Below are 57671 nucleotides of genomic sequence, written 5' to 3'. Positions count from 1 at the left end.
AAGCCCCCATCCAGAAGGAACGGTTCCCGCCGAAGACGGGAACCGTATACCCCCCTAGGGTATTCCTCAAGGGATGTCGGGCGTGTCCCCGCCGTCCCGCAGCTCCTTCAGCCGTGCCACGTCCGCCGCATGGCCTTCCTTGCCGCCCGGCGTCTCGATCACCAGCGGTACGCCGGCGGTCGCCGGGTGCCGGAACAGCTCGCCGAACGGCTCGGCCCCGATGTGACCGGCCCCGATGTTCTCGTGGCGGTCCTTGTGCGCCCCCGCCACGTCCTTGGAGTCGTTGGCGTGGATCAGCTTCAGGCGGCCCTCACCCGCGACGTCCACCAGCTCGTCCAGGAGCGCCTTCGTGCCGCCCGGCGCCGCCATGTCGTGCCCGGCGGCGAACGCGTGGCAGGTGTCCAGGCAGAGCCCGGCGCGCGGGTGCCGGTCCAGCGCGTCCAGATAGGGCCCGAGGTCCTCCGCCAGCGAGCACAGCGAGGCGCCCTGCCCGGCCGTCGACTCCAGCAGCAGCCACGGGTCGTCGTCGTGCGTCAGCTCCTCCAGCAGCGGCAGCATGTACTCCCGTACCTGCGCCAGCGCCGTGGCCCGCTCCCGTCCGCCGGTCGCCGAACCGGTGTGCACCACCACGCCGAGCGCCCCGATCTCCCGGCCGCGGCGCAGCGAGTGCCGCAGCGACTCCACGGACTTCTCGACCGTCACCGGGTTGTGCGAACCGAAGTTGATCAGGTACGGCGCGTGCACGTACGCCGGGACCGCGCGCTCCGCGCAGGCCGCGCGGAACGCCTCGTCCTGCAGGGGGTTGCCGGGCGGGGTGGCCCAGCCGCGCGGGTTGGCGACGAAGACCTGGACGGCCTCGCCGCCGATCTCCTGGGCGTACGGGATGCCGACCTTGGCGAGACCGCCGGCCACCGGGACGTGGCCGCCGATCGGATTGCGCTCACGGGCGCGCTGCGGGGAAGTGCTCACACCTTCAAGGGTGCCAGGCGGCCGGTCCGCTCCGGGTGTCAGGTACACCTCACAGCTTGCTCTCCAGCGTGATCGTGACGGTGCTGCCCTTCGGGGCGGTGTCGCCCGCGTCGACGGACTGGCTGTCGACCTTGTCACCCGGGAAGAAGAACGGCTTCTTCACCTCGACCTCGAAGCCCGCGGCCTCCAGCGTCTTCCGGGCGTCCTCGGCGGGCTCACCCTCGACGTCCGGCACCTCGATCATCTGCGGCCCCCTGGACAGCGTCAGTGTCACCGTGTCGCCCTTGCCCAGCGTCTCGCCCTCGCCCGGGGACTGCCGCGCGACCGCGCCCTCGTCCTCGGGCGAGTACACCGGCTGCGCGGCGAACTTCACCCGGAAGCCGGCCTCCCGCAGCTCCGCCGCCGCGTCCGACCGCTCGTCGCCGACCACGTCCGGCACGTCGATCGCGCTGCCCCGGCTGACGGTCAGCGCCACCGCCGTACCGGGCCGCCGCTTCGCCCCCGCGTCCGGGTCCGTCCGGATCACCGACCCCTTGGCCACCTCGTCGCTGAACGCCTTGCGCTCGGTCCCCGGGGTCAGCCCCTGGTCCCGCAGCTTGCGCCGCGCGTCGGCGACCGGAGTGCCGGACAGGTCCGGTACGGAGACGATGTCCGGGCCCTTGGAGAGGGTGACGGTGACCGTGCCGGTGCCCCGGATGCGCTTGCCGTTCTCCGGGTCGGTGGAGATCACGTGCCCGCGCTCCACGGTGGAGCTGTACGCGCGCTCCACCTTCACGTCCAGACCGGCGTCGTGCAGCGTCCGCTCGGCCTTGGCCTGCGTCATGTCCAGCACCGCGGGCACGGTCGTGAACTGGCCGGTGGTGACGTACCAGGCACCCGTGCCGAGCAGCAGCGCCGCCAGTACCGCGAGCACCACGGTGAGCGTCCTGCGGCGCGGCCCCCGGGAGGCCCCCGCGCGTCGGCCGCCGGCCGCCGTGGGCAGCCGGTCCGTCCGCGCGTCCGCTGCCGCCGCCACCGGCACCTCCAGCCGGCTGGTGTGCCCCGCCGTGTCATCGGCGTCGGCACCGGCCGGCTCGGGCAGCGAGAGCTGCACGGCGGCGGGGCGCTGGATCACGCTCGTCCGGTCCTCCGAGCCCGCCGCGCCGCTCGCCGGCTTCGCCTGCGGCGGCACCGCGTCCAGCTGCTCCTCGGTCAGCGCAGCGCGGGCGTTCCGGGCCAGCGCGAGCAGCGTGACCGCGTCCTGCGGGCGCACCTCGGGGTTGCGCGCGGTGGCCTCGGTCACCAGGTCGTCCAGCTCGGGCGGCAGCCCCGGTACGAGCCCGGACGGCGGCGGCACGTCCTCGTGGAGGTGCTGGTAGAGCACCTGGGCCGCGGTGCCGCCGGCGTGCGGCTTGCTGCCGGTGAGCATCTCGTACAGCGTCACGCCGCAGGCGTAGACGTCCGCGCGGGTGTCCGCGCTGCCGTCCTCGATCTGCTCGGGCGCGAGGTAGGCGACGGTGCCCAGGACCGTGCCGGTGGAGGCCGTGGTGTGCGTGTCGGCCGCGCGGACCAGGCCGAAGTCGGCGACCTTGACCCGGCCGTCGTCCCCGATCAGGACGTTCTCCGGCTTCATGTCGCGGTGCACCATGCCCGCCCGGTGCGCGGAGCCCAGCGCGGCCAGGATCGGCTCCAGGATGTCCAGCGCGGCGCGCGGCTGCAGGGCGCCGCGCTCACGCAGCACGTCCCTCAGGGTGCAGCCCGCGACGTACTCCATGGCGAGGTACACGTACGTACCGTCGGTGCCCTGGTCGAACACGCCGACCACGTTCGGGTGCGACAGCCGGGCGACCGACTTCGCCTCCCGGATGAAGCGCTCGACGAACGAGGCGTCCGCCACCAGGGAGGGATGCATCACCTTCAGGGCGAGCACCCGGTCCAGCCGGGTGTCGACGGCGCGGTAGACCGTCGCCATCCCGCCGGCGGCGATCCGCGCCTGTACGCGGTACCGGCCGTCGAGCAGCTGTCCGACCAGGGGGTCCTGAAGGGTGGTGTCCACGGCAGACGAGTCTACGAGCAGCTGTCCACCGCCCTCACGCGCCTGCCGCAGATCGCTCAGAAGGCGGGCCGCTCCGGGTCCAGCTCGGCCATTCCCGCCGCGGGCGAGGACGCCTCGGCGAAATGGCGGCGCGGGATCCGGCCCGCCCGGTACGCCAGCCGGCCCGCCTCGACCGCGTGCCGCATGGCGTGCGCCATCAGGACCGGCTCCTGGGCCCTGGTGACCGCCGAGGCCAGCATCACCGCGGCGCAGCCCAGCTCCATGGCCTGCGCGGCGTCCGAGGCGGTGCCGGCGCCGGCGTCCAGGATGACCGGCACCCCGGCCCGCTCGGTGATCAGCTGGAAGTTGTGCGGGTTGCGGATGCCGAGCCCGGAGCCGATGGGGGAGCCCAGCGGCATGATCGCCGCGCAGCCCACGTCCTCCAGCTTCCGCGCCAGTACCGGGTCGTCGTTGGTGTACGGCAGGACCGTGAAGCCGTCGTCGACCAGCGTCTCGGCCGCGTCCAGCAGCTCCACCGGGTCCGGCAGCAGGGTCCGCTCGTCGGCCACGACCTCCAGCTTCACCCAGTCCGTGCCGAGCGCCTCCCGGGCCAGCCGGGCGGTGAGCACCGCCTCGCCCGCGGTGTGGCAGCCCGCGGTGTTCGGCAGCGTACGGATGCCGTGCCGGTTCAGTACGGAGAGCACCGAACCCTGCACCGTCGGGTCCAGCCGCCGCATCGCCACAGTGGTCAGCTCGGTGCCCGAGGCGAGCAGCGAGCGCTCCATGACGTCCAGGCTCGGCGCGCCGCCGGTCCCCATGATCAGCCGGGACCGGAAGGCGGTACCGGCGATGACCAGCGGGTCGGCTTCGGGCGCGGCCCCGGGCGTCGTCCCGGGGGCGGCCGTCTCTTCGAGGGTGTGCGTCTCGGTCATCGGTAAGGATCAGCCTCCCTGGACTGCGGTGAGCACCTCGACGCGGTCCCCGGCGCCGAGCGGGGTCGCCGGCCACTGGCTGCGCGGCACGACCTCCTCGTTGACGGCCGCAGCGACCCCACTGGAGGCGCTGGTCAGCGTCGCCACCAGGCGGTCGAGCGGCAGTCCTGCGGGGATCTCGCGGGGCTCGCCGTTCACGGAGACGGTCACGGGCGCCGGCCCGGAGGCGGTTTCGGGGGCCTGCTGCGGGGTCATGCGGTCTGCTCCTGGAGTGCGGCGCGCGGCGCCGGAGAGGGGGACGGGGCGGCCGTGGGCCCGAAGCGCAGCGGCGTGAAGGACCGCGCCTCCTCGGGCAGCTCACCGGTGGTCAGCGCGTGGGCCATGACGTCGCCGGTGACCGGGGTGAGCAGCACACCGTTGCGGAAGTGGCCGGTGGCCATCAGGAGGCCGGGCAGCGCGCTGGGCCCGAGAAGCGGTGCGTTGTCGGGGGACCCTGGGCGCAGCCCGGCGATCGTCTCGGTCAGGGGGAGCTCGGTGACGCCCGGCACCAGTTCGTGCGCGTCGCGCAGCAACTCGTAGACGCCGCCGGCGGTCACCGTGGTGTCCCAGCCCAGCTCCTCACTGGTGGCACCGACGACCATGTCACCGTTCTCCCGCGGCACCAGATAGAGCGGGCCGCCGCGCACCACGGCACGCACGGTGCGGGACAGGAACGGGCCGTAAGCCGCGGGGATCCGCAGCCGCAGGACCTGGCCCTTGACCGGCCGCACCGGCGGCCGCACGTGCTCCGGCACCCCGGCCAGCCGGCCGCTGAAGCTCCCCGCCGCCAGCACGACCTGCCCGGCCGGCAGCGGCGTGCCGTCCGCGAGCTCGACGCCGGTGGCCCGGCCGTCGGCGACCGTGAGCCGCCCGGCCCGCTCCCGTACGCACTCCACCCCGGCCCGCTCGCAGGCCGTCAGCAGGGCCGTGGCGAGCCGTCGCGGGTCGATCTGGTGGTCACCGTCGACCCGGAGCCCGCCGCGTACGCCCGGCGCGAGCATCGGTTCGAGCTTCCGGCACTCCCGGCCGGTCAGCCACTCCGAGTCCAGGCCGCAGCGGCGCTGGAGCGCGTGCAGCTCGCGCAGGTGGGCGCGGTCGTCGGCGTCCAGGGCGACGGCGAGCGTGCCGCACTGCCGGTACCCCAGGTCCTGGCCGCTCGCCTCGGCCAGCTCGGCGGCGAACGCCGGATAGCGCGCGGCGGAGTCGAGATTCAGCCCCAGGAGCGTTTCTTCGCCGTAATGCAGCTCGGTGACGGCGGCCAGCATGCCGGCCGCGACCCGTGCGGCGCCGCCGCCCGGCTCCGGGTCGACCACTGTCGTGCGCAGGCCCCGCTGAGTGGCCCGCCAGGCCGTCACGAGCCCCGTGAGACCGCCCCCGACGATCACCACGTCGGGGTGTCCGGCAGCCGTCCCCGCTGATGAATGCGCAGGTGGATGCATAGGTGTCCAGCCCCTCCCTTCGCCGGCATGACCCGGATCAGGTTCGTACGGTCGGAGGCCGCCGCAGCCTCCCTCTCAGCCCGGTGCGTCCGGGCTCCCGCGAGTACAAGTGCCGTCAGAGTAGTACGCGTGCCCGAGGCGCCGTAAGGGTGCTCTGCGCGGCCGGACCGTGACCCTGTGTCAGAGATCTCGTCGCGCGGTGCTCAGCCCCCGGAAGGGCCGCGTCCTAGAGTGATCGAGTGAGCCAGCAGAGCAAGTACTCGCGGACCCCCGACCGCTCGCGCCGCGTCGTCGTCGCCGGCGCGGGCATGGCGGGCGTGCAGACCGCCGTTGCCCTGCGCGAACAGGGCTGGCGCGGCACGATCACCCTGCTCGGCGCCGAACCGCACCGGCCCTACGACCGGCCGCCGCTCTCCAAGGCGGTGCTGCTCGGCAAGGCGGACGGCTCGGCCTTCGACGTCGACTTCGCCTCCCTCGGCATCGACCTGGAGCTCGGCCGGCGGGTCACCGGACTCGACGCCGACGCCCACGAGGTGCTGACGAACACCGGCCCGGTGCCGTACGACCGCCTGGTCGTCGCCACCGGCGCCGAGGCGGTCACCCTGCCCGGCAGCGAGGGCGTACCGGGCGTCCACGTACTGCGCACCCTGGACGACGCCGAGCGGCTGCGTCCGGTGCTCGCGGCGCAGAAGCGCGTCGTGGTGGTCGGCGCCGGCTGGATCGGCGCGGAGTTCGCCACCGCGGCCCGTGAGGCCGGGTGCGAGGTCACCGTCGTGGAGGCGGCGGACCGCCCGCTGGCCGGTGCGCTGCCCGAAGAGGTCGCCGCCCACATGGCCCGCTGGTACGCCGACGCGGGCGCCACGCTCCGTACCGGCACCCGGGTCGCCGCCGTCGAGGAGGGCGCTGTCCTGCTCGCCGACGGCACGTCGCTGCCCGCCGACGCCGTGGTGATCGGCATCGGCTCCCGGTGCGCCACGGACTGGCTGGCCGGCTCCGGTGTCGAGCTGTGCGAGGACCGCTCCGTACGGGCCGACGAGCGGCTGCGCGCCTCGGCGCCCGATGTGTACGCGGTCGGCGACTGCGCCTCCTTCCCGTCCGCGCGCTACGGGCGCCGCCTGCTGGTGCACCACTGGGACAACGCGCTCCAGGGACCGCGCACGGTCGCCGCGAACATCGCCCGGTGCGAGGCGGAGGGCACGGTGTACGACCCCGTGCCGTACTTCTGGTCGGAGCAGTTCGGCCGGTTCGTGCAGTGCGCCGGGTACAGCCCGGTCGCCGACGAGCTGATCTGGCGCGGTGACCCGCAGAGCGCGGCGTGGACGGCGCTGTGGCTCCGGGAGGGCGCGCTGGTGGCGCTGCTGGCCGTGGGGCGGCCCCGCGATCTGGCGCAGGGACGCAAGCTCATCGAACGCGGCGCCCTGCTCGACCGGACGCGCGCCGCCGACGCCTCGGTACCGCTGAAATCGGCTGTGCTGCCAGGGGCCTAGCGGTCGGCCGGCCGTCGGGTGTGGCCGGTGGTGAGCACTGATGGCGATGCCCGGCTACCGACTGTCAGTGGGGGATGGCACGCTTGGGGTGTGACCGAGATTGACGCAAAGATCGATGGACTGATTCCCGCCTGGCTCACCCTCCCCGACATCGCCGAGGCGTTCGGCGTCGAGGTGACGCGGGTCCGGCAGCTGGTCAAGGAGGGCCAGCTGATCGCGGTGCGCCGCGGTGAGAACAGGGCCCTGCATGTGCCGGCCGAGTTCATCAAGGACGGGAAGGTCGTCAAGGGCCTGGTGGGGACGCTGACGCTCCTCCGGGACGACGGCTTCACCGACGAAGAGATGCTGGAGTGGCTGTTCACCGCCGATGAGACCCTGCCGGGTACACCGGCGCAGGCGCTGCGCGAGAATCGCGGCACGGAGGTGAAGCGCCGGGCACAGGCGCTCGCCGTCTGACACACCCGTCACCACTGCCGTAACCGCAGGGCGTACGGGCCGGCAGGTCCGGTCCGTACGCCCGGACTGGGGGAACACCGATGAGCACCGCACGACAGGCGCTGTCCGACGCCCGGCTCTACCTCTGCACGGGGGCCCGCAAGGAGCAGGGCGATCTGCCGCAGTTCCTGGACGCCGTGCTCTCCTCGGGCGTGGACATCGTGCAGCTGCGCGACAAGGGCATGGAGGCCGGCGAGGAGCTGGCCCACCTGGAGGTCTTCGCCGACGCCTGCCGGCGGCACGGCAAGCTGCTCGCGGTCAACGACCGCGCGGACGTCGCGCACGCCATCGGCTCCGACGTGCTCCACCTCGGACAGGGCGACCTGCCGGTCCCCGCGGCGCGCGCCATCCTCGGCGACGACGTCCTGATAGGCCGGTCCACGCACGCCGAGGCGGAGGTGGACGCCGCCCTCACCGAGCCGGGCGTGGACTACTTCTGCACGGGCCCCTGCTGGCCCACCCCCACCAAGCCCGGACGGCACGCCCCCGGCCTGGATCTCGTGCGGTACGCCGCGGCGCAGGACCCCGCGCGCCCGTGGTTCGCGATCGGCGGCATCGACGCGGGCAATCTGGACGAGGTGCTGGCGGCCGGCGCCCGCCGGGTCGTGGTGGTCCGCGCGATCACCGAGGCAGCGGACCCGGGAGCGGCCGCCGCCGAGCTGGCGAAGCGGATCCGCACGTACGAGGCGTGACGCGGTCCCCCAGGGGCGGACGTGCTCCGCGCGGTGCGCAGATCCTGAGGAGTGACGTGCCCGCGCGGTGAGCAGTGGTCTGACGTGAAGTGTCCGACTGGTGAACAGGATCCCGGCAAACCAGGGCATAACGCCGGGTGTGGTTGGGGGCCTGCCAGGCCGGTGGTTAACCTGCCGGTATGGCCCTAGGTACCCCTTCCACCAGGACTGACCGCGCGCGCACGGTGCGCGAACTGCTCGCCTCGGGCAAGCGGTCCTATTCGTTCGAGTTCGCCGCCCCCAAGACCGAGAAGGGCGAGCGGACCCTGTGGAAGGCCATTCGCCGGATCGAGGCCGTCGCGCCGACCTTCGTGTCGGTGACGTACGGCGCCGGCGGCACCTCCCGTGAGGGCACCGTCCGCGCGACCGAGCGGATCGCCACGGACACCACGCTCACCCCGGTCGCCCACCTGACCGCGGTCAACCACTCCGTCGCCGACCTGCGGAACATCATCGGCCAGTACGCCGACGCCGGCATCCGCAACATGCTCGCGCTGCGCGGCGACCCGCCCGGCGACCCGATGGGCGAGTGGGTACGGCATCCCGAAGGCATCGCGTACGCCGCCGACCTGGTCCGCCTGATCAAGGAGTCCGGCGACTTCTGCGTGGGCGTCGCCGCCTTCCCCGAGATGCACCCCCGCTCCACCGACTGGGACACCGACATCCGGCACTTCGTGGACAAGTGCCGTGCGGGCGCCGACTTCGCGATCACCCAGATGTTCTTCTACCCGGAGGACTATCTGCGCCTTCGTGACCGGGTGGCCGCCGCCGGTTGCGAAACGCCGATCATCCCGGAGATCATGCCGGTCACGAACGTCCGGCAGATCGAGCGGTTCGCCCAGCTCAGCAATGCGGCATTCCCGCCCGAGCTGGCGGAACGCATCCTTGCCGTCAAGGACGATCCCGCGGCGGTACGCTCCATTGGCATCGAGTACGCCACGGAGCTGTGTGCACGCTTGACCGCCGAGGACATTCCCGGGTTGCACTTCATTACCCTGAACCACTCCACGGCGACGCTGGAAATCTACGAGAATCTGGGTCTGCACCAGCAGACCTGACCACGTGCCCGCAGCGGCGGAACAGGGGCGTACATGGGCTGGACGATCCTCTACATCGCGTTCGGCATCGTGGCGCTCTGGCTGCTGAGCGAGGTACTGCTCCAGTACAAGGCCCGGCTGCGCTGGCGACTGCTGGCCTTCTGCGGCTTCCTCGGCGTCGTCGTCGGCGTGGTCCTGCCGTCGATCGTGGTCATCGCGATCGGCGCGGCGGCCTTCGCCGTGGGCCAGACCTACGTCACGCTCTCCTTCCGCCGCGGCTTCACGATGGGCTGGGCGCTCGCCGCCGGCAGACCCAGGGTGAGCCGCCGCCGGCGCGGCGGCAGCCGGTCCGCCGGAGCGGCCGCCGAGGCTGCCGGGGCCACCGGGCCGGGGCCGGTCCCGGAGGACGTCGGCCACGGCCCGCAGGAGGGCGGAGCGGTCTACGGCCACGACGCCGACGACCACGCCGAGCAGGGCGGCTTCGGCGGTCCCGCGGGCTACGCGCCCGACGCGGCCGCGGCCCCCTACGCCGACGCCTACGACGCCCGCCCGGACGGCTACGCCGCCCCCTACGCCCCGGACGCCACCCAGGCCGCGCCGGTCTACGCCCCGGAGCCGATGCCCGACGAGACCGGCCAGTACGGCATATACAGCACCGACGCCCGGCCCGGTCAGCACCCGCAGGACCCGTACGGCGGCGGCTACTACGAGCCCGCCGCCGCCCACGACGGCTATGCCGATCCGTACGGCGGTCACGGGCACGGCGCCCCGGGGGGCTACGCCGATCCGTACGCGGGCCAGGACCCGTACGACCCCTACGCGCAGGGCGGCCCGTACGCGCCCGCCGACCCCTACGGCGGGCACGACCCGTACGGTCACGGCGGTCAGGTCCCGCCGCAGTACGGCGGGGGCTACGACGAGCAGTACTACGGCGCGGGCCCGGAGACCCCGCCCGGCGGCGTCTGGGTCCCCCAGCAGCGTGCGGGCGCCGGCGAACAGCCCCCGTACCAGCCCGGACACCAGCCCGAGCACCAGGGCTACGGCTACCCGCAGCAGGGGTACGACGAGCAGTACCGGTACTGAGGCCCTGCGTCATCGGGCCGTCACCGGGGGACGCTCCGAGCCCGGAGCGCCGTCCGGCCGGGCGAACGCACCGCCCCGCGCTACTGCGAGCCGCGCCAGTCGTCCCCGTTGACGACGAGACCCGCCACCAGCGCGCCGGACATGCCCGCATGGGCCAGGCCGCCGCCGGGGTGGGACCAGCCGCCGGCCGTGTACAGACCCGGTATCCGCGTGCGATTGCCCGGTACCAGGGCGCGGCCGTCCAGCCCGGCCAGCGCCGGGCCCGGCACCGCGCCGCCCGCCGCGCCCGTATCGGCGGCCGTGTCCGCCGGCGTCCGTATCTCGCGCCACAGGATCCGCTCCCGCAGCTCCGGCACCGCGGCGCCGGCCGCCGCGACCACCCGGTCCGCGAACGCCTCGGCCACGCCGTCAGCCGTCCAGTCGACGCCCCCGGCACCGCCCTCCGCATGCGCCGGGACCGTGACCGTCAGCGTCACCGCCTCATGGCCGTCATCGGGCCGCTGGGCCGGGTCGTCGGGGCGCAGCACCGTCACCGTCGGCGACTGCGGCAGGCCGCCGCCCCCGAAGACGGCCGTCAGCTCCGCCTCCCGGTCCGCCGCGTGCACGACCGTACGGTGCGCCGCGTCCGCCGGACGGCCGCCGCGCAGCGCCAGCAGCACGCTGAACCGCCCGCTCGGCGGCGCCGCCGGCGGCAGCACGTCACCTTCGCCGCGGACCTGTCCGGCGGTGTCGGCGGAGTCGCCGGTCAGCCCGGCCAGCGTCCACGGGTCGACGCCCGCGACCACCACGTCGGCGTCCTCGACCCGCCCGTCGGCCAGCTCGATCCCGGCCGCCCGGCCGTCCTTGCACACCAGCCGCCGCACCTCGGCACCGAAGGTGAACTCCACCTTGCGGGTCAGGCACCGCTCGTACAGCGCGGTGGCCAGCGCGCGCATCCCGCCGCCGACGTACCACGTACCGAAGGTCTGCTCCATGTACGGCAGGATCGTGGCGCTCGCGGGGGCGGTACGCGGGTCGAAGCCGTACGCCAGGGCGTGGCTCTCCAGCAGCGCGACCAGCCGGGGGTCCTTCAGCTCCAGGGCCGCGACCTCGGCGAGGGTGCGCGCCGGGCGCCGCTTGAGCAGGCCCTTGCGGCCCACGGCCGGATACGGCTCGCGCCCCAGCACCTGCCAGTCCGGCCACAGCGGCTCCTCCAGCAGCGGCCGCCTGGTCCGGTCCCAGGCCTCCCGCGCGCGGCCGAGCAGCTCGCTCCAGCGCTCGCCGGCACCCGCGCCCAGGGCGCGGTCCAGCGCCTCGGTGACCCCGGCCCGCGAGGCGTTGGGCAGGGCGGCGTCCGTGCCGTCGGGGAAGACATGGCGGCTCGCCGGGTCGACCTGCACCAGGTCCACGAGCTTCTCCAGGGGCTCGCGGCCGGTCTTGACGAACAGGTCGCGCTGCACGGCCGGGAGATGCAGCAGCCCGGGACCGGTGTCGAAGCCGAAACCTGCGCGCTCGAACCGCCGCAGCGAGCCGCCGTACGTCTCGCCGCGCTCCCACACCGCCACCCGGTGGCCCGCGACGGCCAGCCGGGCGGCGGCCGCCATCGCGCCCGTCCCGGCGCCGATCACCGCAATCCGTGCCATGTCCGTGACTTTATCGGCGACCACTGACAACGCCGCCGGGCGCCCTCCCGCGCCGGGCCGGAGCGGCCGGCCGGGAGCCGGGCCGGGTCCGGGTACGAAAAAAGCGCGCTGCCCTGGCGCGGATCGTTCCCCCTTCGACCCGACCAGGACAGCGCGTCCCCCGTGCTTCCCCCGTTCCTCCGGGTTACCCCGGAACCCCCGTGCTTCCCCCGTTGCCTCCGGGTTTCCCCGGAGCCCCCGTACTTCCCCCGTACTCCCCGGGTTTCCCCGGAGAACCCCGTGCTCCCCCGTGGAGCGTGGAGCCCCGTTCCCCCGTGGCTCCCCCGTGGAGCCCCGTTGTCCCCCGTGGCTCCCCCTGCCACGTCGGGGAGGCCGCACCGTTCCGCCGCCCCGTGTCGGCGGTGCCGGCGCCGGCTTCCCCTCCGTGGTCTCCACTTTCCCGTCCGCGCAGGTAGCGGCCCATCCGCGTACCTACTCATCTCGCCTCCTGAGTACGTGTACTCAGGGCTGGGTGCTCATCCTCAGGGGCGGCCCGGGGGCACCGCGGCGCCCGCGCCGCTCTCGCCCTGATGGCCGCTCACCCGCCCCTGCAGCAGCCGGGAGAGCGCCGCGTGCACGTCGTCGATCGACCGGTCCGGCTGGAAGGACTGCCAGTCCAGCGCCGCCACCAGCACCATCCCGAAGAGCGCCGAAGCGGTCAGCGGGACGTCGATCTCCTCGCTCAGCTCGCCGGCGGCCACCGCCTCCCGGATGACCCCGGCGACCACGGAGACGGCCCGTTCCCGCACCATCATCAGCGTGGTGTTCCACGTGCGGTTCGTGCGCCACAGCTCGGCCACGTAGAGCTGGGTGAGCGCCGGGTACTGCGAGATGAAGTACAGCCCCGCGTGGATCATCGCGTCCAGCGCGTCGACCCGTGACCCGCCGCGCTCCGCCACCTCGTCGGCGGCGTTCTGGAGCGAGGCGGCCAGCATCTCCACACCGTGCCGCAGCAGCTCTTCGAAGAGGACGTTCTTGCTGGCGAAGTTGTAGTAGACGGTGCCCTTCGCGACGCCCGCCCGCTCGGCGATCTCGTCCACCGTGGTGGAGGAGAAACCCTGTTCGGCGATGAGCGTCACCGCGGCCTCGAAGAGCTTGCGCCGGGTCGCCTCACGACGCGTGTTGGAGCTGTCCATGCAGGCGATTGTGCCCGTTGCCGGCGGCACCGCGGCGTCCGCCCTCACCGGACGTGACGCGGCGGTGACCCGCCGGGTCCCGGGCGCCGCCGCCCGGGACCCGGACGCCGCGGTGCGCGCGCTCACAGGCTGAGCTCCGGGTGCAGGTCCTTCATCCGCACGACCTGCCGGCCGCGCGCGGTCCACGTGGTGAGCGCGAGCGCGCCCACGGTGAAGACGGCCAGCACGACGCTGCCCTGCCACACGGGTGTCAGGTCACCGCCCGTGATGAGGCGGCGCAGGCCCCCGACGATGTACGTCATCGGCAGGTACGGGTGGAGCGCGTTGAAGAAGCCGGGGCTGGTCTGCACGGGATAGGTACCGCCCGCGGAGGTCAGCTGGAGCATCAGCAGCGCCAGGACCAGGATCCGGCCGGCCGCGCCGAACTGCGCGTTCAGCCACTGCACGATCGCCGAGAAGCAGGCCGTGGCCAGGACCAGGAACCCGATCGTGCCCGCCGCGTGCATCATCTCCAGGCCCAGCCCGAAGTGCAGCACGGACATCAGGGCCGCGATCTGCAGCACCCCGATGGCGAACACCGGGAGCCAGCCGGACACCGCGGTCCGCCAGGCACTCGCGCCGGCCGCCAGCGCACGCCGGTTCAGCGGCTGGATCAGCATGTAGGCGACCATCGCGCCGACCCACAGGGACAGCGGGATGAAGTACGGCGCGAAGCCGGTCCCGTAGTTGGGCGCCTTGTGGGCCGAGTCCGAGGCGAGCTGCACCGGATCGGACATCACGTTCGTCCGCGTGTCCCGCTGGTCCTTGTCGTAGTCCGGGATCTTCCCGACGCCGTCGTGCAGCCCGCCGGCCAGCTTCGAGGAGCCGTCGGACAGCTTGAACATGCCGCCGTTGAGGGTGTCGGCGCCGTTCTTCAGCTTGCCCACGCCCTCGTCCAGGTCGCCGGCCCCGGTCTGCAGCCTGCCCAGACCGTTGTCCAGGTCGGTGCCGCCTTTCTTGGCGGTGCCGGTCCCCTTGTGCAGGTCGCCCGCTCCGGTGGCCAGCTTGTCGGCACCGGTGGCCACCGTGTGCGCGCCCTTGTTGAGGGCGTTCACCTGCTTGACGGCGGTGTCCAGGTCCTGCCCGAGCGTCGGGCCGTGCTCGGCCAGCGTCTCGGCCAGCGTGTGCAGCTCGTCCAGGTTCTTGCTCAGCTCGGCGAGGTTCTTCTCGTTCTTGACCAGCCCGCTGACCTCCTCGGCCTTGTCGGCCGCGGCATCGGACCTGTCCCGCATGTCCTTGAGCGTCGTGCAGGACGGATCGCGGTCGGTCAGCGGCTTCTCGCAGCGCAGCGTGTAGAAGGTCGCGACCTGGTTCGCCAGCGCACGTGAGGCCGTGGCGCCGTCCGAGGCGGCCTTCGGGAGCTTGTCGAGGTTGTCCCGTACGGCCTGCGAACCGTCGGCCACCAGACGCGCGGCGTCGCCGATCTCCTTGCCGTGCGCGTGCACGAAGGGGCCCACCGCCTCGTTGGCCGCGTTCACCTTGTCGGCGAGCTTCTGGGTGCCCTCGGCCACCTGGCCCGCGCCCTTGGAGAGCTTGCCGGCGCCCGTGTCGAGCTTGCCGGCCCCGGTGTCCAGGTCCTTCAGACCGTTCGCCAGGTCGTGGCTGCCCTGCTTGGCGTCGTCGATCCCGTCGGACAGCCGGCCGCTGCCCTGCTTGGCGTCGTCCAGGCCGTCCTTCAGGTCACCGGTGCCCTTCTTGGCCTTCCCGATGCCGCCCTTCAGTTCGGAGGCGCCGTCGGCCGCCTCCTTGGTCTTGTCGTGCAGGTCGGAGAAGGACACGAAGATCTTGTCGAGGAAGCCGCGCGAGGACTTCGCGGAGGCCGCTGAGCGCACCTCGGAGAAGACCGAGCGGGAGATCTGCCCGACGATGTAGTTGTTCGCGTCGTTCGTCCGGACCTTCAGCTCGCTGGTCACCGGGTGGTCACCGGAGCTGGAGGCGATCCGCTTGCTGAAGTCGTCGGGGACGGTCAGCGACAGGTAGTACGCGCCGGACTCCAGCCCCTTGGACGCGTCGGCGGCGCTGACGGGGTGCCAGTCGAAGGTCTCGCTCTCCTTCAGCCCCTTGACCAGGTCGTCGCCGGCGTTGACCTGTTGGCCGTCGGCCGAGGCGCCCCGGTCGGAGTTGACCAGCGCAACCGGGATCTTGTCCAGGCGCGCGTACGGGTCCCAGAAGGACCACAGGTACAGCGCCCCGTAGAGCAGCGGCAGCAACAGCAGGGCCACCAGCGCCGCGCGCGGCAGCTTCCCCCTGCCGAACCGCTTCAGCTCAAGCGCGGCCAGCTTCGGCGAGCGCATCCGCCGCCCCCTCCTCGTTCTTCGTGTTCTTCCCGGTGCCCGCCGAGGGCTCCGGGTCCGGCACCGTCTCCGGCTCCTCCGGTCCGGCCGCCGGTGCTGCCGGCTCCTGTCCGTGCTGCGGCTTCTCCTGGTGGCGCGCGGTCGAGACCACGAGCGCGTCCTCGGGCGCCTGGCTGCACACCGCCAGCACCGTCGTGCCGGCCGCCGCCAGCCCGCGGAGCATCGCCCAGGCCCGCTCCCGCTCCTCGTCCGACAGCTTCATGTCGGTGTCGTCGACGGCCAGCAGCCGCGGCGAACCGATCAGCGCCAGCGCGACGGACAGCCGCAGCGCCTCCAGCCGCTCCAGGTCCCGTACGGACGTCCGTACGCCCTTGGGCAGCGTCTCCGGGTCGAGCCCGGCGGCCTCCAGCGCGGCGTCGATCCGGCCCCGGGCCTCGGCGCGGCGCTCGCGGCGCGGGCGCAGCAGCGCGCGTACCGGGCCGCCGAAGCGGCGCTGCAGCAGGGCGCGTTCGTGCAGGTGCTCGGCGACCGTGAAGGCCGGGTCGAGCTCGGAGACGCCGGGTACATGGGCGAGCGCCGTGACCGCCCGTACGGCGGCCATCTTCTTGGGCAGCGACAGTCCGCCCACCCTGGCCTTGCCCGCGGCGGTCTTCATACGTCCGGTGAGCGCGAGCAGCAGACACGTACGGCCCGAGCCGGACGGCCCCTCGATCGCGATCAGTGCGCCGGGCTCGGCCGTGATGTCGACGTCCTGGAACGCCCAGCCGCGAGGTCCCTTCACCCCGAGTCCCTGGGCCTTGACCGCCGCCCCGTGCGGGGTGCTGTCCACGTTCCCTCCCTCTTGAACTGACCAGTCAGTTTAAAAAGTATGCGCATGGGGCCGGTGTGCACGCAAGCTGACCCGGCCGCCTTTGGCGTGATCTGGGCCACCGGCGGGAAAGTGCAGGTCAGAGCGATTGTCAGTGGGGTGCCTCACGATGGTGTGTGCGGTTCCGAACCGTTATGCGACGACAGGAGGTTCGTCATGGCATCTCGTCCCACTGGGGCAGGTTCCGCTGCGTACGGTCCCCCGAGCGATGTCCATCCCGTTCTGCGCCGGACGGGCGCCCCGCCCGCCGCCCTCGATCTGCTCACCAAGGCCCAGCGCGGCCTGGACGAGGCCGCCTCCCTGGAAACCCCCAACGAGCGCTTCGCGACCGCTCACCTCGCCGCCCTGCGCGCCGCGGCCGCCGTCCTGGCCGTACGCGGCCGCCCCGAGCCCACCCTCCGTCGCCGGCAGCGCATCCGCAGCGCCTGGGAGGTGCTGCCCGAGGTCGCCCCCGAATTAGCGGAGTGGAGTGCCCTGTTCGCGGCAGGCGCCGAGCGCCGGGCCCGTGCGGAGGCCGGGATACCCGGCGCGGCCGGTCCCCGGGAGGCCGACGACCTCCTCCGTGCCGCCGCGCACTTCCTCCGCCTCGTCGAACGTCTGCTGGCCCTGCAGCCGCTCCTCCCGCCACCACGGACCCGCGCGGGGTGACGGCAGCTGGCGCGGCGGCCGGCGGCGGGAAGTGCGGCGGCCGCGGTGGTGGCCCGCCACGGAGGCCGTGAGGATCCCGTGCCCGGAAATCCGACGGCCGGCCGAAGGGCCCGGCGGCCGGCCGGCGGGCCGCGCCCGGGAATGTGCGGGGCGCCGCACCGCTCCGGTGACGAACGCTGGGAAATCGTGGCGCGCATTCCGCGCCCGGGGATTCCTCGTCCGCCGCCTTCCGCTCCCTCCCCGCTGCCGTCTTACGCCCGCTCTCCGCCCGCCCCTTCCGCATTTTCCGCATTCCACGGAGTTCCCGCCCGCCCTCGCCTTTCCCGTCCGACGGCGCTCCGCGCCCGCCTCCTTTCCCCGGCCGGGCGAAGGGAATTCCCTCCGGGGCGCCCCGGCCCGTTCCGGAACGCCGCCCGGAGAAGGACCGGAACGCCGTCCGCGGAGGGGGCCGGAACGCTTCTCAGGACTGAGGCCGGAACGCCTTCCGGGAGGGGTCGGAACGCCTTCCGCCGGCGGCCGGGAAGCATGCCGGGGGAGGCCGGGAGCGGTCTCCGGCGCGGTTCGGCCGTGCTCGGTCGTGGCGGAGGCGGCGCGACCCCATAGGGTGGGAGGCGCCTCATCAGTACATGTCCTCGCGAGGAGCCACCCGCCGTGTCTGACCCGCTGCGCCCACGCGCATCCCTTCGTACCGCCGTGGTCTGGGAGGTCCTGAAGGACGCCTTGGAGCACCGGGCCAAGGCCGCCGGGCGTGACGCCCTCGACGTCCTGGACACCGGCGGCGGCACCGGCAACTTCGCCGTGCCCGTCGCCCGGCTCGGCCACCGCGTCACCGTGGTCGACCCCAGCCCCAACGCCCTGTTCGCCCTGGAGCGCCGGGCGGCCGAGGAGGGCGTCGCCGACCGGGTGCGCGCCGTCCAGGGCGACGCGCACGGCCTCTTCGAGGTGGTCGAGCGCGGCGGCTACGACGCGGTGCTCTGCCATGGCGTCCTGGAGTACGTCGACGACCCGGCCGAAGGCGTCCGCAACGCCGTGGCGGCGCTGCGCCCCGCGGGCACGCTGAGCCTGCTCGCCGCCGGCCTGGGCGGCGCGGTGCTCGCCCGCGCCCTCGCCGGCCACTTCACGGAGGCGCAGCGCGCCCTGAGCGACCCCGCGGGCCGCTGGGGCGACGGCGACCCGGTGCCCCGCCGCTTCACCGCCGACCAGCTCACCGACCTGGTCACCGGTACCGGCCTGGCGGTAGGCGCGGTGCACGGCGTACGGGTCTTCGCCGACCTGGTCCCCGGCGTGCTCGTCGACACCGAGCCGGGTGCCATGGACGCCCTGCTCAAGCTGGAGACGGCCGCCGCCGAGCTGCCTGCTTTCCACTCCGTCGCCACCCAGCTGCACGTCCTCGCCGAGCGCGGCTGACGGCCCGCCGCCCCCGCGCCGGCCGGGCGCGCGCCGCGAGGCGGACACCGGTCGGCGGGTGCAGTCGGCCACAGGCCCCCCGATCAGCCGCTTCGCCCCGTATGATCGGAGGTACAACGTCCGGCATGGCGTGAGGGCGGTTGGGGAATGCACGGTGCATCACCACCGGCCACCATGGTGGCGCGGACAGTGAATTGGCGTAGAGGGGCGGGTTTCACGGGGGCGATTCCCTGCCTATCCTGAAAGGGTCGCACCCGGTCGCCCCCCGCGACCGACGAGTAGGAGGACTCCGTGCCGCTCTCGGAGCACGAGCAGCGCATGCTCGAGCAAATGGAGCGAGCGCTGTACGCCGAAGATCCCAAGTTCGCGACAGCGCTTGAGGGAAGCGGGCTGCGTACGTACACCCGGCGACGGGTCTACCAAGCGGTCGCGGGCTTCCTGGTAGGTATCGCGCTCCTCATGGCCGGAATGGTCGCCCAGCAGATCTGGATCAGCGTGGTGGGCTTCCTCGTGATGCTCGGCTGCGCGGTCCTGGCCGTCACCAGCTGGCGCAAGGCGCCCAAGCCGGGTGAGCAGCAGAGCGGAGCGGCTGCCGGCAGAGGCGGCGGGGGCGGACAGCCACGCCGTACGTCCCGGCAACGGCGCTCGATGATGGACCGGATCGAAGAGCGCTGGCAGCGCCGCAGGGACGAACAGGGCCACTGAGCGCGGCGCCTCCCGGCCCGCCGGGAGGCGCATACTTCCGCCGTACGCCGCCGTACGCCGCCGTCGCTCGTCGTCTCCGCAGGGTCCCGCAGTCTTCCGAACGGTGTGGGGCGCCCCGACTCCCGGGGCGCCCCACACCGTTTTCGTACGCCGGACCTGCCGGGCCCGTTCCGGCCGCACATGCCGGGGCCGCTCCGGCCAGGCAGGGCCGTGCAGGGCCGGGCGGCCCTGACCGGCCCGGTCGAAACCGGCCATTCGCTTCACCGCGCCGCGAGCGCTGCAAAGCGCTACGACGCCACCCGGCTGCTGGGTTGCCCGGCTGCCGGGCTGCCGGTCGGCGCCAGCTGCCGGCCCCGCTGGATTCACCGGTCAGGCCGGGCTCGCTGTGCCTGCCGGGCTCGCCGGACAGGCCGCGCGGCCGGATCCGCTGGACAGCCCCGCCGGGTGGGCCGAACCCGCCGCGCAGGCCGCGCCCCCGCCGCGCAGGCCGCGCCCCCGCCGCGCAGGCCGCCCCCGCCGACCGAAGGCGGCTGGCGACGGCGCCGCCGGGACGAGCTCTGGCTTTACCCGACGGGATGCGTTCCGGCTTCACCGTCGGGACCGCGATCAGGGCCGGGACCGGGCCGCGAGCGCCGAGACCGGGGTCCGGGCCCGGGGGCCGGGACCGCGGGGCCGAGACCGGGGTCCGGGAACCGGCGACCGGAGGCGCCGAGACCATGGCCGGTCCCGGCCCCGGCCCCCACCCCCGCTCCCGTCCCCGGCGGGCCGAAGACAGGAGCGTCGGGGGCTCGGGGGCCTCAGCGGGGCGCTGACCGTTCTGGTAGGGCCGTGCGGAGGCGGGTGAGGAGGGTGGAGAGGCGGGTGGAGGCGGCCCAGAGGAGGCGGACGGCCGAGGGCGGGGCCAGGAGGGCGCGCAGGCGCTGTCGTCGGGAGGCCGTCGTGCGGAGCCCGGAACGGACTCGCTGTACGTCTTCGGCCAGGCCCGGCGCGGCCTCGGGGTGCGGGGCGTAGAGCGCCTGCTCCACGGCGCCGGCCACCCGGTGGGCCGCCTCCGCCGCCGGTCCGGTCAGCTCGCCGACCCGTACGATCCGCTCGGCCGCCTTCCGTGGCGTCAGCGCGTCGTCCGGGACGATGCCGTAGTCCCAGCCCGAGTCCACCAGCTCCCGCCAGGGGCCGAGGACGCCGGCCCGGGGACCGGCAGCGCCTGCCGAGGGGCCGTCCGGCAGAAGGACGCCCGCGCCGTGCCGGGAGGACGGCCGCAGCGCGGCACCGGAGGCCCGAGACCCTGCCCGGCCCTCGGACAGGCGGCGGGCGCGGCTCCGGACGCGCCAGAGCAGCGGTACGGCAGGGACCAGCAGGACCAGCAGCACGGCGAGCGCGCCGCCCGCCACGGCTCCCGGCGCGGGCCCGTCATCGGCAGGGCCGCCCCCGGACGCCTGCGGCACCGAACCGCACTCGGCCACCCGGCGCTGGTCCGGCGAGCAGGTCCCGCCGTCCGCCGACGGCTCGGGCTCCGGTGCCGCGGTACGGCCCGGCAGCGGTTCGGCCCGGCCGGGGGCATCCTCGTCGGGGGCGTCGGCGGAGACCGTGTAGTCCGGCACGCTGCCCCGGCTCGGCGTCGGCTCGAACCGCGTCCAGCCGATGCCCTCGAAGTACAGCTCGGGCCAGGCGTGCGCGTCCCTCAGCCCGACGGAGTACGAGCCGTCGGCCCGCTTGCCGCCCGGGGTGAAGCCGACCGCCACCCGGGCGGGGATGCCCAGCGTGCGGGCCATCGCCGCCATCGAGAAGGCGAAGTGGACGCAGAAGCCCTCCTTCTGCTCCAGGAAGCGCGTGATCGCCTGGGTGCCGCTGCCCGCCCGGACCTCGGTGTTGTACGTGAACCCGCCGTTCAGCGCGAACCAGTCCTGCAGCCGGACGGCCTTGGCGTAGTCCGAACGGGCGCCCCGCGTCACCTGTTCGGCCGTCCGCTGGACCGCCGGGGGCAGCGAGCCGGGCACCTGGGTGTACTCACGCCGGAGGGCGGGGCGCGGCGGCGGCGCGTCGGCCAGCTGCCGGGCCGTCGGCCGCACGATGAGGCTCTCCACCTGATAGCGGACCCCGCGGGTGTTCTGGCCGCGGTCGCCCACCAGGGTGCGGCCCTCGGGCTCGAAGCGCCAGCGGCCCGGTATCTCGACCCGGGACGCGGGATAGGGCAGGGGCAGCCAGTTCTGGGCGTACCAGTCCGCGGTGGACACCGAGGTGTTCACGGCGGTGGTGTCCACGTCCCGCGCCAGGCCCGGCGGATCGGGCAGCCGGTCCGGTACGTCCAGGACCGTCCGCTGCGACGGCTTCCAGGCAGCGCCGTCGAACTGGTCGAGGGCGACGATCCGCAGATACAGGTCGCGGGTGTCGGGAGTGGTCGTGCGGTAGTTCAGGACCTCCCGGTCCTCGGGCTGGTTGAGGCTGTCCTGGAGGGACACCAGGGGGTTCACCGCGGAGATCGTGCCGCCGTCGGCCCCGGGGCGGTCCCGGCCGCTCATGTCCAGCAGCCCGCCGCTGAGCGAGGGCAGCGCGGCCGGCACGACCAGGGCGATGCCCAGGGCGAGCGCGCCGATCCTGCGGCCCGTACGGATCGGGGCGGGCACGGGACCGCCGGGCGGGGCCGGCCCGGTGCCCCCGGTGGAGTACGGGCGGCCGGCGGTCGTCGGGCCGCCGCCGAACACCCTGCCCCACCGGGACAGCCGGTCGCGCCCCTCGGCGAGCAGCAGGAAGAGATAGCCCGCTGCGGCGACCAGGAACCAGAGCCAGCCCGCGCCGCCCTTGGACAGTCCGGCGGCGACGGAGTACAGCGCGAGCAGCGGCAGTCCGGCGGGCGCCGCGCTGCGGTACGTCACGGCGAGCGCGTCCACGATCAGGCCGATGACCAGGACGCCGCCGACCAGCAGCAGCCGGATGCCGGTGGTGACCGGGGCCGGTATGGCGTACCGGCCGACGTCGGCCGTGCCCTCCTGGAGGAGCTGGCCGAACTCCCGGAAGGCGTCGGGGCCCGGCAGCAGGCCGCCGACGGCCTCCCCGCGCGCGAACAGCGGCGTGAGCACCAGCAGGCCGGCCAGGGCCTGGACGGCGATGGTCAGCGGGCGGGCCAGCGGGACCCGGCGGGCCAGCGTGCCGACCGTGGTCACCAGCCCGAGCAGGAACGCGGCCTGGAACATCCAGCCGATCGGCTCCACCAGCGGCAGCAACGCGCAGGCGGCGCTGAGCGTCGCCACCATCGCGCACACCGCGAGCCGTGCCCGGCCGCTCATCGCTCCACCCCCTTCCATCCGTCGGCTCCGGGAGAGCCACCGAGCCCGGTCGCCCCGGAGGGTGCGGTCCGCGGCGCCGTCCCCGGTGTGCGGGCGGGGTCGGCGAGGCGCCACAGGGCGGGCAGGGTGTCCTGCGGCGTCACCGGGAGGGCCGTCCAGCCGGCGTCGCCCAGCAGACGCAGCCGGTCGGCCATGGGGAGCGGCGCGGGCGCCGCGTCGGAACCGGCCGCCGGCACGCCGCTCCAGGCGCTGCCGTCCAGTACGAAGGCCACCGCGGACCCGCTGCGCCGGCGCATCCGGGCCGCCAGCGCGGTCTGCTCCTCGTCCAGGTCGCCGAGGAAGGCGATCAGCAGGCCTTCGTTGCCGCCGCGCAGCACGTCGTAGGCGCGGGACAGGCCGGCTTCGTCGGAGTGGTCGACGACCGCCAGGGTGTCCAGGAGCAGCCCCGCGGCGTCCGCGGACGCCGCGCCGCGGGAGAAGCCGCCCGCGCCTTCCGGGCCCGGCACGGAACTGCCGGTGTCGGTCAGCAGGCGTACCGAGAAGCCCCGCTCCAGCAGGTGCATCGCGACGGACGCGGCACCGGCGACCGCCCACTCGAACGGGGAGTCCGGGCCGGAGCCGTGATGGGCGGAGCTCCGCGTGTCCAGCAGGACCGTGCAGCGGGCCTGCTGGGGCTGTTCCTCGCGGCGGACCATCAGCTCGCCGTAGCGCGCGGTGGAGCGCCAGTGCACGCGGCGCAGGTCGTCACCGTGGCGGTACCCGCGCGGGATCACGTCGTCGTCGCCCGCCAGCGCGAGGGCCCGGTGCCGCCCGTCGCCGTACCCGGCGGCCTCACCGGCCAGCCGCACCGGAGGCAGCGGCTCGACCCGGGGGACCACCGTGAGGGTGTCGTACGCGCTGAAGGAGCGGGTCAGCTCGCACATGCCGAACGGGTCGGACAGCCGCAGCTGCAGCGGCCCGAGGGGATAGCGTCCGCGCAGGTCCGAGCGGACGCGGTAGGACAGCTCGCGGCGACCGCCCGCCTCGACGCGGTCCAGCACGAAGCGCGGGCGGGGCCCGAGGACGTACGGCACGTGGTCCTGGAGCATCAGGACACCGGTCGGCAGCCGGGAGACGTTCTCCATGCGCAGCCGGACCCGGGTCTCGGCGGCCGCGGGCACCCGGGCGGGGGAGAGGCTGCGGCTGCTCGCCACCCGGTAGCGGGTGCGGTGCAGTACGGCCACGCAGACGAGGGGGAGCGAGGACAGCAGCAGGCCGACCCGGAGCAGATCGGCCTGGCCCAGGACGTACGAGCACACCGCGGCGGCGATGCCGGCGGCGAGGAACGACCGGCCGCGCGTCGTCAGCCCGCCCAGCGCCGCCCGCAGCCCGCCGTCCGCCGGCAGGCCGGGAGCGCCGGAGCCCGCGCCGTCCGGTGCTTCGGCTTCCGCGTACCCGGGGCCGGACGCCGGCCCCTCGGTCCCCCCGCTCGCGCCCGGCATCAGTAACCCCGCGAGGCCGGGGGCCACTGCGCCGAGGGATCGGGGACCGGGGTGTGGTGCAGGATCTCCAGGACCACCTGCTCGGCGGAGCGGCGGTTCAGCTGGGCCTGGGCGGTGGGCAGCAGGCGGTGCGCGAGGACCGCGACGGCCAGTGACTGGAGGTCGTCCGGGAGGACGTACTCCCTGGCCGCGAGGGCGGCCGCGGCCTTGGCGGCCCGCAGCAGATGCAGCGACGCGCGCGGTGACGCGCCGAGCCGCAGGTCGGGGTGGTGGCGCGTGGCGGCGACCAGCTCGACGGCGTATCTGCGCACCGGGTCGGCGACATGGACCGACCGCACCGCCTCGACCAGCTTCACGATGTCGTGGGCGTGCGCGACCGGCTGGAGGTCGTCCAGGGGCGACGTGCCGCCGTGCACGTCCAGCATCTGCAGCTCGGCCTCGGGGCTGGGGTAACCGATCGACACCCGGGCCATGAAACGGTCCCGCTGCGCCTCGGGGAGGGGATAGGTGCCCTCCATCTCCAGCGGATTCTGGGTGGCGACCACCATGAAGGGGCTGGGCAGCGCATAGGTGCGGCCGTCCATCGTCACCTGGCGCTCCTCCATCGACTCCAGGAGCGCCGACTGGGTCTTGGGGGAGGCGCGGTTGATCTCGTCGCCGATGACGATCTGGGCGAAGACGGCGCCCGGCTTGAATTCGAAGTCGCCCTGCCGCTGGTCGAAGACGCTGACGCCGGTGATGTCCGAGGGCAGCAGGTCGGGGGTGAACTGGATGCGCCGCACCGAGCAGTCGACGGATCTGGCCAGCGCCTTGGCGAGCATGGTCTTGCCGACGCCCGGCACGTCCTCGATGAGGAGGTGGCCCTCGGCGAGCAGCACCGTCAGTGCGAGGCGCACGACCTCGGGCTTGCCCTCGATCACACCCTCCACCGACCGGCGGACACGCTCGGCTGTGGCGGTCAGATCTCCGAGGCTCGCTCGCTCGTCATAGGTCGTCACCCGGCCCTCCTCGGCCCTTACCCGCGCCTGCGTGAAGCGGGGCATCCCCTGTTTCCGGGCCGGTGCCTCTTTCCAGGTCCGGCCCGATCGGTGCGGCGCCGTCCCGGCCGGGCCGGAACAACGTCACCTACGCATTCTTGCCGCCCGCGCGGCTCCGCGTCATGGGCTGTGGATAACTCGGAACCGTCCGTACCGGGCACCGGGAGGGGCGGTGGCCGGAATGAACGTTCGCCGGCACGTCGACGACGTACCGGCGAACAGGGGAGCTCGCGGGGGCTTTCGCGTCAGACCTTCGGGTCGACCTCGCGGAGCAGACCCGTCTCCACGTCGAACACGAAGCCGCGGACATCGTCCGTGTGAGGCAGGAAGGGCGACGTACGGACGCGCTGCATCGACTGGCGTACGTCGGCATCCACGTCCTTGAAGGATTCCACCGCCCAGTTCGGCCGCTCGCCGACCTCGTCGGCCAGTTCGTTGCGGAAGTCCTCGGTCAGGGTCTGCATGCCGCAGCCCGTGTGGTGGATGAGCACGACCGAGCGGGTGCCCAGCGCGCGCTGGCTGATGGTCAGTGAGCGGATGACGTCGTCGGTGATCACACCGCCCGCGTTGCGGAGGGTGTGCAGGTCGCCGACCTTGAGGCCGAGCGCCTCGGGGAGGTTGAGGCGGGCGTCCATGCAGGTCACGACGGTGACCTTCTGTGCCGGGCGGGCGTCCATGCCGGAGTCGGCGAAGGTCGTGGCATACCGGGCGTTGGCCTCGACGATGCGATCGGTGACGGAGCCTCCGGAAGGGGCGGCTGCGTTGTCATCGGACGGGGACGGTGCCTGCGACTCGGATATCGACATAGCCATAAAAGTAATGGCTGTGGCGGCGGAGCGCCGCATGTGAGGGCGGGCATAGTGGGTCAACGAGCCAGCTTGTGAGGTAACCCACAGGGATGGCCGGCCTTCCCCCGTACGAGTGAAAACCGTGTTCCACAACCCCCGGACGACGGGGTTCCGCAGGCCTCCGGCGACCGCTTCAGGACGCGCGCGACCAGTTGGTTGACCGAAGGGATGAGTGGACTAAAGTGACGCGAAGTGGGAGGCGTGAGACTCTCCTTGGATCCCGAATCCCGCGCGCGGGGAACCGCACGTGCGGTTCGGTCTCCTCCCGCTCCACCGGCCATCCGACGTCACTTCCCCGTCGGCGGACGGCCGCTTCCCCTTCAGAGCGGGCGGGGACCAAACAGTACGTGCGGCCTCCGTCGGCCAACGGCAGGTGGGCACCTTCCCCGAGGGGGCGGTATCCGCCGCCCTCCTCATCGGAAGGCGCATGAACAGCAGCAACACCCGTCACGTCCCCGTCATGCTCCAGCGCTGCCTGGACATGCTCGCCCCGGCGCTCGCCGAGCCCGGTGCGGTCGTCGTCGACTGCACGCTCGGACTGGGGGGACACAGCGAGGCGCTGCTGTCGACGTTCCCCTCGGCGCGCCTGATCGGCCTGGACCGCGACCCGTCGGCCCTGAAGCTCGCGGGGGAGCGGCTGGCCCCCTTCGGGGACCGCGCGACCCTCGTGCACGCCGTCTACGACGAGCTGCCGGACGTCCTGGCGCGGCTGTCCGTGCCGCGCGTGCAGGGAGTCCTGTTCGACCTGGGCGTCTCCTCGATGCAGCTCGACGAGGCCGACCGCGGCTTCGCGTACGCCCAGGACGCGCCGCTGGACATGCGGATGGACCAGACGACCGGCATGAGTGCCGCCGAGGTCCTCAACACGTACGCACCGGGGGAGCTGGTCCGGATCCTGCGGTCCTACGGCGAGGAGAAGCAGGCCAAGCGGATCGTCTCGGCGATCGTGCGGGAGCGCGAGAAGGAGCCGTTCACGAACAGCGCGCGGCTGGTCGAGCTGATCCGGGACGCGCTGCCGCAGGCCGCCAAGCGCACGGGCGGCAACCCCGCCAAGCGGACGTTCCAGGCGCTGCGCATCGAGGTCAACGGCGAGCTGTCGGTGCTCGAACGCGCCGTGCCGAACGCGGTGAAGGCGCTCGCCGTCGGCGGCCGGATCGCCGTCCTGTCGTACCACTCGCTCGAAGACCGGCTGGTCAAGCAGGTGTTCGCGGCGGGCGCCGCCAACACGGCGCCGCCCGGGCTGCCGGTCGTGCCGGAGCAGTACCAGCCGCGGCTGAAGCTGCTGACCCGGGGCGCCGAGCTGCCCACGGAGGCGGAGATCGAGGAGAACCGCAGGGCGGCGCCCGCCCGGCTGCGCGGTGCCGAACGCATCCGGGAGGACAACGCGTGACCGGACCCGGGCGGCTTCGCGGTACGGGGGGCGGGCGGCTGGCCGCCCTGGTGCCCTCCGGTACGAGCACGGCGGCGCGTACGCCGTTCGTGCTGCTGGTCGTGGTGCTGCTCGGGTCCGGTCTGATCACCCTGCTGCTGCTGAACTCGGCCCTCAACCAGGGCTCCTTCGAGCTGAGCAGGCTGGAGAAGCAGACCACGGAACTGACGGACGAACAGCAGGCCCTCCAGCAGGAGGTGGACGGCTACTCGGCGCCCGGCTCCCTGGAGAAGCGGGCCCGCGGCCTCGGCATGGTGCCCGGCGGCAACCCGGCCTTCCTGAACCCGGACGGCACGGTGCGCGGCGTGCCCGGCGTGGCCACGGGACAGCCGTCGCCGATGGGAGCCCGGCAGAGCCTCCCGCCGGCCCTCTCCGGGACGCCCACGGCGTCGGGCACGCCCTCGGGGGCACCGTCCGGCAAGCCGTCCGCGACCCCGTCCGGCAGGCCGTCCGGCACGGCTTCCCCGTCGCCCTCCCCGACGGTCTCCGGCGGGTGACCCGGTGACGCAGGACGCCGCGCCCGCAGACCGGACGGAGACGGAGGGGGAGCAGTGAGCGAACCGAGGGACCCCAGGGACCCCGAGAACCGGCGGGACCCGCGGGCCAGCCGCGGCCCCGCCCGGCCGGGCGGCGCGGCCCCACGCCGGGTCCCGCGCCCCGCACAGGGCGGCACGCCGGGCCGCGGCGAGCGCCGCCAGGCCGACGGCCGCCCCGCCGACGGGCGCGCGGCCGGTGACCGCCGGAGCGTCCCCCGTCCGGCCGACCGGCGCCCCTCGGCGGCCAAGCGTCCCTCGGACGCCCGGCGCGACCCGAAGCGCGCCCCGGCCGCCGACCGTTCCGCCGACCGGCGCCCCGCCCCGGAGAAGCGCTCCGCCCCAGGGAAGCGCCCCGCGGCACAGAAACGCCCCGCCGCCAAGAAACGCGCTACGGCTCCGCAGCGGCCGCCCCGCCCCCGTGGCGCGGCGCCGGCCGCCATCCGGCTCGGCAGTCCTCGCCCGCGGCTCCGCCTGGTGGCCGTCGCGCTGACGCTGGTCATGCTGGTCTTCGCGGTACGGCTCTTTCAGGTGCAGGCGGTGAACGCCGACGCGTACGCGGCCAAGGCCAACGTCAACCGCTACGTACCGGTGACCCTCGCCGCCGAGCGCGGCAGGATCACCGACCGGGACGGCGTGGACCTGGCCACCACCGTGGACGCGTACGACATCACCGCCGACCCCAGCCTGCTGGCGCCCGACAAGATCAAGATCGACGACGCGCCGCAGAAGGCGGCCGCGCTGCTCGCGCCGATCCTCGGCGAGCCGCAGAAGGAACTGGCCGAAAAGCTCTCCAAGGCCCACTCCCGCTACGTCCTGCTCTCGCGCCGTCAGAGCCCCCAGGTCTGGAAGCAGATCAAGGACCTGCGGAGCGCGCTGGACGCCAAGGCGCAGGCCGCGCCCAAGAGCCACCCGCGGCCCAACGTCCTGCTCGGCATCTTCGCCGACGAGCACAGCAAGCGGGTCTACCCGAACAAGGAGCTGGCCTCCGGGGTGCTCGGCTTCACGAACTCCGACGGCAAGGGCGCGGGCGGCCTGGAGGCGAGCCTGGACAAGAAGCTGGCGGGCAAGGACGGCAAGCTCGTCTACGCCCAGTCCGGCGGCCGGCGGGTGCCCACGGCCGACACCCAGGAGCACCCCGCCGTGCCCGGTACGGACGTCGAACTGACCCTGGACCGGGACATCCAGTGGGCGGCGCAGCAGGCCATCACCGAGCAGGTCGCGAAGTCCGAGGCCGACCGCGGCTACGTCGTCGTGCAGGACACGAGGACCGGGGAGATCCTGGCGCTGGCCAACGCTCCCGCCTTCGACCCGAACGACATCTCCCGCGCCGACGCCGACGCCCTCGGCAACGCCGCGCTGAGCGATGCTTTCGAGCCAGGTTCGACCAGCAAGCTGATGTCGCTGGCGGCCGTGCTGGAGGAGGGCGCGGCGACCCCGTCCACGCACGTCACCGTCCCGAACCGGCTGCACCGCGGCGACCGGCTCTTCGCCGACGACATCGACCACCCGACCTGGCACCTCACGCTCAACGGGGTGCTCGCCAAGTCCAGCAACATCGGCACCATCCTGTCGGTCGAACAGCTGGGCAGGACCCAGCGCGAGGCGAACCAGGTGCTCCACTCGTATCTGCGGAAGTTCGGCATCGGGCAGCCGACCGGGCTGAACTTCCCCGGCGAGACCTCGGGCATCCTGGCGAAGCCGGAGGACTGGAGCACCTCGCAGCAGTACACGATTCCCTTCGGGCAGGGCCTCTCGCTCAACGCCGTGCAGGCCGCGTCCGTGTACTCCACCATCGCCAACGGCGGTGAGCGCATCGCGCCCACGCTCGTACGCGGCACCAAGGGCCCCGACGGCCGGTACGCCGCCGCGCCCAAGCCGAAGAAGACCCGCGTGGTGAGTCCGAAGACCGCGAAGACGCTCGCCCGGATGCTCGAATCGGTGGTCGACGACCAGGAGGGCACCGGCACCGCGGCGAAGATCCCGGGCTACCGGGTCGGCGGCAAGACCGGCACCTCCAACCGGGTGGATCCGAAGACCGGCCGCTATCACGGGTACACGGCCTCCTTCGCGGGCTTCGCGCCCGCCGACAAGCCCCGCATCACCGTCTACTGCGCCGTACAGAATCCGACCAAGGGCAGCTACTTCGGCGGCCAGGTCTGCGGCCCGATCTACAAGCAGGTCATGCAGTTCGCGCTGAAGTCGCTCCAGGTGCCGCCCACCGGTGCCGAGGCACCACGACTCCCGGTCAGCTTCAAGCCGGGCGAATGAGGTGATTCGTGATGACCATCACTCCCGACGCGGGGAACCGCCCACGGCCGCGTCCCTCGCTTCGCCCCGAGGCCCATGGGCCCGGTACGCTCACCGCCGTGTCACATGCTGATCAGTCCCCCAATGCCCAGCAGGACGGCCCCGGCAAACATCCCGGCCCGCCCCGCCCCGAGCACGTACGTCCGGTCCCCCTGGCGGATCTGGCACACCAGCTGGGCACGGCCGTGCCGGCGGCGGAAGCCTCGGTCACCGGCATCACGCACGATTCCCGCGCGGTACGCCCCGGCGACATCTACGCCGCGCTGCCCGGTGCCCGCTTCCACGGCGCCGACTTCGCCGCGCAGGCCGCCGAACTGGGCGCCACGGCGATCCTGGCCGACCCGGCCGGCACCGAGCGGGCCGCCGCGACGGGGCTGCCGGTGCTCACGGTCGACGACCCGCGGGCCCGGATGGGTGCGCTGGCCGTGTCGATCTACGGCGACCCGGGGGCCGAACTGCTGCAGATCGGCATCACCGGCACGTCGGGCAAGACGACCACCGCGTACCTGATCGACGGCGGCCTGCGCGCCGCCGCCGAGAAGTCCGGCGGCGGTCTCACCGGTCTGATCGGCACCGTCGAGTCCCGCATCGGCGACGAGCGGCTGAAGTCCGAACGGACCACGCCCGAAGCCACCGACCTGCAGGCGCTCTTCGCGGTGATGCGCGAACGCGGCGTCCGGTCGGTCGCCATGGAGGTCTCCAGCCACGCCCTCGTACTCGGCCGGGTCGACGGCTGCGTGTTCGACGTGGCGGTCTTCAACAACCTCAGCCCGGAACACATGGAGTTCCACACGGGCATGGAGGACTACTTCCAGGCCAAGGCGCAGCTGTTCACCAAGGCCCGGTCCCGGCTCGGCGTGGTGAACTTCGACGACGAGTACGGCCGCCGGCTCATCGAGGGCGAGTCCGAGGTGCCGGTCACCTCGTTCTCCGCCGAGGGCCACCCGGACGCCGACTGGCGCGCCGCCGACGTCGTGGTCGGCACGCTGGGCTCGACGTTCACCGTGCACGGCCCGGACGGCGTGACCGTACAGGCCGCGTCCCCGATCCCCGGCCCGTTCAACGTCTCCAACGCGCTGGCCGCCGTCGTGGCCCTCGTGGTGGCCGGCATCGACCCGCAGACCGCCGCCGACGGCGTGGCCGCCGTGCCCGGCGTGCCCGGCCGTCTGGAGCGGGTGGACGCGGGTCAGGGCTACCTCGCGGTGGTCGACTACGCGCACAAGACGGACGCTGTCGAATCGGTCCTGCGCGCGCTGCGCAAGGTCACCGAAGGCAAGATCCACGCGGTGCTGGGCTGCGGCGGCGACCGCGACCGCACCAAGCGCATGCCGATGGGCGCCGCGATCGCCCGGCTCGCCGACACCGCGGTCCTCACCAGCGACAACCCACGCGGTGAGGACCCCCTCGCCATCCTCGCCACCATGCTCGCGGGCGCCGCCGACGTGCCGTCCCACGAGCGCGGCACGGTCCTGGTCGAGGAGGACCGGGCCGCCGCCATCGCCGCAGCGGTCGCCCGCGCGGAGCCCGGCGACACCGTCATCGTCGCCGGGAAGGGCCACGAGCAGGGCCAGGACATCGCCGGAGTGGTACGCCCCTTCGACGACCGCCAGGTGCTGCGCGAGGCCATCGAGAGCTCACTGAAGTCGCAGCAGCACCACGATCACCAGGGATGACACACCGCCATGCGCGCACAACCCCCATCTCGGCATCTCCAGCCCCCGGCCGGAGGTGACCTGTGATCTCCCTGTCCCTCGCCGAGATCGCCGGCATCGTCGGCGGGCGGCAGCACGACATACCGGATGGCTCGGTCCAGGTCACCGGGCCGGTCGTGATCGACTCGCGGGCCGTGACCGACGGCGCGCTGTTCGCCGCGTTCGCCGGTGAGCGGGTCGACGGACACGACTTCGCGGCCACGGCGGTGGAGTCCGGCGCGGCGGCCGTGCTGGCCGCCCGCCCCGTCGGCGTGCCCGCGATCGTCGTCGACGACGTCGTGGCGGCGCTCGGCGCGCTGGCACGTGAGGTCGTCCGGCGGCTGGGTGTGGACGTCGTCGCCCTCACGGGGTCGGCGGGCAAGACCAGCACCAAGGACCTCATCGCGCAGCTGCTGCAGCGCAGCGGCCCGACGGTGTGGCCCGAAGGCAACCTGAACAACGAGATCGGCCTGCCGCTGACCGCGCTGCGGGCCGAGAACGGCACCCGGCACCTCGTCCTGGAGATGGGTGCCCGCGGTGTCGGCCACATCCGCTACCTCACAGAGCTGACCCCGCCGCGCATCGGGCTCGTCCTGAACGTCGGCAGTGCGCACATCGGCGAGTTCGGCGGCCGCGAGAAGATCGCCGAAGCCAAGGGCGAGCTGGTCGAGTCGCTGCCCGAAGCGGACGAGGGCGGCATCGCGATCCTCAACGCCGACGATGTGTACGTACGCGCCATGGCCTCACGTACCAAGGCCCGTACGGTCTTCTTCGGCGAGTCCCCCGAAGCCGACATCCGTGCCGAGAACGTCCGGCTCACCGACGACGGTCGCCCCGCCTTCACGCTTCACACACCCTCCGGGTGCAGCGACGTGATCCTGCGGCTGTACGGTGAGCACCACGTGTCGAACGCGCTCGCCGCGGCCGCCGTCGCCCATGTGTCGGGCATGCCCGCAGACGAGATCGCGTCCGCGCTCTCCGAGGCAGGCACGCTCTCCCGCTGGCGTATGGAGGTCACCGAGCGCACGGACGGCGTGACGGTCGTCAACGACGCCTACAACGCGAACCCCGAGTCCATGCGGGCTGCGCTGCGCGCACTCGTGGCGATGGGCAAGGGGCGGCGTACGTGGGCGGTGCTCGGTCAGATGGCCGAGCTCGGCGAGGAGTCACTCGCCGAGCACGACGCTGTCGGGCGGCTCGCCGTCCGGCTCAACGTCAGCAAGCTCGTGGCAGTAGGGGGGCGGGAAGCCGCCTGGCTGCAAATGGGCGCTTATAACGAGGGTTCGTGGGGTGAGGAGTCGGTGCACGTGTCCGACGCGCGGGCAGCGGTCGACCTGCTGCGCAGTGAACTGCAGCCGGGAGACGTGGTGCTGGTGAAGGCGTCCAGGTCGGAGGGGCTGGAGCGGGTCGCGTCCGCATTGCTGGACGAGGGCGACGCTGCTGAGGGCGGGGCCGTCGCCCGATGAACACGATGAAGCAGATCCTCTTCTCCGGAATGATCGGGCTCTTCCTGACCCTGATCGGCACCCCGCTGCTGATCAAGCTGCTGGCCCGCAAGGGGTACGGGCAGTTCATCCGCGACGACGGACCGCGGGACCACCACAGCAAGCGCGGTACGCCCACCATGGGCGGCATCGCCTTCATCCTGGCCACGATCATCGCGTACGCGCTGACCAAGGTGATCACGAGCAGCGACCCCACCTTCTCCGGTGTGCTGGTGCTGTTCCTGATGGCCGGCATGGGCCTGGTGGGCTTCCTCGACGACTACATCAAGATCGTCAAGCAGCGGTCGCTGGGCCTGCGGGCCAAGGCCAAGATGGCGGGCCAGCTGATCGTCGGCATCGCCTTCGCCGTGCTGTCCCTGCAGTTCGCCGACCTGCGGGGACAGACGCCGGCCTCGGACCGGCTCTCCTTCACCCAGGACTTCGGCTGGCAGATCGGCCCCGTGATCTTCGTGATCTGGGCGCTGTTCATGATCCTGGCGATGTCCAACGGCGTGAACCTCACCGACGGCCTGGACGGCCTGGCCACCGGCGCCTCGGTGATGGTCTTCGGCGCGTACACCTTCATCGGCATCTGGCAGTACCAGGAGTCCTGCGCCAACCAGATCACCGCGGGCCCCGGCTGCTACGAGGTACGTGACCCGCTCGACCTCGCGGTCGTGGCCTCCGCCCTGATGGGTGCCTGCTTCGGCTTCCTGTGGTGGAACACCTCGCCCGCCAAGATCTTCATGGGGGACACCGGCTCGCTCGCCCTCGGCGGCGCGCTCGCGGGCCTCGCGATCTGCTCCCGCACGGAGCTGCTGCTGGCCATCCTCGGCGGCCTCTTCGTCCTGATCACCATGTCCGTGGTCATCCAGGTCGGCTCCTTCCGGCTCACCGGCAAGCGGGTCTTCCGGATGGCACCACTCCAGCACCACTTCGAACTGAAGGGGTGGTCCGAAGTCCTTGTGGTGGTCCGGTTCTGGATCATCCAGGGCATGTGCGTGATCGTCGGCCTCGGCATCTTCTACGGCGGCTGGCAGGCGGCCAAGTGACCGGGCAGGAGTTCGCCGGACAGCGGATCACCGTCGCCGGCCTGGGCGTGAGCGGCATCAGCGCCGCACGCGCCCTGGCCGGGCTCGGCGCCCACGTCACCGTCGTGGACGGCGGCGACGGCGAGAAGCAGCAGGCCACCGCGGCGGAGCTGCGGACCGCGGGGATCGAGGTACGCCTCGGTGACGGTGAGACGCTGCCCGAGGGCACCGACCTCGTCGTCACCTCCCCGGGCTGGAAGCCCACCAGCCCGCTCTTCGCGGCCGCCGCCGAGGCGGGCGTGGACGTCATCGGGGACGTGGAGGTCGCCTGGCGGCTCCGCGGCCCCGGCGCCGCCCCCTGGCTCGGTATCACCGGCACCAACGGCAAGACGACCACCACGCAGATGCTGGCGTCGATCCTGGCCGCCGAGGGGCTGCGGACCGCGGCCGTCGGCAACATCGGCACTCCGATCGTCGACGTGGTGCTCCACGGCGAGTACGACGTGCTCGCCGTCGAGCTCTCCAGCTACCAGCTGCACTGGGCGCCCTCGCTGCGCGCCCACTCCGCCGCCGTGCTGAACCTGGCACCCGACCACCTCGACTGGCACGGCTCCATGGAGGCGTACGCCGCCGACAAGGGCCGGATCTACGAGGGCAACACGGTCGCCTGCGTCTACAACGTCGCCGACAAGGCCACCGAGGACCTGGTCCGGGAGGCCGACGTCGAGGAGGGCTGCCGGGCGATCGGCTTCACCCTCGGCACGCCGGGCCCCGGCCAGGTGGGTGTCGTCGAGGGCATCCTCGTCGACCGCGCGTTCGTCGAGAACCGGCAGAAGCAGGCCCAGGAGCTGGCCGAGGTCACCGATGTGAACCCGCCCGCGCCGCACAACATCGCCAACGCGCTCGCCGCGGCGGCGCTCGCACGCGCGTTCGGTGTCCGGCCCGCCTCCGTCCGCGACGGCCTGCGCAGCTTCCACCCCGACGCACACCGCATCCAGCACGTCGCGGACGTCGACGGCGTCGCCTACGTGGACGACTCCAAGGCCACCAACACCCACGCCACCGAGGCGTCGTTGGCGGCCTACGAGCACATCGTGTGGATCGCCGGCGGGCTCGCCAAGGGAGCGACCTTCGACGAGCTGGTGCAGAAGTCCGCCGAGCGGCTGCGCGGCGCCGTCCTCATCGGCCGGGACCGTGCGCTGATCCGCGAAGCGCTGGCGCGACACGCCCCGGATGTGCCCGTCGTCGACCTCGACCGGACCGACACTGGGGCGATGTCCGAGGCGGTACGGGAGGCCCAGCGGCTGGCCCGGCCGGGCGATACGGTCCTGCTGGCACCGGCCTGCGCCTCGATGGACATGTACCTGAACTACAACAAGCGGGGCGACGCCTTCGCCGACGCGGTCCGCGAGCTGGCCGCGCGGGACCAGTAGAACCGTACGTCCCCGCCCGTGCCGTGGACGTACGGCGCAGCGCATCTGTGGAGGGGACGAGGATGACGGCCCGACCGGCGAAGGAGGCACCGCCGCGCCCGGCGCGGCGGACGCCGCCGGTTTCCCGGGTGTCCGGGCCCGGCGGTCCGCTGGGCCTTTACACCCGGCTCAAGCGGGCCTGGGACCGGCCGCTGACGGCGTACTACCTCGTCCTCGGCGGCAGCCTGCTGATCACGGTGCTCGGCCTGGTCATGGTCTACTCCGCCTCGGAGATCAAGGCCCTGCAGTCCGGGCTGGCACCGACGTACTTCTTCCGCAAACAGCTGCTCGCTGCGGTGCTCGGCGGCGGCCTGATGGTGCTGGCGACCAAGCTCCCCATCCGTGCGCACCGTGCGCTGGCCTACCCGCTGCTGGCCGGCTCCGTGTTCCTGATGTGCCTGGTCCAGGTGCCCGGGATAGGGGTCGCGGTCAACGGCAACCAGAACTGGATCTCGCTGGGCGGTCCCTTCCAGCTCCAGCCCAGCGAGTTCGGCAAGCTCGCGCTGGTCCTGTGGGGCGCCGACCTGCTCGCCCGCAAGCAGGAGCGGCGGCTGCTGACGCAGTGGAAGCATCTGCTCGTACCGCTGATTCCGGCCGCCTTCCTGCTCCTCGGGCTCATCATGCTCGGCGGCGACATGGGCACCGCGATCATTCTCACGGCGATCCTTTTCGGACTGCTCTGGCTCGCGGGAGCGCCCACCCGGCTCTTCGTCGGGGTGCTGGCGGCGGCCGGCGCGATCGGGGCGCTGCTCATCAAGACGAGCGCCAACCGGATGTCCCGGCTCGCGTGCATCGGCGCGACCGACCCGGGCCCGGGCGACCAGTGCTGGCAGGCCGTGCACGGGATATACGCTCTCGCGTCCGGCGGATTCTTCGGATCCGGTCTCGGCGCGAGTATGGAAAAATGGGGTGAACTCCCTGAACCGCACACCGACTTCATCTTCGCCATCACCGGGGAGGAACTGGGACTGGCGGGGACGCTGTCGGTGCTCGCCCTGTTCGCGGCTCTAGGCTATGCGGGTATCCGCGTGGCCGGACGCACGGAGGATCCCTTCGTACGGTACGCCGCGGGTGGCGTGACCACCTGGATCACGGCCCAGGCCGTGGTCAACATCGGTGCGGTGCTCGGCCTGCTGCCGATCGCCGGTGTCCCGCTCCCGCTGTTCTCCTACGGAGGCTCCGCCCTGCTGCCGACGATGTTCGCCGTCGGACTCCTGATCGCCTTCGCGCGTGACGAGCCCGCGGCGCGGGCGGCGCTGGCCATGCGGCAGCCGGTATTCGCGAGAATGCCGGCTGGGGTGAGACGGAAGACGATGAGACGGCGCGTCAAGAAGCGGCCGTCCGGAGAGCGGTGAATTTCGGTGCATGTCGTACTCGCCGGTGGGGGGACCGCCGGCCACATCGAGCCCGCGCTCGCCCTCGCGGATGCCCTGCGCAGGCAGGACCCGACCGTGGGGATCACGGCACTGGGCACGGAACGCGGACTGGAGACCCGGCTGGTACCGGAGCGCGGCTACGAACTGGGGCTGATCCCGGCCGTTCCGCTGCCGCGCAAGCCCACCCCCGAGCTGATCACCGTCCCCGGGCGGCTGCGCGGCACCATCAAGGCCGCCGAGCAGATCCTGGAGCGCACGAAGGCCGACTGCGTCGTCGGCTTCGGCGGCTACGTCGCACTGCCCGGCTACCTCGCCGCCAAGCGGCTGGGCGTGCCGATCGTCGTGCACGAGGCCAACGCCCGGCCCGGCCTGGCCAACAAGATCGGCTCGCGGTACGCCAAGTTCGTCGCCGTCTCCACCCCGGACAGCAAGCTGCGCGAGGCCCGCTACGTCGGCATCCCGCTGCGCCGTTCGATCGCGACCCTGGACCGCGCGGCCGTCCGCCCCGAGGCGCGGGCCGCCTTCGGCCTGGACCCGAACCTGCCCACGCTGCTGGTATCCGGCGGCTCGCAGGGCGCCCGCCGGCTGAACGAGGTCATCCAGGCCGCCGTGCCGAGCTTCCAGCGCGCCGGCATCCAGGTGCTGCACGCGGTCGGCCCGAAGAACGAACTGCCGCAGATCGACAACATGCCCGGGATGCCGCCGTACATCCCGGTACCGTACGTGGACCGGATGGACCTCGCGTACGCCGCGGCCGACATGATGCTCTGCCGCGCGGGCGCGATGACCGTCGCGGAACTGTCCGCCGTCGGGCTGCCCGCCGCGTACGTGCCGCTGCCCATCGGCAACGGCGAGCAGCGGCTGAACGCCCAGCCGGTGGTCAACGCCGGCGGCGGCCTGCTGGTCGACGACGCGCAGCTGTCCCCCGAGTGGGTGCAGAGCAACGTCCTGCCGGTGCTCTCGGACCCGCACCGGCTGTACGAGATGTCCCGCGCGGCCGCCGAATTCGGCCGCAGAGACGCCGACGAACTCCTCGTCGGCATGGTCTACGAAGCGATCGCCTCCCGCCGCGGCTGAGGCCTTCGCGACAGGCCCCAGGCGGCCGGAAGGAGAGGGAGCGTGGCCGGACCGTCGTCGACCGCCCGACGTGGCGAGCAGCATCGAGCGCCGGCCGGCCCGCCCGCCGATTCCGAGGAGCCGCAGGAGCGGCGCGGCTCCCGGCTCCGGTGGCTGCGGCTGCCGGGGGCGGGGGTGCGCCGTCCCGGTCGGCCGCGGCGCCGCACCCTCATCGCGGGCACGGTGCTCATAGCGCTTCTGGGCGGCTTCGGTACCTGGGCGCTGTACGGCTCGGAGTGGCTCCGCGCCGAGCATGTGCGGGTGCGCGGGACCGACGTCCTGACGGAGCGTGAGGTGCGGGCCGCCGCGGACGTGCCCCTGGGCGCGCCGCTGGCCTCGGTGGACACGGACGGCATCGCTGCGAGGCTGGGTGACCGGCTCCGCCGTATCAAGTCGGTCGAAGTGACGCGCTCCTGGCCGGACACGATCTCCCTCGATGTGGCCGAGAGGCAACCCGTCCTCGTCCTCCAAAAGGGCGGAAAGTTCATTGAAGTGGACGACCGCGGTGTACGTTTCGCCACCGTCGGTGCGGTGCCCCGCGACGTACCCCGGCTGGAAATGGACGCGGCGGATTCGCCGAGCCTGCGCCGTTTCGGTATCCCTGCACTGAACCGCGCGGCGGTGAAGGTCGCCACCGCGCTTCCCGATACGGTCGACAAGGACGTGCGCGTCATCCGCGTACGTTCGTACGACTCGATCACCCTGGAGCTGACCGGCGGACGCCGGGTCGAGTGGGGCAGCGAGGAACACGGCAGGGAAAAGGCCAAGGTACTCGGCGCGCTGCTGAAAGCGGCGCGTGATGCGCACCACTTCGACGTGAGCGTCCCCAGCGCGCCCGCCGCGTCCGGGAGTTGACGTACGTACGCGCAGGCCAGCACCCTGGATGGCTACCACTACGGGTGATCACATAGGGTGAAAAGAAAAACGGGAGGTTCGGCGTGTTCGTTGAACGTGCGCCGCTTGTCGACTTAGTGTCTCGTTCCAAAGAACCCAGGGAACACAGGCACTGGTAACCCTAAACTTCAACGTTAGGGTTCGGGTCGGCAATACGGACCGTCCCATCGGCATCAGTCGTTGCCCGCAGCAGATGTGAGGCACCGACACGTAACTCGAGGCGAGAGGCCTTCGACGTGGCAGCACCGCAGAACTACCTCGCAGTCATCAAGGTCGTCGGCATCGGCGGCGGTGGCGTGAACGCCATCAACCGGATGATCGAGGTCGGGCTCAAGGGCGTCGAGTTCATCGCGATCAACACCGATGCGCAGGCGTTGCTGATGAGCGACGCCGACGTCAAGCTCGACGTCGGCCGTGAGATGACGCGTGGCCTCGGCGCCGGCGCCAACCCCGACGTGGGCCGCAAGGCGGCCGAGGACCACCGCGAGGAGATCGAGGAGGTCCTCAAGGGGGCCGACATGGTCTTCGTGACCGCGGGCGAGGGCGGCGGCACCGGTACGGGCGGCGCGCCCGTGGTCGCCAACATCGCGCGCTCCCTGGGCGCCCTGACGATCGGTGTGGTCACCCGGCCGTTCACCTTCGAGGGCCGCCGTCGCGCCAACCAGGCCGAGGACGGCATTGCGCAGCTGCGCGAAGAGGTCGACACGCTCATCGTCATCCCGAACGACCGGCTGCTGTCCATCTCGGACCGCCAGGTGAGCGTTCTTGACGCGTTCAAGTCCGCCGACCAGGTGCTGCTGTCCGGTGTCCAGGGCATCACCGACCTGATCACCACTCCGGGCCTGATCAACCTCGACTTCGCCGACGTGAAGTCCGTGATGTCCGAGGCCGGCTCGGCCCTCATGGGCATCGGCTCCGCGCGTGGCGACGACCGCGCGGTGGCCGCGGCGGAGATGGCGATCTCCTCGCCGCTGCTGGAGGCGTCCATCGACGGCGCCCGCGGCGTGCTGCTGTCCATCTCCGGCGGCTCCGACCTCGGTCTCTTCGAGATCAACGAGGCGGCCCAGCTGGTCAGCGAGGCGGCCCACCCGGAAGCCAACATCATCTTCGGCGCGGTCATCGACGACGCGCTGGGCGACGAGGTCCGCGTGACGGTCATCGCCGCGGGCTTCGACGGCGGTCAGCCGCCGGCCCGCCGCGAGAACGTGATCAGCTCGTCCTCCTCCGGCAAGCGTGAGGAGCCGGCCGCCCCGGCGAGCCGGCCGGCCGCGCCCCCGGAGCCCCGCCCGGCCTTCGGCGGCCTCGGCTCCGTCCCGGTGCGGGAGGAGGAGCCGGCTCCGGCCGAGCCCGCGCCGGTCAGCGAGGCCCCGGCACCGCCGGTCGCCCCGCAGGTCCCCCCGGCCCGTCCGTACACGGACACCACGGCCGAGGAGCTGGACGTCCCGGACTTCCTGAAGTAGCCGAAGACCCAGCAGTGATAGGACAGCAGCACTCTGTGCTGACGGATGATGCGAGCGGCGCGCGCTTCGCCTTCACCGACCGGTGGGGCGGGGTGAGCGCCGCTCCGTATGCCGAGCTCAATCTCGGCGGTGCCGTGGGCGACGACCCACAGGCGGTACGGACCAATCGTGAGCTGGCGGCCAAGGCCCTCGGGCTGGATCCGGCCGATGTGGTCTGGATGAACCAGGTGCACGGGCGTGACGTGGCGGTCGTGGACGGGCCGTGGCGGGACGGGGCCGACGAGCCCTGTGTCGACGCGGTCGTGACGAGCCGTCGGGGCCTCGCCCTCGCCGTCCTCACCGCCGACTGCACCCCCGTCCTCCTCGCCGACCCGGTCGCCGGGATCGTGGGAGCCGCGCACGCCGGACGTCCCGGCCTGGTCGCCGGTGTCGTGCCGGCCACCGTCGAGGCGATGACCGGGCTGGGGGCCGACCCCGCGCGGATCACCGCCCGTACCGGCCCCGCGGTCTGCGGACGGTGCTACGAAGTGCCGGAGACCATGCGTGCCGAGGTGGCCGCTGTGGTGCCCGAGGCGTACGCGACCACCGGCCGGGGAACCCCGGCGGTCGACGTGGTGGCCGGGGTGGCCGCCCAACTCGCCCGGTACGGCGTGCAGATGCGTGAGCATTCCCACATCTGCACGCTGGAGTCGGCGGACCATTTCTCCTACCGGCGGGACCGCACGACGGGGCGGCTCGCGAGTTATGTATGGCTGGACGGCTGAGCTGTGACGGACCGTAGAACGGAACTGGCCGAGAACCTGGCTCGGGTGGAGGACCGTATCTCCACCGCTTGTGCCAAGGCCGGTCGTAATCGCGACGAAGTGACCCTGATTGTGGTCACAAAGACCTACCCGGCGAGTGATGTCCGTATTCTTTCGGAATTGGGCGTCCGGCACGTCGCCGAGAACCGGGACCAGGACGCGGCGCCCAAGGCGGCTGCATGCTCCGATTTGCCACTTACTTGGCACTTCGTCGGTCAATTGCAGACAAATAAAGTCCGGTCTGTAGCTGGTTACGCCGATATCGTGCAGTCCGTGGACCGGGCCAAGCTCGTCACCGCGCTCTCCAAGGAGGCGGTGCGGGCCGGGCGTGAGCTCGACTGCCTGATCCAGGTGGCACTTGACGCCGAGTCCGACGCACGCGGCGACCGTGGCGGCGTGGGCCCGGACGGGGTCGCGGCGCTGGCCGAAGCGGTGGCGGAGGCCGAAGGGCTCCGGCTGGGCGGGCTGATGACGGTCGCCCCGCTGACCGGCCCGTACGCGGGCCGGGAACGTGCGGCTTTCGACCGGCTGATGGAAATCTCATCCAGCCTGCGCGCGAGTCGTCCTGCTGCGAAAATGGTCTCAGCGGGAATGAGTTCGGATCTCGAGGACGCGGTGGCCGCCGGTGCGACACATGTACGCGTCGGCACTGCGGTACTCGGAGTCCGACCACGGCTCGGGTAACGTCGCGAAGCAAGTCGGACCACAGCACAAAATATGGTCATTACCGTCAAAAGACGGGCAGGCCGAGTGGATCCAAGGCGACCGGTGACGGAGCCGATCCACCACAGAGCGGAGGACGCAGAGAATGGCCGGCGCGATGCGCAAGATGGCGGTCTACCTCGGCCTCGTGGAGGACGATGGGTACGACGGCCGGGGCTTCGACCCCGACGACGACTTCGAGCCCGAACTCGACCCGGAGCCCGAGCCGGAGAGGCGGCAGCAGCACCAGCAGCACCAGCCGCCGCCCACCGAGGCGCGCCCCGAACGGGACGAACCGGTACGAGTCGTCCAGCCGCCGGCGCAGCGCGAGTCTCCGCCATCGGGCACGGAAAACGGACGACCCGCCCGAATCGCCCCCGTGGCATCCATCACACCCGAACGTCCAAATCTGGAGAAGAACGCACCGGTGATCATGCCCAAGGTTGTGTCCGAGCGGGAGCCCTACCGCATCACGACGTTGCACCCCCGGACCTACAACGAGGCCCGTACCATCGGGGAACACTTCCGTGAGGGCACTCCGGTGATCATGAATCTGACGGAGATGGACGACACGGACGCGAAGCGACTTGTCGACTTCGCGGCCGGGTTGGTGTTCGGTTTGCACGGCAGCATCGAGCGGGTGACACAGAAGGTGTTCCTGCTGTCTCCTGCTAACGTCGATGTCACGGCGGAGGACAAGGCCCGTATCGCTGAGGGCGGGTTCTTCAACCAGAGCTGAGACGCAACACCGGGCACACCGGGCCGTAGGGCCACACAGGCAAGGGGAGAGGGAAGCGCGAGATGGGCATCGCACTGCAGGTGATCTATGTCGCGCTGTACTGCTTCCTCATTGTGCTGATCTTCCGGCTGGTGATGGACTACGTCTTCCAGTTCGCCCGTTCATGGCAACCCGGCAAGGCGATGGTGGTCGTACTGGAGGCCACTTACACTGTTACCGATCCGCCACTCAAGCTTCTGCGGCGAGTCATACCGCCGCTGCGTCTCGGGGGCGTGGCGCTCGATCTGTCCTTCTTCGTACTGATGATCATCGTCTACATCCTGATCACCGTCGTGAGCAACGTCGTGAGCAAGTTGTGAACGATACGGTCTTGCCGATTGCCGACGACTACGTTGAGGTGAAGAAGAGATGCCGTTGACCCCCGAGGACGTGCGGAACAAGCAGTTCACGACCGTCCGCCTCCGAGAAGGCTATGACGAGGACGAGGTCGATGCCTTCCTCGATGAGGTCGAAGCCGAACTGACCCGTCTGCTCCGGGAGAACGAGGACCTGCGCGCCAAGCTGGCCGCGGCGACCCGTGCTGCCGCGCAGAACCAGCAGCAGCAGGGGATGCGCAAGCAGCAGCAGGAGCAGGACGGCCCGCCGCAGCAGCAGCGGCCCGGTGCCCCCGTGCCCGCCGCCATATCCGGTCCGCAGCCGGTCCCGCCCGGTCAGCAGCAGGGGATGGGCGGTCCTCCCCAGCTGCCCGGCGGTGCACCGCAGCTGCCCGCAGGTCCCGGTGGCCACGGCCCCGGTCCGCAGGGCCCGCACGGCGGCCAGATGGCTCCCGGCGGTCCCATGGGTGGCCCGATGGGCGGCCCCGGCGGCGGCCCGCAGCTGCCGCAGCCCGGCCAGGGCGGCCCGGGTGGTGACAGCGCCGCTCGCGTGCTGTCGCTGGCACAGCAGACCGCCGACCAGGCGATCGCGGAGGCCCGTTCCGAGGCCAACAAGATCGTCGGCGAGGCGCGCAGCCGTGCCGAGGGCCTGGAGCGGGACGCCCGCGCCAAGGCCGACGCGCTGGAGCGGGACGCGCAGGAGAAGCACCGCGTCGCGATGGGCTCCCTGGAGTCCGCCCGCGCCACGCTGGAGCGCAAGGTCGAGGACCTGCGCGGCTTCGAGCGCGAGTACCGCACGCGTCTGAAGTCGTACCTGGAGAGCCAGCTGCGCCAGCTGGAGAACCAGTCCGACGACTCGCTCGCCCCGCCGCGGACCTCGGCCGCTGCCTCGCTGCCGGCTTCCCCGTCGATGGCGTCGGCCGGTGCCGGTTCCATGGGCGGCGGTTCCAGCCACACCATGGGCGGCAACCAGTCCATGGGCGGTCACGGCGGCTCCAACGGCAGCAACGCCCCGTCGTACGGCAGCCAGCAGCAGATGTCGCCGGCCATGACGCAGCCGATGGCGCCGGTGCGTCCGCAGGGCCAGCAGCAGATGCAGCAGGCCCCCTCGCCGATGCGTGGCTTCCTCATCGACGAGGACGACAACTGAGGCGACCGGCGCTCCGGCGTCACACATAGTCGGCAATCAGGGCCGGGCCCCTGGGGACTTCCCCAGGGGCCCGGCCCTTTTGCGCGCTCGGAAGGGGCCTTTTGGTGTGTTCAGAGGGAGACCCGCGTCCCGGTCTCCGCCGACCGCCGGACCGCGTCGAGCAGCCGGTGCAGCCGCAGCCCGGCGTCGAAGTCCGGGGTCTCCCGGGCGCCGCTCCGCAGGTCCGCGGCGAGCCGGGCGTACTGCCGCGCCACATTGTCCCCTTCGTCCTGGAAGGTGAGGCCGGGCGCGCCGTCCCGGCCGGGTGCGGTGATCTCCTGCCAGGTCCGTTCCCCGGCGCGCGCTGTCCACAGGCGCAGCCCGCCGATCTGCAGGCCCGCCGGGCCGTGCGGTCCGGTCGACACCAGCGCCAGATCGCCCTCGGTGCCGGAGATCTCGATACGGGTGCCGGCGTTGCTCTGCTTCCCGTCGTGGAGGTGCAGGGACAGCGGTGCGCCGCCGGCGAGCGTGGCGTGCAGCAGGAGGTGATCGGGGCTGGTGGCCGTGATCCGCGCCCCGGTCTCGGCGACGACGGCCTCCGGGCGCCGGACGGACAGGGCGGCCGAGAGGGTGTCGAGGTCGCCGAGCAGGTGACGGAGGGCGTCGAGGGTGTGCCCGCCGGCCACCTCCAGCGTTCCGGCGCCGTTGTCGCGGTCGAGGGTGTAGGCGCCCCAGGCCGGTACCCGGTTCCCGGCCCCCTTGCCGCGGGTCGCGTGCACCGTGGCCGAGACGACCCGCCCGATGCGCCCCTCCGCGAGCAGCTGCCGGGCATGGCGCAGCTCGGGGGAGTACCTGGCCTGCAGCCCGACCACATGGTGGACACCGGCCGCCGCTGCCTCCGCCGCCAGTTCCCCGGCCTCGGCGGTCGTACGGGCCAGTGGCCATTCGCAGTACACGTGCTTGCCGGCGGCCAGCGCCGCGCGGACCGGTCCGGCGTGCGCGGGCACCTTGACGGTGACGGCCACCAGGTCGACGTCGGGATGCCGGGCGAGCTCCCCGGCGTCGGTGAAGGCGTGGGCGGCGCCGAACTCCCGCGCGGCAGCCCGGGCGCTCTCGGTGCGGGTGGTGGCGACCGCGGTGATCTCGTAGTCCGGCAGTGCCCGGAGCGCGGGTACGTGGGCGCGGGCGGCCCAGCTCCGGTCGGGGTTCGCGCCGATGATCCCCACGCGGATCTTTTCCGTATTCATGCACACCACTCCCCGAAAGTAAGCGGACAGATCTTGTCCGTTTATTCAGAGTACTCAACCGGACAGATTTTGTCCGCTTGTTGCTAGGATCCGGCCCATGAACAGTCCGGGTACGGCAGTCGACCGCCTGCTGGTGGACGCTTCGGGGAACCGGCCGCGGGCCGACGCCCGGCGTAACGTCGAACGCCTGGTGGCCGCGGCCCGTACGGCGGTGGCCGAGGTGGGCGTCGACGTCTCCGCGCACGACATCGCCCGCCGGGCCGGGGTGGGTGTCGGCACCTTCTACCGCCGGGTGCCCTCGCGCGAGGCGCTGCTGGAAGCGGTGCTCGAAGAGGTGCTCGCCGAGGTCATGGCGCTGGCCGACCGGGCGCTGGCCGACCCGGACCCCTGGCGCGGGTTCGCGGCGTTCGCCGCCGCGTACGTAGGGCTGCGCACCGAGAGCTGCGGGATCGGGGAGGCGCTCGGCGGGGCGTGCGGCGAGGTCTTCGAGCGGACCCTGGCCGACCTCAGGGGGCGGGTGCGCGCTCTGGTGGGGCGCGCCCAGGAAGCCGGTGTCCTGCGGACCGATGTGGCCTGGCAGGACGTGCCGTTCCTGTTGGCGGCCGTGGCGACGGCGGACCGTACGGTCGGGCTGGCCGCGGGGGAGCGGCAGTGGGAACGCCATCTCCAGGTGGTGCTCGACGGACTGCGTACTCCGCACCCGAGCCCCTTGCCCGGCACGCCGCCGGCCTGAGACGCCGAGGTCCCCGGTACGGGTGTACCGGGGACCTCGTCACTCCGTTCGAGCTGTGGCCCGTTCCGTCAGACTTCGCGCAGCCGCGGGTCTTCGCGCAGCCGTCAGACCTTGCGGAGGCGGAAGGTCAGCGACAGGGCCTCGTCCGTGAACGGCTCGCCGTACGCGTCGTCCGCCTCGCCGGACGCGAAGTCGGTCGCCAGCACCTCGTCCGAGATCAGGGCCGCGTGGTCGGCCAGGGCCGTGCGGACCTCCTCGTCCGTGGACCGCCAGCGCAGCGCGATCCGGTCCGCGACGTCCAGGCCGCTGTTCTTGCGGGCCTCCTGGATGAGGCGGATGGCGTCCCGGGCCAGGCCCGCACGGCGCAGCTCCGGGGTGATCTCCAGGTCCAGGGCGACCGTGGCACCGGAGTCGGACGCCACCGACCAGCCCTCGCGCGGGGTTTCGGTGATGATGACCTCGTCCGGCGCCAGGGTGACCGTCTCGCCGTCGACCTCGACCGAGGCCGTGCCCTCGCGCAGCGCGAGGGAGAGGGCCGCGGCATCCGCGTTCGCGATGGCCTTGGCGACCGCCTGGACACCCTTGCCGAACCGCTTGCCCAGCGCACGGAAGTTGGCCTTGGCGGTGGTGTCCACCAGGGAGCCGCCGACCTCGGAGAGCGACGCCAGGGAGCTGACGTTCAGCTCCTCGGTGATCTGGGTCCGCAGGTCGTCCGAGAGCGCCTCGAAGCCGGACGCGGCGACCAGCGCGCGGGACAGCGGCTGGCGGGTCTTCACGCCGGACTCGGCACGCGTGGCGCGGCCCAGCTCGACCAGCCGGCGGACCAGGACCATCTGTGCGGAGAGCGCGGGGTCGATCGCCGCCTTGTCCGCCACCGGCCAGGAGGAGAGGTGGACGGAGTCCGGCGCGTCCGGGGTGACCGGCACGACCAGGTCCTGCCAGACCCGCTCGGTGATGAACGGGGTGAGCGGCGCCATCAGGCGGGTGACCGTCTCGACGGCCTCGTGCAGGGTGCGCAGCGCGGCGGCGTCGCCCTGCCAGAAGCGGCGGCGCGAGCGGCGGACGTACCAGTTGGAGAGGTCGTCGACGAAGGCGGACAGCAGCTTGCCGGCACGCTGGGTGTCGTACGACTCCAGTGCCTCCGTGACGCCCTCGACCAGTGCGTTCAGCTCGCTCAGCAGCCAGCGGTCCAGGATCGGGCGGTCCGCCGGGGCCGGGTCGGACGCGGTGGGCGCCCAGCCGGCCGTACGGGCGTACAGCGCCTGGAAGGCGACGGTGTTCCAGTAGGTCAGGAGGGTCTTGCGGACGACCTCCTGGATCGTGCCGTGGCCCACCCGGCGCGCGGCCCAGGGGGAGCCGCCGGCCGCCATGAACCAGCGGACCGCGTCCGCGCCGTGCTGGTCCATCAGCGGGATCGGCTGGAGGATGTTGCCCAGGTGCTTGGACATCTTCCGGCCGTCCTCGGCCAGGATGTGGCCCAGGCAGACGACGTTCTCGTAGGACGACTTGTCGAAGACGAGGGTGCCGACCGCCATCAGCGTGTAGAACCAGCCACGGGTCTGGTCGATGGCCTCGGAGATGAACTGCGCCGGGTACCGCTTCTCGAAGAGCTCCTTGTTGCGGTACGGGTAGCCCCACTGCGCGAAGGGCATCGAACCCGAGTCGTACCAGGCGTCGATGACCTCGGGGACGCGCGTCGCGGTGCCCTGGCACTGCGGGCACGCGAAGGTCACGTCGTCGATGAACGGGCGGTGCGGGTCCAGTCCGGTCTGGTCGGTGCCGGTCAGCTCCGACAGCTCGGTCAGGGAGCCGACACAGGTGAGGTGGTCCTCCTCGCAGCGCCAGATGGGCAGCGGGGTGCCCCAGTAGCGGTTGCGGGAGAGCGCCCAGTCGATGTTGTTGTTCAGCCAGTCGCCGAAGCGGCCGTGCTTGACCGACTCCGGGTACCAGTTGGTGTTCTCGTTCTCGCGGAGCAGCGCGTCCTTGATCGCGGTCGTACGGATGTACCAGGACGGCTGGGCGTAGTACAGCAGCGCCGTGTGGCAGCGCCAGCAGTGCGGGTAGCTGTGCTCGTACGCGACGTGGCGGAAGAGCAGGCCGCGCGCGTCCAGGTCGGCGACCAGCGCCTCGTCGGCCTTCTTGAAGAACTGCCCGCCCACCAGGGCGAGGCCTTCCTCGAAGGTGCCGTCGGGACGGACCGGGTTGACGACGGGGAGGTCGTAGCCCTTGCAGGTCTTGAGGTCGTCCTCACCGAAGGCGGGCGCCTGGTGGACCAGACCCGTGCCGTCCTCGGTGGTGACGTACTCGGCGTTGACGACGAAGTTGGCGCCTTCGAGCTCCACCAGGCCGAACGGGCGCTGGTACGCCCAGCGCTCCATCTCGCGGCCGGTGAAGGTCCGGCCCGTGGTCGTCCAGCCCTCGCCGAGCGCCTTCTCGACCAGCTGCTCGGCGACGACCAGCTGCTCGCTGCCGTCGGTGGCGACGACGTAGGTGACGTCCGGGTGCGCGGCGACCGCGGTGTTGGAGACCAGCGTCCAGGGCGTGGTCGTCCAGATCAGCAGCGCCGCCTCGCCGGCCAGCGGGCCGGAGGTCAGCGGGAGGCGGACGTAGACCGAGGGGTCGACGACCGTCTCGTACCCCTGCGCCAGCTCGTGGTCCGAGAGGCCCGTGCCGCAGCGGGGGCACCAGGGGGCGACGCGGTGGTCCTGGACCAGCAGGCCCTTCTTGAAGATCTCCTTCAGCGACCACCACACCGACTCGATGTACTCGGGGTTCATCGTGCGGTACGCGTCGTCGAGGTCGACCCAGTAGCCCATCCGGGTGGTGAGCTCGGCGAAGGCGTCGGTGTGGCGGGTCACCGACTCGCGGCACTTGGCGTTGAACTCGGCGATGCCGTACGCCTCGATGTCCTTCTTGCCGTTGAAGCCCAGCTCCTTCTCCACGGCGAGCTCCACGGGCAGGCCGTGGCAGTCCCAGCCGGCCTTCCGGCCGACGTGGTAGCCCTGCATGGTGCGGAAGCGGGGGAAGACGTCCTTGAAGACGCGGGCCTCGATGTGGTGCGCGCCCGGCATGCCGTTCGCCGTGGGCGGGCCCTCGTAGAACACCCACTCGGGGCGGCCCTCGGACTGCTCCAGGCTGCGCGCGAAGACCTTCTGCTCTTCCCAGAAGTCGAGCACGGCGTGCTCCAGCGCGGGCAGGTCCACCTGCGCGGGCACCTGGTTGTACTGGGGTGTGGGACTCATCGGGGGCTTCCTCCGGCGGACACCGCTTGCGTTCTCCGACCGGAGGGACGAGAGCGTGCTGCTCCCGCGGTACCACCCTCCTTGGCCGAGGCGGATCTCCTCGGCCCCCTCATTGGGGTCGCGATGCCGGGTCTACTGGCGCCCAGGGGCTCCTGGGGCGTTCTTCCGGCGGCTCCGGGGTGATCTTCACGTCGCGCACACCTCCGGGCTCCCACCGTCCCCGGATCGCTCTTGGCTGCGTGCGGCGCTACTCGTCCCATCCACGCCTTTCGCTGGGGCCAGTGTACGGGGCGCGCGCCGTGGCGGCCGACCGCTTTTCCGGCTGCGACGACCGGGGGACCGGCGAGGGGAACCTTGACCCGAATGCCGGTACGCAACGCGACGGACGCGACAGGCGCACGACGGCGCCGCCGCGCCCCTGTAGGCCGTCCGGTGACGGCCGGATTACCGGGCGGGGAGCGGGGCACAACGGTTGCAGACCGGGCTCCCGGGGTGGGAGGCCGGACGGTGGAGGGCGGTGCGTCCCGTTGCCGCGTGCTGTGAGTCGATTTATCGTTCCGGTCACGATTCGCGAGCATGATCACATACGTGAAGGGATCGCGGCCATGGTGGCGAAAGAGACCGCCGCGCACGACAGCACGGCGGTGACCGGACGGGCCACGCCGCCGGACGGCGGGGAACCCGCCGAGGGGGCCGCGGCGGAGCAGGCGCAGGAGAGAACGGCGACCGGGAACCCACCCGCCGGGGAGGGCGCGGAGGAGTCCGGTACCGGGCCGCCGCCGGTGCGGGACGCCGCGGTGAAGAAGACCGCGACCGGGAACCCGCCTCTGGAGGAGACCGCAGCGGGTGACGCGCCCGCGAAGCGGACGCCGGCGAAGAAGACGGCGAAGAAGGCCACGGCCAGGAAGACCGCGGCGAAGAAGACCGCCGCCAGGAAGACCACCGCGGGGAGTGCGCCCGCGAAGAAGGCCGCCGCGAAGAAGGCCGCGGCGGAGCGGACAGCGGCAGCGGAGACCGCGGCGGAGGACGCCGCGGCCGACACGACCGCCAGCAGGAGCACGGCCAGTGAGGCTGCACCGCCGGAGGAGGCGGTGCCCGCGAAGAAGACGGGAGCCAAGACGGTGGTGGCGAAGAAGACTCCGGGCGGGGCACCGGCCGCTGCGGTGGACGACAGTGAGCAGACAGCCGCCTCGACGGCCCTGCCCAAGGCGCGTACCGGCCCGGCGGCCGCCGCCGAGCTGCCCGTACGGCCGGGGGAGGACCGCTGGTCGGAGGAGGAGGCCGAGGAGGCCCGTGCGGTGCTGCGTGCGGACGAGGACCGGCTGCACAGCGAGATCCGGTCCTCCGAGGACGCCATCGCGGGGCTGATGCGGGACTCCAGCGACAGCACGGGCGACGAGGCCGACACCGGGTCGAAGAACATCACCCGCGAGCACGAGATGGCGCTGGCCTCCAACGCGCGCGAGATGCTGCTGCAGACCGAGCGGGCGCTGGAACGGCTGGACGCCGGTACGTACGGGCTCTGCGAGAACTGCGGCAAGCCGATCGGCAAGGCCCGTATGCAGGCGTTCCCCCGGGCCACGCTCTGTGTGGAGTGCAAGCAGAAGACCGAGCGCCGCTAGGAGCCGGGCCGGGGCCCTCGCGTCCCGGCCCGGGCCCTTCTCCGCCCGGGTACCCCGTACTCACCTGCGGCCGGGCCCGGTGCCGTACCCTCGGAGCTCAGCCAGGCGCGGCCTGGCCGCGGAAACGACGGGCTGAGGGACTCACACGTGGCAGAGGCGGAGCGCATCACCGGTACGCCGGAATCCGGGCCGGAGCCCGGTCAGGGGGACGGCGGGGAGGCCGGGCAGGGCGCGGCGGAGACGGGCGCGACGGCGGCGCCGCGCGGGCGGCGGCGGATCACCGCGCTGCTGATCGTCGCGCTGGTCGTCTACCTGCTGGACCTCGGCAGCAAGCTGCTGGTGGTGGCGAAGCTGGAGCACCACGCGCCGGTCCAGGTGATCGGGACGCTGCTGCAGTTCGAGGTGATCCGGAACCGCGGCGCCGCCTTCAGCATGGGCGAGGCGCTGACCGTCTTCCTGACGCTGATCGCCGTGGCGGTGATCGTGGTGATCTTCCGGGTCGCCCGCAAGCTCTACAGCCTGCCCTGGGCCATCGCGCTGGGCCTGCTGCTCGGCGGCGCCTTCGGCAACCTCACCGACCGGATCTTCCGCTCGCCGGGCGTCTTCCAGGGCGCGGTGGTCGACTTCATCGCCCCCGCGCACTTCGCGGTCTTCAACCTCGCCGACTCCGGGATCGTGTGCGGCGGCATCCTGATCGTGCTGCTGTCCTTCCGCGGCCTGGACCCGGACGGCACCGTCCACAAGGACTGAGACCGGGCCCCGCGGAGTTGTCCACAGGCAGGGGCGGGGCCGACGGAAGTGTCCGCGGGGACTGCCATACTCGTGGGGTGAGCACGATTCCCGAGATCCGCACCCTGCCCGTACCGGACGGCCTGGAGGGCGAGCGCGTCGACGCCGCGCTGGCCCGCATGTTCGGCTTCTCCCGTACGAAGGCGGCCGAGCTGGCCGCCGCCGGGAAGGTCCGGGTGGACGGGGCCGAGGTGATGAAGTCCGAGCGGGTGCACGGCGGCGCCTGGCTGGAGGTCGAGATGCCGCAGGCCGCGCCTCCCGTGGAGATCGTCGCCGAGCCCGTGGAGGGCATGGAGATCGTCCATGACGACGACGACATCGTCGTGATCATGAAGCCGGTCGGCGTCGCCGCGCACCCCAGCCCCGGGTGGAACGGCACGACCGTCATCGGCGGTCTGGCCGCCGCCGGCTTCCGCATCTCGACCTCCGGCGCCGCCGAGCGCCAGGGCATCGTGCACCGCCTGGACGTCGGCACCTCGGGCCTGATGGTCGTGGCCAAGTCCGAGCGGGCGTACACCTCCCTGAAGCGGCAGTTCAAGGAGCGCGTCCCCGAGAAGAAGTACAACGCGCTCGTGCAGGGCCACCCCGACCCGCTCAGCGGCACGATCGACGCGCCCATCGGCCGCCATCCGCAGCACGACTACAAGTGGGCGGTGACGGCCGACGGCAAGCCGTCCGTCACGCACTACGACCTCATCGAGGCGTTCCGCGCGGCCAGCCTGCTGGACATCAAGCTGGAGACGGGGCGTACGCACCAGATCCGGGTGCACATGTCCGCGCACCGCCACCCCTGTGTCGGAGACCTCACCTACGGCGCCGATCCCACCCTCGCCAAGCGCCTCGGCGTCTCCCGGCAGTGGCTGCACGCCGTGCGACTGGGTTTCGAACACCCCGCGGACGGCCGCTGGGTGGAGTTCGAGAGCGCGTACCCGGAAGACCTCCAGCGAGCCCTGGACCGGGTGCGGGCCGAGAGCGCCTGAGGCCGGCGGCCGGTCCGTACGGCCGCTTCCGGCGGGCCTGCCGACGGGCGTTTCGCCGACTTCATGGCAGGCTTGATCAGTGATCGACTGATTTCGAAGCTCCGGAGCGTGCCTGCCGTGGACCAGCTGGCCCTGATGTTCGTCCTGCTGCTGGGGGCCGTGCTCATGGTCCCGCTCGGCGACCGGCTGGGACTGCCGTCACCGGTGCTGATGACCCTGGCGGGTGCCGTGCTGGCCCTGCTGCCGTTCGTCCCGAACGTCCACGTGCCGCCGGAGTTCATCCTCCCGCTGCTGCTGCCGCCACTGCTGTACGCGGCGGTGCAGCGCACGTCCTGGCGCCAGTTCACGGCCAACATCAGGCCTATCTTCCTGCTCGCGGTGGCGCTGGTCTTCGCGACCACCGCCGCCGTCGCCGCCGTCGCGCACAGCGTCGTCCCCGGCCTGCCGGTGGCCGCCGCCGTGGCGCTCGGCGCGCTGGTGGCGCCGCCGGACCCGGTGGCCGCGACCGCCGTCGCCGGCAAGCTCGGGCTGCCCCGCCGTCTGGTGTCGATCCTGGAGGGCGAGGGCCTGTTCAACGACGTCACCGCGATCGTGCTCTACCACGTGGCGCTGGCCGCCGCGGTCTCCGGCACCTTCTCGGCGCCGGCCGCGGTCGGCGCGCTGCTGCTCTCGGCCGTGGTGGCCATAGTGGTCGGCGTGGTGCTCGGCTGGCTGGCCAACAAGCTGATGGACGTGGTCGACGACGCGACGCTCCAGGTCGGCCTGACGCTGCTGGTGCCGTTCGTGGCCTACGTGCTCGCCGAGGAGCTGCACGGCTCGGGCGTGCTCTCGGTGCTCACCGCCGCGCTCTTCCTCGCGCACTACGCGGCCGACGCCGACGACGTGATGGGCCGGCTCGCCGGGCACACCTTCTGGGAGGTCGTCGACACCCTCGTCACCGGCGTCGCGTTCGGCCTGATCGGCCTGGAGCTGCACAACATCTTCGGTACCGCCGCCGGGCACTGGAAGCAGCTGCTGGGCGCTGCCGGCGCGGTCATCGGCGTCGTGGTGGGCCTGCGGCTGCTGTGGCTGCTGCCGGCCGCGTGGCTGGCCAAGCGGCTGCACCGGCGCCGCATCGCGGAGGAGATCCCGACCAGCTGGCGGGAGACCATCGTCATGTGGTGGTCCGGGATGCGCGGGGTGGCCTCGGTGGCGCTGGCGCTGGCCATCCCGTACGAGGTCGCGGGCGGCGAGGCGTTCCCGGCCCGCGACGAGATCCTCTTCATCGCCTTCGCGGTGGTGCTGGCCACCCTCGTGGTGCAGGGCCTGACGCTGCCCTTCCTGGTCAAGAAGCTGGGGGTGCGGGCCGACACGGACGCCGAGGATGCGCTGGAGCGCGAGCTGGCGGTCCGCGTCGTCAAGGCCTCCCGGAAGCGGCTGAAGGAGATCCTGTCGCAGGAGGAGCTCTCCGACGAGGTGGTCGAGCGGCTGTCCCGGAGCACGTACGAGATGGGCGCCCGCATCTCGCCGGACATCGTGGACGACGAGCGGCGCGAGGGCTACGACAAGCGCATCGCCCGCGTGAAGAAGGTCCAGCGCATCCAGAGCGAGCTGCTGTCGGCCGCGCGCCACGAGGTGCTCTCGGCGCGCAGCGAGCCCGGCTCGGACCCGGAGGTCGTCGACCGGGTGCTGCGGCACCTGGACGTACGGAGTCTGCGCGCGCCTTCCTGAGCCCTGCCGAAACGCTACTTCTTCAGGACGGGCGCGTCCCGCTCGTCGGCGGTCTCCAGGGTGGGCGCGGGCGCCGTCGAGATGCGCGGCAGTGCGTACGGGTGCGCGTCCCGCAGCCAGGCGATCATCTGCTCGCGCACCTCGCAGCGGACCGTCCAGATCGCGTCCGCGTCCCGGGCGGTCACCAGGGCACGCACCTCGATCGTGCTGGGCGTGGTGTCGGTGACCACCAGGGTCTGGGCCCGGCCGTCCCAGGCGTCGGAGTTCTTGAGGATCTCCTGCAGCTTCTCGCGCATCTCCTCGACGGGCGCGCGGTGGTCGAGCTGGAAGAAGACCGTGCCGGTCATCTGCGCCCCGCCGCGCGACCAGTTCTCGAACGGCTTGCTGGTGAAGTAGGAGACCGGCATGGTGATCCGGCGCTCGTCCCAGGTCCGTACGGTCAGGAAGGTGAGGGTGATCTCCTCGACCGTTCCCCACTCGCCGTCGACCACGACCGTGTCGCCGATCCGCACCATGTCACCGAAGGCGATCTGCAGGCCCGCGAAGAGGTTGCCGAGCGTGGACTGGGCGGCGACACCGGCGACGATGCCCAGCACACCGGCCGAGGCCAGCATCGAGGTGCCGACCGTCCGCATCGCGGGGAAGGTCAGCAGCATCGCGGCCACGGCGACGACGATGACGACGGCGGTGACCACGCGCTGGATGAGGGTGACCTGCGTCCGTACCCGGCGGACCCGGGCGGCGTCCCGGGCACCCGCCGCGTACCGCGAGTACGAGGACTCCACGATCGCCGCCGAGACCCGGATCGCCAGCCAGGCGGTGGCGGCGATCAGGACCAGGGACAGCAGCTGGCCGATGCCGGCGCTGTGCTCGTCGATGATCTTGATCTTGGTGCGGTCGAAGGTGCCGCGCAGCAGTGCTGTCAGGAGCACCACCTGGAGCGGGATCCGGCAGCGTCGCAGCAGGCCCCACAGCGGCGTGTCCGGGCGTGCGGCGTCGGCCCGGCGCATCGCCAGGTCGGCCGCCCATCCCAGGACGAGCGTGAGGGCGACGGAGCCGCCCACGACGATCAGCGGACGCAGTACGTCCTCCATGGACACGTGATCCCTCCTGGTCGGGGTCCGCTTCCTGTCGACCGTAACTGGCACGATGGGAGGAGTGCGATCCATCGACAGGGAAGTGAAACCAGTGACCGGCTCTGCGGCGTCTCAAACCGTCATTCTGTTCCATTCTGTGTACGGGCTGCGGCCGGCCGTACAGGCGGGCGCCGAGCGACTGCGCGCCGCCGGCCATGAAGTGATCGTTCCCGACCTGTTCGACGGACGCACCGCCGAGACCATCGAGGACGGCATCGCGATCAAGGAGGAGATCGGCAAGGACGAGCTGCTGCGGCGCGCGGTGACGGCCGCGGCGCCGTACTCCGAGCGCGGCCTGGTCTACGCGGGCCTGTCCTTCGGCGGCTCCGTGGCGCAGAACCTCGCGCTGGCCGACGAGAAGGCGCGCGGCCTGCTCCTGCTGCACGGCACTTCCGACATCGCCGAGGACGCGGCCGTGGACGACCTGCCGGTGCAGCTGCACGTGGCCGATCCGGACCCCTTCGAGCCGCACGACTGGCTGAACGCCTGGTACCTCCGCATGCAGCGGGCCGGCGCCGACGTGGAGGTCTACCGCTACGCCGGGGCCGGGCACCTCTTCACCGACGACGGGCTGCCCGACCACGACAAGGAGGCCGCCGAGAGCGCCTGGAAGGTGGGGCTGGGCTTCCTCGCGAGCCTCTGACCCCGGACGCGGCCCGGCGGCCGTACGCGTCCTCCGGTCAGACCACCGGTCCGTCGGCCCGCTCCACGCGCTGGGTGCCGCTGAGCGTGCGGTACGAGCGCACCAGTGACGCCGTGGCGTTCCGGTCGGCCTTGTCGGAGACGGCGTAGTAGTCCATCTGCGTCCGCTCGGCGGTGACGTCGAGGACGCCGTAACCGTGGCTGTCCATGTCCACCCACTTCACGTGGCGGTTGGCGGCCCGGACCGCCGCGGCGGCGGGCAGCGACAGCGTGTGCGGAGCGACGTGCAGGATGTCGTCGAGGTTGTCGGAGGTGACCGAGGTGACGACGAACTCGGTGGCCACCGGCGCCTGCCCCGGGTACGTGGCGGCCTTGAGCGGCACGTCGTTGGCCCAGGACATGTGGATGTCGCCGGTGAGGAAGACGGTGTTGCCGATGGACCGGTCGCCGAGGTGCGTCAGCAGCTCGCGCCGGTCGTCGGTGTAGCCGTCCCACTGGTCGGTGTTGACGGCCAGCCCCTCCTTGGGCAGGCCCAGCACCTCGGCGAGCGGGCCCAGCAGATGGGCCGGTACGGAGCCGAAGGCCACCTGCGAGATCATCACGGAGGTGCCGACCAGCCGCCAGGCCGCCGCCGACCTCTCCAGCCCCGCCTTCAGCCAGTCCAGCTGGGCCCGTCCGGTGAGGGTGCGGCCCGGGTCGTCGGCCTGGCCGCTGCCTATCGGCACCTGCTCGTCCCGGAAGCTGCGCAGGTCCAGCAGGTGGAGGTCGGCGAGCGTGCCGAACTGCAGGCGGCGGTAGGTGGTACCGGCGGTGGAGGGGCGTACCGGCATCCACTCGAAGTACGCCTGCTTCGCCGCGGCCATCCGGGCCGTCCAGTCGCCCTCGGTGCCCGGCGTGTGGTTCTCCGCGCCGCCCTGCCAGGCGTTGTCGGCGAACTCGTGGTCGTCCCACATCGCGATCACCGGGTGCGCGGCGTGCATCGCCTGCGCGTCCGGGTCGGTCTTGTGGGCGCCGTGCCGGATCCGGTAATCGGCCAGGGTGAGGAGCTCGTGGCCGGGGGAGTGCGGCCGGACCACGTACTTCAGGGCCGGGTACTCGCCCGTTCTGTACTCGTAGAGGTAGTCCCCGAGGTGCAGCACCGCGTCCAGGTCGGTGCGGGCCGCGAGATGGCGGTACGGGGAGAAGTACCCGGCCTCCCAGTTGGCGCAGGAGACCACGCCGAAGCGGACGTTGGCGGCCGCGGTGCCGGCGGCGGGGGCGGTGCGGGTGCGGCCCGCGGGGGAGTGGACGCCGAGCGCGGTGAAGCGGAACCAGTACAGGGTGGCGGGCGCCAGCCCCCGTACGTCCGCCTTGACGGTGTGGTCGGTGGCCGCCGAGGTGGTCACGGTTCCCC

General features: G+C 72.5%; 48 protein-coding genes and 1 riboswitch (1 of these 49 only partly in view). Of the genes, 31 read left to right on the top strand and 17 right to left on the bottom strand.

The features are described 5' to 3' along the window. Positions 1–66 precede the first annotated feature (66 nt). The 5 genes from AAC944_RS10990 to thiO all read right to left on the bottom strand — a co-directional run bounded on the left by AAC944_RS10990 (position 67) and on the right by thiO (position 5393). On the bottom strand, positions 67–969 hold the full coding sequence (locus AAC944_RS10990) for a deoxyribonuclease IV (protein WP_030616684.1): 903 nt from the start codon (positions 967–969) through the stop codon (positions 67–69). A 49-nt stretch (positions 970–1018) separates the two neighbouring features. Further along, entirely contained in the window at positions 1019–3004 is a 1986-nt protein-coding gene (gene pknB, locus AAC944_RS10985; protein ID WP_030616687.1) for a Stk1 family PASTA domain-containing Ser/Thr kinase, read from the bottom strand. A 56-nt stretch (positions 3005–3060) separates the two neighbouring features. After that, entirely contained in the window at positions 3061–3915 is an 855-nt protein-coding gene (locus AAC944_RS10980) for a thiazole synthase (protein ID WP_030616690.1), read from the bottom strand. Between the two features lie 9 nt (positions 3916–3924). After that, a complete protein-coding gene (gene thiS, locus AAC944_RS10975) occupies positions 3925–4170 on the bottom strand; it encodes a sulfur carrier protein ThiS (protein ID WP_196943047.1) in 246 nt (81 codons plus the stop codon). Beyond that, the gene (gene thiO, locus AAC944_RS10970) at positions 4167–5393 is read right to left on the bottom strand and encodes a glycine oxidase ThiO (RefSeq protein ID WP_030616697.1); all 1227 of its coding nucleotides are present in this window, start codon (positions 5391–5393) and stop codon (positions 4167–4169) included. Before thiO ends, thiS begins: the two co-directional genes overlap by 4 nt. After that, positions 5391–5504: riboswitch (TPP riboswitch) on the bottom strand. (Overlaps the previous gene by 3 nt.) Positions 5505–5701: 197 nt before the next feature. Between thiO and AAC944_RS10965 the strand changes: the two genes are divergently transcribed. The 5 genes from AAC944_RS10965 (at position 5702) to AAC944_RS10945 (ending at position 10226) form a co-directional block, all read left to right on the top strand. Beyond that, the gene (locus AAC944_RS10965) at positions 5702–6880 is read left to right on the top strand and encodes an NAD(P)/FAD-dependent oxidoreductase (protein ID WP_051871900.1); all 1179 of its coding nucleotides are present in this window, start codon (positions 5702–5704) and stop codon (positions 6878–6880) included. Positions 6881–6970: 90 nt separating this feature from the next. Then, positions 6971–7336 (top strand): Rv2175c family DNA-binding protein, encoded by a 366-nt coding sequence (locus tag AAC944_RS10960; RefSeq protein ID WP_030616702.1) that lies wholly within the window; start codon positions 6971–6973, stop codon positions 7334–7336. Positions 7337–7416: 80 nt separating this feature from the next. Continuing rightward, positions 7417–8067 carry a thiamine phosphate synthase gene (thiE, locus tag AAC944_RS10955; protein WP_030616704.1) on the top strand — a complete coding sequence of 217 codons (651 nt, stop codon included), beginning with the start codon at positions 7417–7419 and terminating at the stop codon, positions 8065–8067. Between the two features lie 179 nt (positions 8068–8246). Then, positions 8247–9164 (top strand): methylenetetrahydrofolate reductase [NAD(P)H], encoded by a 918-nt coding sequence (gene metF / locus AAC944_RS10950; RefSeq protein WP_030616707.1) that lies wholly within the window; start codon positions 8247–8249, stop codon positions 9162–9164. A gap of 33 nt (positions 9165–9197) precedes the next feature. Then, positions 9198–10226 carry a hypothetical protein gene (locus AAC944_RS10945; RefSeq protein WP_030616709.1) on the top strand — a complete coding sequence of 343 codons (1029 nt, stop codon included), beginning with the start codon at positions 9198–9200 and terminating at the stop codon, positions 10224–10226. Between the two features lie 80 nt (positions 10227–10306). On the opposite strand, the gene AAC944_RS10940 is transcribed toward AAC944_RS10945, so the two are convergent. Together AAC944_RS10940 and AAC944_RS10935 are read right to left on the bottom strand one after the other, a co-directional pair. After that, the gene (locus AAC944_RS10940) at positions 10307–11848 is read right to left on the bottom strand and encodes a phytoene desaturase family protein (RefSeq protein WP_030616711.1); all 1542 of its coding nucleotides are present in this window, start codon (positions 11846–11848) and stop codon (positions 10307–10309) included. Between the two features lie 521 nt (positions 11849–12369). Beyond that, entirely contained in the window at positions 12370–13023 is a 654-nt protein-coding gene (locus AAC944_RS10935; RefSeq protein ID WP_030616713.1) for a TetR/AcrR family transcriptional regulator, read from the bottom strand. Between AAC944_RS10935 and AAC944_RS10930 the strand changes: the two genes are divergently transcribed. Further along, positions 13022–13156 carry a hypothetical protein gene (locus AAC944_RS10930; RefSeq protein ID WP_368397125.1) on the top strand — a complete coding sequence of 45 codons (135 nt, stop codon included), beginning with the start codon at positions 13022–13024 and terminating at the stop codon, positions 13154–13156. The two genes, AAC944_RS10935 and AAC944_RS10930, sit on opposite strands and share 2 nt — an antisense overlap. On the opposite strand, the gene AAC944_RS10925 is transcribed toward AAC944_RS10930, so the two are convergent. Together AAC944_RS10925 and AAC944_RS10920 are read right to left on the bottom strand one after the other, a co-directional pair. After that, complete coding sequence (locus AAC944_RS10925) at positions 13146–15356, bottom strand: YhgE/Pip family protein (RefSeq protein ID WP_030616716.1); 2211 nt, start codon at positions 15354–15356, stop codon at positions 13146–13148. The genes AAC944_RS10930 and AAC944_RS10925 overlap by 11 nt on opposite strands. Continuing rightward, positions 15328–16185, bottom strand: coding sequence for an ATP-binding cassette domain-containing protein (locus tag AAC944_RS10920; RefSeq protein WP_030616719.1), 858 nt, complete (start codon positions 16183–16185; stop codon positions 15328–15330). Before AAC944_RS10920 ends, AAC944_RS10925 begins: the two co-directional genes overlap by 29 nt. A gap of 195 nt (positions 16186–16380) precedes the next feature. On the opposite strand from AAC944_RS10920, the gene AAC944_RS10915 reads away from it, so the two are divergent. The 3 genes from AAC944_RS10915 to AAC944_RS10905 all read left to right on the top strand — a co-directional run bounded on the left by AAC944_RS10915 (position 16381) and on the right by AAC944_RS10905 (position 18984). Continuing rightward, the gene (locus AAC944_RS10915) at positions 16381–16872 is read left to right on the top strand and encodes an SAV_6107 family HEPN domain-containing protein (protein ID WP_030616722.1); all 492 of its coding nucleotides are present in this window, start codon (positions 16381–16383) and stop codon (positions 16870–16872) included. Between the two features lie 651 nt (positions 16873–17523). Then, positions 17524–18279 carry a methyltransferase gene (locus AAC944_RS10910; RefSeq protein ID WP_030616725.1) on the top strand — a complete coding sequence of 252 codons (756 nt, stop codon included), beginning with the start codon at positions 17524–17526 and terminating at the stop codon, positions 18277–18279. A 291-nt stretch (positions 18280–18570) separates the two neighbouring features. Further along, positions 18571–18984, top strand: a complete 414-nt coding sequence (locus AAC944_RS10905; RefSeq protein ID WP_030616729.1) for an SCO2097 family morphological protein — start codon at positions 18571–18573, stop codon at positions 18982–18984. A gap of 797 nt (positions 18985–19781) precedes the next feature. On the opposite strand, the gene AAC944_RS10900 is transcribed toward AAC944_RS10905, so the two are convergent. The 4 genes from AAC944_RS10900 to AAC944_RS10885 all read right to left on the bottom strand — a co-directional run bounded on the left by AAC944_RS10900 (position 19782) and on the right by AAC944_RS10885 (position 25592). Further along, complete coding sequence (locus AAC944_RS10900) at positions 19782–22268, bottom strand: transglutaminase TgpA family protein (protein ID WP_030616732.1); 2487 nt, start codon at positions 22266–22268, stop codon at positions 19782–19784. Then, complete coding sequence (locus tag AAC944_RS10895) at positions 22265–23749, bottom strand: DUF58 domain-containing protein (protein WP_078888647.1); 1485 nt, start codon at positions 23747–23749, stop codon at positions 22265–22267. The genes AAC944_RS10900 and AAC944_RS10895 overlap by 4 nt, the downstream gene beginning before the upstream one ends. Beyond that, a complete protein-coding gene (locus AAC944_RS10890; RefSeq protein WP_030616736.1) occupies positions 23749–24747 on the bottom strand; it encodes an AAA family ATPase in 999 nt (332 codons plus the stop codon). Before AAC944_RS10890 ends, AAC944_RS10895 begins: the two co-directional genes overlap by 1 nt. A 284-nt stretch (positions 24748–25031) precedes the next feature. Beyond that, the gene (locus AAC944_RS10885; protein ID WP_030616739.1) at positions 25032–25592 is read right to left on the bottom strand and encodes a beta-class carbonic anhydrase; all 561 of its coding nucleotides are present in this window, start codon (positions 25590–25592) and stop codon (positions 25032–25034) included. Between the two features lie 469 nt (positions 25593–26061). Here AAC944_RS10885 and rsmH point away from each other — a divergent pair, with 469 nt between their 5' ends. From rsmH to AAC944_RS10805, 16 genes are all read left to right on the top strand, one after another. Continuing rightward, the gene (gene rsmH, locus AAC944_RS10880; protein ID WP_030616743.1) at positions 26062–27024 is read left to right on the top strand and encodes a 16S rRNA (cytosine(1402)-N(4))-methyltransferase RsmH; all 963 of its coding nucleotides are present in this window, start codon (positions 26062–26064) and stop codon (positions 27022–27024) included. Continuing rightward, on the top strand, positions 27021–27560 hold the full coding sequence (gene ftsL / locus AAC944_RS10875) for a cell division protein FtsL (RefSeq protein WP_030616746.1): 540 nt from the start codon (positions 27021–27023) through the stop codon (positions 27558–27560). The genes rsmH and ftsL overlap by 4 nt, the downstream gene beginning before the upstream one ends. A gap of 54 nt (positions 27561–27614) precedes the next feature. Continuing rightward, complete coding sequence (locus AAC944_RS10870; protein ID WP_078888638.1) at positions 27615–29867, top strand: peptidoglycan D,D-transpeptidase FtsI family protein; 2253 nt, start codon at positions 27615–27617, stop codon at positions 29865–29867. Between the two features lie 8 nt (positions 29868–29875). Beyond that, positions 29876–31579 (top strand): UDP-N-acetylmuramoyl-L-alanyl-D-glutamate--2,6-diaminopimelate ligase, encoded by a 1704-nt coding sequence (locus AAC944_RS10865; protein ID WP_030616753.1) that lies wholly within the window; start codon positions 29876–29878, stop codon positions 31577–31579. 62 nt (positions 31580–31641) lie between these two features. Continuing rightward, the gene (locus AAC944_RS10860; RefSeq protein WP_030616756.1) at positions 31642–33063 is read left to right on the top strand and encodes a UDP-N-acetylmuramoyl-tripeptide--D-alanyl-D-alanine ligase; all 1422 of its coding nucleotides are present in this window, start codon (positions 31642–31644) and stop codon (positions 33061–33063) included. A gap of 5 nt (positions 33064–33068) precedes the next feature. Continuing rightward, the gene (gene mraY / locus AAC944_RS10855; RefSeq protein ID WP_030616760.1) at positions 33069–34133 is read left to right on the top strand and encodes a phospho-N-acetylmuramoyl-pentapeptide-transferase; all 1065 of its coding nucleotides are present in this window, start codon (positions 33069–33071) and stop codon (positions 34131–34133) included. After that, positions 34130–35545 carry a UDP-N-acetylmuramoyl-L-alanine--D-glutamate ligase gene (gene murD, locus AAC944_RS10850; RefSeq protein WP_030616763.1) on the top strand — a complete coding sequence of 472 codons (1416 nt, stop codon included), beginning with the start codon at positions 34130–34132 and terminating at the stop codon, positions 35543–35545. The genes mraY and murD overlap by 4 nt, the downstream gene beginning before the upstream one ends. Before the next feature lie 62 nt (positions 35546–35607). Continuing rightward, complete coding sequence (gene ftsW, locus AAC944_RS10845; protein ID WP_030616765.1) at positions 35608–36939, top strand: putative lipid II flippase FtsW; 1332 nt, start codon at positions 35608–35610, stop codon at positions 36937–36939. A gap of 6 nt (positions 36940–36945) precedes the next feature. Next, positions 36946–38037: an undecaprenyldiphospho-muramoylpentapeptide beta-N-acetylglucosaminyltransferase gene (murG, locus tag AAC944_RS10840; RefSeq protein ID WP_030616768.1), complete on the top strand. Its 1092-nt coding sequence runs from the start codon at positions 36946–36948 to the stop codon at positions 38035–38037. A 42-nt stretch (positions 38038–38079) separates the two neighbouring features. Then, positions 38080–38931 (top strand): cell division protein FtsQ/DivIB, encoded by an 852-nt coding sequence (locus AAC944_RS10835; protein WP_030616771.1) that lies wholly within the window; start codon positions 38080–38082, stop codon positions 38929–38931. Positions 38932–39206: 275 nt separating this feature from the next. Next, entirely contained in the window at positions 39207–40430 is a 1224-nt protein-coding gene (gene ftsZ, locus AAC944_RS10830; RefSeq protein WP_030616773.1) for a cell division protein FtsZ, read from the top strand. Positions 40431–40444: 14 nt separating this feature from the next. Then, on the top strand, positions 40445–41194 hold the full coding sequence (gene pgeF, locus AAC944_RS10825) for a peptidoglycan editing factor PgeF (protein ID WP_030616777.1): 750 nt from the start codon (positions 40445–40447) through the stop codon (positions 41192–41194). A gap of 3 nt (positions 41195–41197) precedes the next feature. Then, positions 41198–41917: a YggS family pyridoxal phosphate-dependent enzyme gene (locus AAC944_RS10820; RefSeq protein ID WP_030616780.1), complete on the top strand. Its 720-nt coding sequence runs from the start codon at positions 41198–41200 to the stop codon at positions 41915–41917. Between the two features lie 124 nt (positions 41918–42041). Beyond that, positions 42042–42674 carry a cell division protein SepF gene (locus tag AAC944_RS10815; protein ID WP_030616783.1) on the top strand — a complete coding sequence of 211 codons (633 nt, stop codon included), beginning with the start codon at positions 42042–42044 and terminating at the stop codon, positions 42672–42674. Between the two features lie 62 nt (positions 42675–42736). Further along, on the top strand, positions 42737–43033 hold the full coding sequence (locus tag AAC944_RS10810; protein ID WP_030616786.1) for a YggT family protein: 297 nt from the start codon (positions 42737–42739) through the stop codon (positions 43031–43033). 49 nt (positions 43034–43082) lie between these two features. After that, on the top strand, positions 43083–44198 hold the full coding sequence (locus AAC944_RS10805; protein ID WP_030616789.1) for a DivIVA domain-containing protein: 1116 nt from the start codon (positions 43083–43085) through the stop codon (positions 44196–44198). A 110-nt stretch (positions 44199–44308) separates the two neighbouring features. Here the strand turns inward: AAC944_RS10805 and AAC944_RS10800 are convergent, their stop codons facing one another. Further along, positions 44309–45424 (bottom strand): Gfo/Idh/MocA family protein, encoded by a 1116-nt coding sequence (locus AAC944_RS10800; RefSeq protein ID WP_030616792.1) that lies wholly within the window; start codon positions 45422–45424, stop codon positions 44309–44311. Positions 45425–45521: 97 nt separating this feature from the next. On the opposite strand from AAC944_RS10800, the gene AAC944_RS10795 reads away from it, so the two are divergent. Further along, positions 45522–46157 carry a TetR/AcrR family transcriptional regulator gene (locus tag AAC944_RS10795; protein ID WP_051871889.1) on the top strand — a complete coding sequence of 212 codons (636 nt, stop codon included), beginning with the start codon at positions 45522–45524 and terminating at the stop codon, positions 46155–46157. Between the two features lie 104 nt (positions 46158–46261). Here the strand turns inward: AAC944_RS10795 and ileS are convergent, their stop codons facing one another. Next, complete coding sequence (gene ileS, locus AAC944_RS10790; RefSeq protein WP_030616797.1) at positions 46262–49399, bottom strand: isoleucine--tRNA ligase; 3138 nt, start codon at positions 49397–49399, stop codon at positions 46262–46264. A 605-nt stretch (positions 49400–50004) separates the two neighbouring features. Here ileS and AAC944_RS10785 point away from each other — a divergent pair. From AAC944_RS10785 to AAC944_RS10770, 4 genes are all read left to right on the top strand, one after another. Next, positions 50005–51021: a TraR/DksA family transcriptional regulator gene (locus tag AAC944_RS10785; protein ID WP_078888639.1), complete on the top strand. Its 1017-nt coding sequence runs from the start codon at positions 50005–50007 to the stop codon at positions 51019–51021. A gap of 147 nt (positions 51022–51168) precedes the next feature. Next, a complete protein-coding gene (gene lspA, locus AAC944_RS10780; protein WP_030616806.1) occupies positions 51169–51771 on the top strand; it encodes a signal peptidase II in 603 nt (200 codons plus the stop codon). Between the two features lie 77 nt (positions 51772–51848). Then, on the top strand, positions 51849–52790 hold the full coding sequence (locus AAC944_RS10775; RefSeq protein ID WP_030616809.1) for an RluA family pseudouridine synthase: 942 nt from the start codon (positions 51849–51851) through the stop codon (positions 52788–52790). A gap of 135 nt (positions 52791–52925) precedes the next feature. Continuing rightward, positions 52926–54500, top strand: a complete 1575-nt coding sequence (locus AAC944_RS10770) for a Na+/H+ antiporter (protein ID WP_438272820.1) — start codon at positions 52926–52928, stop codon at positions 54498–54500. Positions 54501–54514: 14 nt separating this feature from the next. Here AAC944_RS10770 and AAC944_RS10765 read toward each other — a convergent pair whose 3' ends face one another. After that, entirely contained in the window at positions 54515–55594 is a 1080-nt protein-coding gene (locus tag AAC944_RS10765) for a mechanosensitive ion channel family protein (RefSeq protein ID WP_030616815.1), read from the bottom strand. A gap of 55 nt (positions 55595–55649) precedes the next feature. Here AAC944_RS10765 and AAC944_RS10760 point away from each other — a divergent pair, with 55 nt between their 5' ends. Beyond that, positions 55650–56279: a dienelactone hydrolase family protein gene (locus AAC944_RS10760; protein WP_037772450.1), complete on the top strand. Its 630-nt coding sequence runs from the start codon at positions 55650–55652 to the stop codon at positions 56277–56279. A gap of 37 nt (positions 56280–56316) precedes the next feature. Here AAC944_RS10760 and AAC944_RS10755 read toward each other — a convergent pair whose 3' ends face one another. Next, a protein-coding gene (locus AAC944_RS10755; RefSeq protein ID WP_030616820.1) for an alkaline phosphatase D family protein crosses the window boundary here: on the bottom strand, positions 56317–57671 show its 3' portion. It continues 307 nt past the right edge of the window; only the last 1355 of its 1662 coding nucleotides appear in the window; its start codon lies off the right edge, out of view; it ends in the stop codon at positions 56317–56319.

This window comes from Streptomyces sclerotialus (assembly GCF_040907265.1).
In the GTDB taxonomy this organism is placed as follows: Bacteria; Actinomycetota; Actinomycetes; order Streptomycetales; family Streptomycetaceae; genus Streptomyces; species Streptomyces sclerotialus.
Note: the sequence above shows the minus strand (reverse complement) of the source record. Positions and strands in the feature narration are given on the sequence as shown.

Excerpts from the sequence above, each read along its gene's own strand:
- AAC944_RS10980 (WP_030616690.1), bottom strand. The coding sequence starts at position 3,915 with ATGACCGAGACGCACACCCTCGAAGAGACGGCCGCCCCCGGGACGACG.
- thiS (WP_196943047.1), bottom strand. The coding sequence starts at position 4,170 with ATGACCCCGCAGCAGGCCCCCGAAACCGCCTCCGGGCCGGCGCCCGTG.
- thiO (WP_030616697.1), bottom strand. The coding sequence starts at position 5,393 with ATGCATCCACCTGCGCATTCATCAGCGGGGACGGCTGCCGGACACCCC.
- AAC944_RS10965 (WP_051871900.1), top strand. The coding sequence starts at position 5,702 with ATGGCGGGCGTGCAGACCGCCGTTGCCCTGCGCGAACAGGGCTGGCGC.
- thiE (WP_030616704.1), top strand. The coding sequence starts at position 7,417 with ATGAGCACCGCACGACAGGCGCTGTCCGACGCCCGGCTCTACCTCTGC.
- metF (WP_030616707.1), top strand. The coding sequence starts at position 8,247 with ATGGCCCTAGGTACCCCTTCCACCAGGACTGACCGCGCGCGCACGGTG.
- AAC944_RS10945 (WP_030616709.1), top strand. The coding sequence starts at position 9,198 with ATGGGCTGGACGATCCTCTACATCGCGTTCGGCATCGTGGCGCTCTGG.
- AAC944_RS10940 (WP_030616711.1), bottom strand. The coding sequence starts at position 11,848 with ATGGCACGGATTGCGGTGATCGGCGCCGGGACGGGCGCGATGGCGGCC.
- AAC944_RS10930 (WP_368397125.1), top strand. The coding sequence starts at position 13,022 with ATGCAGGCGATTGTGCCCGTTGCCGGCGGCACCGCGGCGTCCGCCCTC.
- AAC944_RS10935 (WP_030616713.1), bottom strand. The coding sequence starts at position 13,023 with ATGGACAGCTCCAACACGCGTCGTGAGGCGACCCGGCGCAAGCTCTTC.
- AAC944_RS10925 (WP_030616716.1), bottom strand. The coding sequence starts at position 15,356 with ATGCGCTCGCCGAAGCTGGCCGCGCTTGAGCTGAAGCGGTTCGGCAGG.
- AAC944_RS10915 (WP_030616722.1), top strand. The coding sequence starts at position 16,381 with ATGGCATCTCGTCCCACTGGGGCAGGTTCCGCTGCGTACGGTCCCCCG.
- AAC944_RS10900 (WP_030616732.1), bottom strand. The coding sequence starts at position 22,268 with ATGAGCGGCCGGGCACGGCTCGCGGTGTGCGCGATGGTGGCGACGCTC.
- AAC944_RS10895 (WP_078888647.1), bottom strand. The coding sequence starts at position 23,749 with ATGCCGGGCGCGAGCGGGGGGACCGAGGGGCCGGCGTCCGGCCCCGGG.
- AAC944_RS10885 (WP_030616739.1), bottom strand. The coding sequence starts at position 25,592 with ATGTCGATATCCGAGTCGCAGGCACCGTCCCCGTCCGATGACAACGCA.
- rsmH (WP_030616743.1), top strand. The coding sequence starts at position 26,062 with ATGAACAGCAGCAACACCCGTCACGTCCCCGTCATGCTCCAGCGCTGC.
- mraY (WP_030616760.1), top strand. The coding sequence starts at position 33,069 with ATGAAGCAGATCCTCTTCTCCGGAATGATCGGGCTCTTCCTGACCCTG.
- ftsW (WP_030616765.1), top strand. The coding sequence starts at position 35,608 with ATGACGGCCCGACCGGCGAAGGAGGCACCGCCGCGCCCGGCGCGGCGG.
- AAC944_RS10815 (WP_030616783.1), top strand. The coding sequence starts at position 42,042 with ATGGCCGGCGCGATGCGCAAGATGGCGGTCTACCTCGGCCTCGTGGAG.
- AAC944_RS10810 (WP_030616786.1), top strand. The coding sequence starts at position 42,737 with ATGGGCATCGCACTGCAGGTGATCTATGTCGCGCTGTACTGCTTCCTC.
- AAC944_RS10805 (WP_030616789.1), top strand. The coding sequence starts at position 43,083 with ATGCCGTTGACCCCCGAGGACGTGCGGAACAAGCAGTTCACGACCGTC.
- AAC944_RS10800 (WP_030616792.1), bottom strand. The coding sequence starts at position 45,424 with ATGAATACGGAAAAGATCCGCGTGGGGATCATCGGCGCGAACCCCGAC.
- AAC944_RS10795 (WP_051871889.1), top strand. The coding sequence starts at position 45,522 with ATGAACAGTCCGGGTACGGCAGTCGACCGCCTGCTGGTGGACGCTTCG.
- ileS (WP_030616797.1), bottom strand. The coding sequence starts at position 49,399 with ATGAGTCCCACACCCCAGTACAACCAGGTGCCCGCGCAGGTGGACCTG.
- AAC944_RS10785 (WP_078888639.1), top strand. The coding sequence starts at position 50,005 with ATGGTGGCGAAAGAGACCGCCGCGCACGACAGCACGGCGGTGACCGGA.
- AAC944_RS10770 (WP_438272820.1), top strand. The coding sequence starts at position 52,926 with ATGTTCGTCCTGCTGCTGGGGGCCGTGCTCATGGTCCCGCTCGGCGAC.
- AAC944_RS10765 (WP_030616815.1), bottom strand. The coding sequence starts at position 55,594 with ATGGAGGACGTACTGCGTCCGCTGATCGTCGTGGGCGGCTCCGTCGCC.
- AAC944_RS10760 (WP_037772450.1), top strand. The coding sequence starts at position 55,650 with ATGGGAGGAGTGCGATCCATCGACAGGGAAGTGAAACCAGTGACCGGC.